Origin of the sequence: Kaistella jeonii (assembly GCF_000812865.1) — a bacterium.
GTDB classification, from domain to species: Bacteria; Bacteroidota; Bacteroidia; order Flavobacteriales; family Weeksellaceae; genus Kaistella; species Kaistella jeonii.
The window spans coordinates 1-57,671 of sequence record NZ_JSYL01000006.1 but is presented as its reverse complement, the minus strand read 5'-3'; the positions used below and the strand labels follow the sequence as shown (position 1 = coordinate 57,671).

At 34.9% G+C, this 57,671-nt stretch carries 52 protein-coding genes (1 of these 52 running past the window's edge); 21 read left to right on the top strand and 31 right to left on the bottom strand.

Annotated elements, in window-relative coordinates; all coding sequences use genetic code 11:
- Positions 1-63 carry the 5' end (the start) of a sensor histidine kinase gene (locus OA86_RS09890; RefSeq protein WP_375600437.1) on the bottom strand. The gene continues 1,248 nt to the left of window position 1, outside the view, so 63 of the gene's 1,311 nt are visible here — the first part of the coding sequence; its start codon is at positions 61-63; the stop codon falls past the left edge of the window.
- Positions 64-124: 61 nt separating this feature from the next.
- Positions 125-1,468, bottom strand: coding sequence for a sigma-54-dependent transcriptional regulator (locus OA86_RS09885; protein ID WP_039352405.1), 1,344 nt, complete (start codon positions 1,466-1,468; stop codon positions 125-127).
- A gap of 211 nt (positions 1,469-1,679) precedes the next feature.
- On the opposite strand from OA86_RS09885, the gene OA86_RS09880 reads away from it, so the two are divergent.
- The 5 genes from OA86_RS09880 (at position 1,680) to OA86_RS09860 (ending at position 7,959) form a co-directional block, all read left to right on the top strand.
- Entirely contained in the window at positions 1,680-2,921 is a 1,242-nt protein-coding gene (locus OA86_RS09880) for an efflux RND transporter periplasmic adaptor subunit (RefSeq protein ID WP_039352401.1), read from the top strand.
- Complete coding sequence (locus OA86_RS09875; protein ID WP_039352398.1) at positions 2,896-3,315, top strand: hypothetical protein; 420 nt, start codon at positions 2,896-2,898, stop codon at positions 3,313-3,315. The genes OA86_RS09880 and OA86_RS09875 overlap by 26 nt, the downstream gene beginning before the upstream one ends.
- 12 nt (positions 3,316-3,327) lie before the next feature.
- The gene (locus OA86_RS09870; protein WP_039352395.1) at positions 3,328-4,050 is read left to right on the top strand and encodes an ABC transporter ATP-binding protein; all 723 of its coding nucleotides are present in this window, start codon (positions 3,328-3,330) and stop codon (positions 4,048-4,050) included.
- A gap of 118 nt (positions 4,051-4,168) precedes the next feature.
- A complete protein-coding gene (locus OA86_RS09865; RefSeq protein WP_039352392.1) occupies positions 4,169-6,583 on the top strand; it encodes an ABC transporter permease in 2,415 nt (804 codons plus the stop codon).
- Positions 6,584-6,675: 92 nt separating this feature from the next.
- Positions 6,676-7,959, top strand: coding sequence for a TolC family protein (locus tag OA86_RS09860; protein WP_039352389.1), 1,284 nt, complete (start codon positions 6,676-6,678; stop codon positions 7,957-7,959).
- Between the two features lie 238 nt (positions 7,960-8,197).
- On the opposite strand, the gene aspA is transcribed toward OA86_RS09860, so the two are convergent.
- From aspA to OA86_RS09840, 4 genes are all read right to left on the bottom strand, one after another.
- Positions 8,198-9,595 (bottom strand): aspartate ammonia-lyase, encoded by a 1,398-nt coding sequence (aspA, locus tag OA86_RS09855; protein WP_039352553.1) that lies wholly within the window; start codon positions 9,593-9,595, stop codon positions 8,198-8,200.
- An 88-nt stretch (positions 9,596-9,683) separates the two neighbouring features.
- Positions 9,684-10,844, bottom strand: a complete 1,161-nt coding sequence (locus OA86_RS09850) for a porin (protein ID WP_039352386.1) — start codon at positions 10,842-10,844, stop codon at positions 9,684-9,686.
- 36 nt (positions 10,845-10,880) lie between these two features.
- Entirely contained in the window at positions 10,881-11,924 is a 1,044-nt protein-coding gene (gene ansB / locus OA86_RS09845) for an L-asparaginase 2 (RefSeq protein WP_375600438.1), read from the bottom strand.
- Positions 11,925-11,975: 51 nt separating this feature from the next.
- Positions 11,976-13,307: an anaerobic C4-dicarboxylate transporter family protein gene (locus OA86_RS09840; RefSeq protein ID WP_039352380.1), complete on the bottom strand. Its 1,332-nt coding sequence runs from the start codon at positions 13,305-13,307 to the stop codon at positions 11,976-11,978.
- Between the two features lie 280 nt (positions 13,308-13,587).
- Here OA86_RS09840 and OA86_RS09835 point away from each other — a divergent pair, with 280 nt between their 5' ends.
- Positions 13,588-14,145, top strand: a complete 558-nt coding sequence (locus OA86_RS09835) for a Crp/Fnr family transcriptional regulator (protein ID WP_169743953.1) — start codon at positions 13,588-13,590, stop codon at positions 14,143-14,145.
- 538 nt (positions 14,146-14,683) lie between these two features.
- On the opposite strand, the gene OA86_RS09830 is transcribed toward OA86_RS09835, so the two are convergent.
- The 3 genes from OA86_RS09830 to queG all read right to left on the bottom strand — a co-directional run bounded on the left by OA86_RS09830 (position 14,684) and on the right by queG (position 17,509).
- Positions 14,684-15,772: a transporter substrate-binding domain-containing protein gene (locus OA86_RS09830; protein ID WP_039352375.1), complete on the bottom strand. Its 1,089-nt coding sequence runs from the start codon at positions 15,770-15,772 to the stop codon at positions 14,684-14,686.
- Positions 15,773-15,879: 107 nt separating this feature from the next.
- Positions 15,880-16,560 carry a TIGR02117 family protein gene (locus OA86_RS09825; RefSeq protein ID WP_039352372.1) on the bottom strand — a complete coding sequence of 227 codons (681 nt, stop codon included), beginning with the start codon at positions 16,558-16,560 and terminating at the stop codon, positions 15,880-15,882.
- A 19-nt stretch (positions 16,561-16,579) separates the two neighbouring features.
- Positions 16,580-17,509: a tRNA epoxyqueuosine(34) reductase QueG gene (queG, locus tag OA86_RS09820; RefSeq protein ID WP_039352368.1), complete on the bottom strand. Its 930-nt coding sequence runs from the start codon at positions 17,507-17,509 to the stop codon at positions 16,580-16,582.
- Positions 17,510-17,623: 114 nt separating this feature from the next.
- Between queG and OA86_RS09815 the strand changes: the two genes are divergently transcribed.
- The 7 genes from OA86_RS09815 (at position 17,624) to OA86_RS09785 (ending at position 23,612) form a co-directional block, all read left to right on the top strand.
- Positions 17,624-17,911: a rhodanese-like domain-containing protein gene (locus OA86_RS09815; protein ID WP_039352365.1), complete on the top strand. Its 288-nt coding sequence runs from the start codon at positions 17,624-17,626 to the stop codon at positions 17,909-17,911.
- A 250-nt stretch (positions 17,912-18,161) separates the two neighbouring features.
- Positions 18,162-18,731, top strand: coding sequence for a hypothetical protein (locus tag OA86_RS09810; RefSeq protein ID WP_039352362.1), 570 nt, complete (start codon positions 18,162-18,164; stop codon positions 18,729-18,731).
- A 126-nt stretch (positions 18,732-18,857) separates the two neighbouring features.
- Positions 18,858-19,904 carry a glucokinase gene (locus OA86_RS09805; RefSeq protein WP_039352357.1) on the top strand — a complete coding sequence of 349 codons (1,047 nt, stop codon included), beginning with the start codon at positions 18,858-18,860 and terminating at the stop codon, positions 19,902-19,904.
- A gap of 83 nt (positions 19,905-19,987) precedes the next feature.
- A complete protein-coding gene (locus tag OA86_RS09800) occupies positions 19,988-20,560 on the top strand; it encodes a YceI family protein (RefSeq protein ID WP_039352550.1) in 573 nt (190 codons plus the stop codon).
- Between the two features lie 74 nt (positions 20,561-20,634).
- On the top strand, positions 20,635-21,201 hold the full coding sequence (locus OA86_RS09795; protein WP_039352356.1) for a YceI family protein: 567 nt from the start codon (positions 20,635-20,637) through the stop codon (positions 21,199-21,201).
- Between the two features lie 125 nt (positions 21,202-21,326).
- Positions 21,327-21,971 (top strand): hypothetical protein, encoded by a 645-nt coding sequence (locus OA86_RS09790; RefSeq protein WP_039352547.1) that lies wholly within the window; start codon positions 21,327-21,329, stop codon positions 21,969-21,971.
- A 222-nt stretch (positions 21,972-22,193) separates the two neighbouring features.
- Positions 22,194-23,612, top strand: coding sequence for an L-serine ammonia-lyase (locus OA86_RS09785; RefSeq protein WP_039352352.1), 1,419 nt, complete (start codon positions 22,194-22,196; stop codon positions 23,610-23,612).
- 171 nt (positions 23,613-23,783) lie between these two features.
- Here OA86_RS09785 and OA86_RS09780 read toward each other — a convergent pair whose 3' ends face one another.
- The 6 genes from OA86_RS09780 to OA86_RS09755 all read right to left on the bottom strand — a co-directional run bounded on the left by OA86_RS09780 (position 23,784) and on the right by OA86_RS09755 (position 29,209).
- A complete protein-coding gene (locus OA86_RS09780) occupies positions 23,784-25,148 on the bottom strand; it encodes a phage tail sheath family protein (RefSeq protein ID WP_039352349.1) in 1,365 nt (454 codons plus the stop codon).
- 88 nt (positions 25,149-25,236) lie between these two features.
- Positions 25,237-26,085, bottom strand: a complete 849-nt coding sequence (locus tag OA86_RS09775; protein WP_039352345.1) for a prephenate dehydrogenase — start codon at positions 26,083-26,085, stop codon at positions 25,237-25,239.
- 40 nt (positions 26,086-26,125) lie between these two features.
- Positions 26,126-26,497, bottom strand: coding sequence for a DUF4258 domain-containing protein (locus OA86_RS09770; protein WP_039352343.1), 372 nt, complete (start codon positions 26,495-26,497; stop codon positions 26,126-26,128).
- A complete protein-coding gene (locus OA86_RS09765) occupies positions 26,498-27,691 on the bottom strand; it encodes an alanine dehydrogenase (protein WP_039352340.1) in 1,194 nt (397 codons plus the stop codon). It lies immediately after the preceding gene.
- A gap of 102 nt (positions 27,692-27,793) precedes the next feature.
- Positions 27,794-28,201, bottom strand: coding sequence for a tRNA (adenosine(37)-N6)-threonylcarbamoyltransferase complex ATPase subunit type 1 TsaE (tsaE, locus tag OA86_RS09760; RefSeq protein ID WP_039352337.1), 408 nt, complete (start codon positions 28,199-28,201; stop codon positions 27,794-27,796).
- 3 nt (positions 28,202-28,204) lie between these two features.
- On the bottom strand, positions 28,205-29,209 hold the full coding sequence (locus OA86_RS09755; RefSeq protein ID WP_039352544.1) for an isoaspartyl peptidase/L-asparaginase family protein: 1,005 nt from the start codon (positions 29,207-29,209) through the stop codon (positions 28,205-28,207).
- A 385-nt stretch (positions 29,210-29,594) separates the two neighbouring features.
- Here OA86_RS09755 and dnaG point away from each other — a divergent pair, with 385 nt between their 5' ends.
- Together dnaG and clpP are read left to right on the top strand one after the other, a co-directional pair.
- Positions 29,595-31,520: a DNA primase gene (gene dnaG, locus OA86_RS09750; protein ID WP_039352334.1), complete on the top strand. Its 1,926-nt coding sequence runs from the start codon at positions 29,595-29,597 to the stop codon at positions 31,518-31,520.
- 92 nt (positions 31,521-31,612) lie between these two features.
- The gene (gene clpP / locus OA86_RS09745; RefSeq protein ID WP_039352333.1) at positions 31,613-32,314 is read left to right on the top strand and encodes an ATP-dependent Clp endopeptidase proteolytic subunit ClpP; all 702 of its coding nucleotides are present in this window, start codon (positions 31,613-31,615) and stop codon (positions 32,312-32,314) included.
- Positions 32,315-32,417: 103 nt separating this feature from the next.
- On the opposite strand, the gene tpiA is transcribed toward clpP, so the two are convergent.
- From tpiA to OA86_RS09725, 4 genes are read right to left on the bottom strand one after another with little or no spacing between them, the layout of a single operon-like run.
- Positions 32,418-33,173, bottom strand: a complete 756-nt coding sequence (gene tpiA, locus OA86_RS09740; protein ID WP_039352330.1) for a triose-phosphate isomerase — start codon at positions 33,171-33,173, stop codon at positions 32,418-32,420.
- Between the two features lie 41 nt (positions 33,174-33,214).
- Positions 33,215-33,565, bottom strand: a complete 351-nt coding sequence (locus OA86_RS09735; RefSeq protein WP_039352328.1) for a tellurite resistance TerB family protein — start codon at positions 33,563-33,565, stop codon at positions 33,215-33,217.
- Positions 33,566-33,607: 42 nt separating this feature from the next.
- On the bottom strand, positions 33,608-34,696 hold the full coding sequence (locus OA86_RS09730) for a BT_3928 family protein (RefSeq protein ID WP_039352325.1): 1,089 nt from the start codon (positions 34,694-34,696) through the stop codon (positions 33,608-33,610).
- Between the two features lie 28 nt (positions 34,697-34,724).
- Positions 34,725-35,267: a DUF1599 domain-containing protein gene (locus OA86_RS09725; RefSeq protein ID WP_039352322.1), complete on the bottom strand. Its 543-nt coding sequence runs from the start codon at positions 35,265-35,267 to the stop codon at positions 34,725-34,727.
- A gap of 95 nt (positions 35,268-35,362) precedes the next feature.
- On the opposite strand from OA86_RS09725, the gene folP reads away from it, so the two are divergent.
- Positions 35,363-36,217, top strand: a complete 855-nt coding sequence (gene folP, locus OA86_RS09720; RefSeq protein WP_052257473.1) for a dihydropteroate synthase — start codon at positions 35,363-35,365, stop codon at positions 36,215-36,217.
- Here folP and OA86_RS09715 read toward each other — a convergent pair.
- Together OA86_RS09715 and OA86_RS09710 are read right to left on the bottom strand one after the other, a co-directional pair.
- On the bottom strand, positions 36,214-36,450 hold the full coding sequence (locus OA86_RS09715) for a hypothetical protein (protein ID WP_039352320.1): 237 nt from the start codon (positions 36,448-36,450) through the stop codon (positions 36,214-36,216). The genes folP and OA86_RS09715 overlap by 4 nt on opposite strands.
- A 2-nt stretch (positions 36,451-36,452) precedes the next feature.
- On the bottom strand, positions 36,453-38,891 hold the full coding sequence (locus OA86_RS09710) for a DUF5686 family protein (RefSeq protein ID WP_039352317.1): 2,439 nt from the start codon (positions 38,889-38,891) through the stop codon (positions 36,453-36,455).
- A gap of 182 nt (positions 38,892-39,073) precedes the next feature.
- On the opposite strand from OA86_RS09710, the gene OA86_RS15545 reads away from it, so the two are divergent.
- A complete protein-coding gene (locus tag OA86_RS15545) occupies positions 39,074-39,433 on the top strand; it encodes a hypothetical protein (protein WP_156127377.1) in 360 nt (119 codons plus the stop codon).
- A 300-nt stretch (positions 39,434-39,733) separates the two neighbouring features.
- On the opposite strand, the gene recG is transcribed toward OA86_RS15545, so the two are convergent.
- The 6 genes from recG to OA86_RS09675 form a co-directional block, all read right to left on the bottom strand.
- Positions 39,734-41,824 carry an ATP-dependent DNA helicase RecG gene (gene recG, locus OA86_RS09700; protein WP_039352314.1) on the bottom strand — a complete coding sequence of 697 codons (2,091 nt, stop codon included), beginning with the start codon at positions 41,822-41,824 and terminating at the stop codon, positions 39,734-39,736.
- Between the two features lie 107 nt (positions 41,825-41,931).
- Positions 41,932-42,489 carry a thioredoxin family protein gene (locus OA86_RS09695; protein ID WP_375600436.1) on the bottom strand — a complete coding sequence of 186 codons (558 nt, stop codon included), beginning with the start codon at positions 42,487-42,489 and terminating at the stop codon, positions 41,932-41,934.
- A gap of 13 nt (positions 42,490-42,502) precedes the next feature.
- Positions 42,503-44,014: a peptide MFS transporter gene (locus OA86_RS09690; protein ID WP_039352311.1), complete on the bottom strand. Its 1,512-nt coding sequence runs from the start codon at positions 44,012-44,014 to the stop codon at positions 42,503-42,505.
- Between the two features lie 122 nt (positions 44,015-44,136).
- Positions 44,137-45,885, bottom strand: coding sequence for a peptide MFS transporter (locus OA86_RS09685; protein WP_039352307.1), 1,749 nt, complete (start codon positions 45,883-45,885; stop codon positions 44,137-44,139).
- A gap of 135 nt (positions 45,886-46,020) precedes the next feature.
- On the bottom strand, positions 46,021-47,682 hold the full coding sequence (locus tag OA86_RS09680) for a peptide MFS transporter (RefSeq protein WP_039352304.1): 1,662 nt from the start codon (positions 47,680-47,682) through the stop codon (positions 46,021-46,023).
- A gap of 93 nt (positions 47,683-47,775) precedes the next feature.
- Positions 47,776-49,902, bottom strand: coding sequence for a S9 family peptidase (locus tag OA86_RS09675; RefSeq protein ID WP_039352301.1), 2,127 nt, complete (start codon positions 49,900-49,902; stop codon positions 47,776-47,778).
- 150 nt (positions 49,903-50,052) lie between these two features.
- On the opposite strand from OA86_RS09675, the gene OA86_RS09670 reads away from it, so the two are divergent.
- Positions 50,053-50,238, top strand: a complete 186-nt coding sequence (locus tag OA86_RS09670; RefSeq protein WP_039352535.1) for a DUF6496 domain-containing protein — start codon at positions 50,053-50,055, stop codon at positions 50,236-50,238.
- Positions 50,239-50,287: 49 nt separating this feature from the next.
- Here the strand turns inward: OA86_RS09670 and OA86_RS09665 are convergent, their stop codons facing one another.
- The 3 genes from OA86_RS09665 to OA86_RS09655 form a co-directional block, all read right to left on the bottom strand.
- On the bottom strand, positions 50,288-51,625 hold the full coding sequence (locus OA86_RS09665; protein WP_039352298.1) for an AAA family ATPase: 1,338 nt from the start codon (positions 51,623-51,625) through the stop codon (positions 50,288-50,290).
- Positions 51,626-51,752: 127 nt separating this feature from the next.
- Entirely contained in the window at positions 51,753-52,265 is a 513-nt protein-coding gene (locus OA86_RS09660) for a helix-turn-helix domain-containing protein (protein WP_039352295.1), read from the bottom strand.
- Positions 52,266-52,399: 134 nt separating this feature from the next.
- The gene (locus OA86_RS09655; protein WP_039352292.1) at positions 52,400-53,491 is read right to left on the bottom strand and encodes a TerC/Alx family metal homeostasis membrane protein; all 1,092 of its coding nucleotides are present in this window, start codon (positions 53,489-53,491) and stop codon (positions 52,400-52,402) included.
- Between the two features lie 346 nt (positions 53,492-53,837).
- On the opposite strand from OA86_RS09655, the gene OA86_RS09650 reads away from it, so the two are divergent.
- A complete protein-coding gene (locus tag OA86_RS09650; RefSeq protein WP_039352289.1) occupies positions 53,838-54,944 on the top strand; it encodes a M14 family zinc carboxypeptidase in 1,107 nt (368 codons plus the stop codon).
- A 54-nt stretch (positions 54,945-54,998) separates the two neighbouring features.
- Here OA86_RS09650 and OA86_RS09645 read toward each other — a convergent pair whose 3' ends face one another.
- On the bottom strand, positions 54,999-55,502 hold the full coding sequence (locus tag OA86_RS09645) for a DUF4920 domain-containing protein (protein WP_039352286.1): 504 nt from the start codon (positions 55,500-55,502) through the stop codon (positions 54,999-55,001).
- Between the two features lie 208 nt (positions 55,503-55,710).
- Between OA86_RS09645 and OA86_RS09640 the strand changes: the two genes are divergently transcribed.
- Both OA86_RS09640 and OA86_RS09635 read left to right on the top strand, forming a co-directional pair.
- Positions 55,711-57,123 carry an APC family permease gene (locus OA86_RS09640; RefSeq protein WP_039352283.1) on the top strand — a complete coding sequence of 471 codons (1,413 nt, stop codon included), beginning with the start codon at positions 55,711-55,713 and terminating at the stop codon, positions 57,121-57,123.
- A 201-nt stretch (positions 57,124-57,324) separates the two neighbouring features.
- Positions 57,325-57,561, top strand: a complete 237-nt coding sequence (locus OA86_RS09635; protein WP_039352280.1) for a putative signal transducing protein — start codon at positions 57,325-57,327, stop codon at positions 57,559-57,561.
- The last annotated feature ends 110 nt before the right edge of the window (positions 57,562-57,671 follow it).

The window sequence follows — 57,671 nt, the reverse complement described above, 5'->3', positions numbered from 1 at the left end:
AAAAGCAAATATTCCACAGACAATTGCCAGTAGAATAAAAATGAGCCATGTGTAGCGATTCAAATTCATAAATTGATTCCAAATTCACAAACTATCAACCGACAACTTTCAAATAACAACCACTTCATAATTCAAATTTTTCCATTCTTCGGTACAATGCTGCTCTGGATAATCCCAAATCTTCGGCCGCGAGAGAAATATTTCCTCTGTGTTTTTTCAGAGCTTTTTTAATGAGAATTTCTTCCATTGCCTCGATGTTCAGATTCGTAATTGTTTTGTCCGAATCTTCATCTTGAGGCATCAGTAATTTAATTGTATTTTCACTGGAAAGGATCACGCTTCTTTCAATACAGTGATCCAGTTCCCGAATATTTCCGGGCCAGGAATAAGAAATCAATTCTTCAGTCAGATTTTCATTAAGGTTTAAAAGAGGTTTTTGGTATTTCTGTTTGTACTTTTCCAGAAAATAATTTGCCAATGTCGAAATATCCTCCAACCGGTTTCTCAAATTCGGAATTTGCATTTCTACCGTATTTATTCGATAATAAAGATCTTTCCGAAAACGGTTTTCGGTAACGGCCTTTTTAAGGTTTTCATTGGTTGCAAAAATAAAACGCACGTCCAATAATCGTTCTTTGCTTTCTCCAAGACGAGATAATTTTCGATTTTGAATTAAACTTAGTAATTTGGTTTGAAGATGAAGTGGAAGATTTCCAATTTCATCCAGAAAAACTGTTCCATTTTCGGCATTTTCTATTTTTCCGGCGTAATCGTGTTGTGCATCTGTAAAAGCTCCTTTTTTGTATCCGAACAGTTCTGCCTCAAATAAACTCTCAGATAGACTTCCTAAATCGATGTGAACAAATGGTTGATTTTTTCTCTCAGATAACTCATGAAGTCGCTCTGCCAAAACGTATTTTCCTGTTCCGTTTTCTCCTAATAATAGAACGTTTGCGTCAGTTGGTGCTACTTTCGTGATTTGATCCATCACCTCCTGCATTTCAGAAGATTGGGTTTTCAACTGATATTGATTGGTTTTGACACTGACATTTTCCCACTGATTTAATTTCTTATTCTTCCTGGAAATATCAACCGCAAGATTTACAGAAGCATATAATTTTTCGTTATTCCAGGGCTTTAAAATGAAATCTGATGCGCCATTTTTAAGGGCTTCAACTGCTAATTCCACTTCACCATAAGCGGTCATTAAAATAATCGGAAGTTGCGGTTCCAGCATTTTTATTTCCTGCATCCAATACAAACCATCTTGTCCGCTTTCAAAACCTTTCCGGAAATTCATATCCAGAAGCACGGCATCTACTTGATGTTCTGTCAAAAATTTGATAATGTTTTTTGGCTGACTCAGACAGCTCACTTCTGAGAAAAACTTCTTGAGCCAGACTCTTGCCGAGAACAAAATATCTTCGTCGTCATCGACAATTAAAATATGGGCTTCTTTTTTTCGCATTGTTTATGTTGAGTTTTTATAGGGTACAATTTACCGCTTACTTTGCACATTGTAATTCAAAATGTCCGTTTCCGCACAATAAGTGTCCGATAATGAACAGTTTTAAAATTAATAAAATGATTTTTAATCACATTTCCAAGCAGTTATAAGATTATAAATCTCTGGCACTTGCATTGTGTATTGTTCTGTAAATAAATTAGTTATCTAAAATATGGATACGAAAATAGTAAAAAATAAATCGAAACTGAAATTAGTATTAATTGTCTTTGCTTCTGCTTTAGCTGTTTCACTCTTTGGATGGTATTTTCTTAATCAGAAAAAAACTTATAATGTGAAGTTAGATGACCTTACGATTGATGGAGTAACCAAAGGAAAGTTTGAAGATATGCTTATGGTAACTGCGCAAACACAATCTCTAAATTCGTCGATGGTGAATGTGGTGGAAGGTGGCGCTGTAAAAGAAATTTTTGCAGAAGATGGACAAATGGTAACGAAAGGACAACCGATTGCCAGAGTTTACAATCCGAATACAGAATTTAATTATCTGAATCAGGAAACAGGAATTATGCAGCAGATCAGTCAAATGAGAAGCTCCCTTTTAGAATTGAAGAATCAGGAATTTACTCAGGATAAAGAATTATTACAAGCTCAAAACGATTATAATACGGCTTTGCAATCCTTCAACCTTCAGAAAAGATTATATGAAGCAGAAATTGGTAAGAAAACAGATTATGATGTCACTCTTCAAAATCTAACTTACCAGAAACAGAGAAAACAAATTGTTGAAAAAGGTGCAAGTAGTGAAAGAACATCCCGAAATTCCCAGTTTTCAGCCATTAATAATTCCATCAATCAAATGGAGAAAAGTTTAAATATTTTACGTTCTAACAAAAATAATTTCCTCATTATGGCGCCCGTTTCCGGAAGATTATCTTCGTTTACTATTTCTTTGGGACAAAATCTGACGAGTGGTGAAAGCATCGGAAAAGTAGATTTAATGGGTGGTTACAAACTTATTGCAAAAGTAGATGAATATTACATCAACAAACTGCAGAACGGTATTAAAGGTAGTCTGGAAAATAATGCCAAACAATTCGAAGTGATTATTACCAAAATTCTGCCCGAAGTGAAAGAAGGTCAGTTTTCTATAGAACTCAATTTCATTGAAGCAAAGCCTGAAAATCTTAAAATAGGGATGACTTTCGGTGTTAAATTAAAACTTTCTGCAGACACTCAAAGTATGATGATCCCGAAAGGTAACTTCTACAAAGATACCAACGGAAAATGGATATATGTAGTGAAAAACAATAAAGCCGAAAAAAGAGAAATCATTCTTGGACGAGAAAATCCGATGTATTATGAAGTCGTTTCCGGACTGAAACCAGGCGAAAAGATCATCACATCTGATTATTCAGAAATCAAAAAATATGAAATCATTAACATTAATAAGTAGAAATATGAAAAACTTGATTCTTTTGGTGATGTGCTTCTTTTCCAGTGTCATCAATTCGCAAAGTCAGGAAAAGAAATCACCTGAATTAGAATGGATTATTTCCTTTAAAAATAATCACGTCGTTTTTGAATGTGCTAAAGGTTGCAATTATTCGTATCTAAGTTTTAATGCTGACAGAAAAGTAATCCTTAATGAAAATACAACGGTAAATCTGGAAAAAAATCCGGAAGAAAGAAATGATTCTAATTTTTTGGTTCAATATTCCAAAAGCGGAAACGTAATTCATCTGGAGGGAATAAAAGGAGTAGCATGGGAAAATATTACTTTACTCAAAGATTTAAATTTAAAATACTGCATTGACCAAACTGGTCTAATTAAAAAAATAACCACTTAAAAAAGAAATACAATGATCACCATAGAAAACCTTTCCAAAGTTTATAAAACCGAAGATGTACAAACCAACGCGCTTAACAAAGTCAATTTAAGCATAAAAGAAGGCGAATTTGTTGCCATTATGGGACCGTCTGGGTGTGGAAAATCTACCTTTCTTAATATTTTAGGATTGTTGGATAGCGCTTCTTCCGGTTCTTACAAATTCGGAGAAACTGAAACGCTTGGTCTTAATGAGCGAAAAAAATCGGAACTCAGAAAACAGAACATTGGATTTATCTTCCAGAATTTCAATCTCATTGATGAACTCACGGTTTTTGAAAATATTGAACTGCCTTTAATTTACAACGGCGTTTCTTCCGCGGAACGAAGACAAAGAGTAGAGGAGATCATGGAAAAAATCAACATTGGGCACCGTGCAAGACATTATCCACAACAACTTTCCGGGGGTCAACAACAAAGAGCTGCGGTTGCAAGAGCTTTGGTAACGAAACCAAAACTGATTCTTGCCGATGAACCAACAGGAAATCTAGACAGTTCTAACGGAAATGAGGTGATGAATCTTTTGGCAGAACTTCATAGAGAAGGTTCTACGATTGCGATGGTAACGCATTCCTCTTATGACGCAGGTTACGCCTCTAAAATAGTGACCATGAAAGATGGAGAAATCTTTAGCGAAGAACATTCTTCGCAAAGAAAAGATGTATTCGAAAAAGCAGATTCTAAGAATTTTGAGTAGTCAAATTCCATAAAAAAGAACATTCATTCAACTATTTTTTAATTGTTCTCAGGGATTCGGAAAAGTTCTGTTTCTCTGAGGTTTTTTTCAATCGTTTATCCATTATAAACTACCAACTATGCTCAACAACTGGCTCAAAATCGCTTTTATTAATTATAAAAAAAACTGGCTTTCTACCCTTATTAATCTTTTTGGATTAACGATCGGATTAACCGGATTTATGCTCATCTTAATGCATTGGAATGATGAAGAATCCTACGAAAAATGGAATCCGAAGAAAGATCAGATCTATGCTTTTCAATCCTATTTTAAACCAGACAATACGTACGGAAATAATATTTCTATTCCTGTAGTAAGACGCGCAAAAGAAGTAGTGCCAGAAGTTGAAGATTATGTTTTGTTTAATGGTTCCGGAATCGGTTTAAAAATGACAACCAAAAATAAAACAGTTTATCAGAAAGAAGGAATGACGGCTACTGAAAGTTTCTTTAATTTTTTTCCCTTTAAACTGGTTGCCGGGAGTTACAAAAATGCGTTGAAGGGTGAAGGTGTAATTGTTTTATCTACCACTGCAGCCAAAAATTTATTCGGCAAAACCAATGTTGCCGGAGAAAGTGTGAAATTTAATAATAAAAATTACGTCGTAACTGCGGTTTATGAATTACCTAATGAAAACAGCCAGATAAAACCAGATTTCATCATCAATCCGGTTGAGCAAATTAAAAATGACGAAAAAAACTGGGGGAACTTTAACTATGGTTGTTTTTTTATGCTTAAAAAAGGAACAGATCCCATCGTGATACAACAAAAATTAATGAAGGATATTTTTGAATACAGAGCAAAAATAGATGGTAAAGAATCGGGATTGAATGTACAGCAATATTTAGATCTTTATGGTCCAACAGACAGTTTGCTAACTCCATTAGACAAAATAAAACTACATGCGAAAGCTTCTTGGTTCGGAAACGGAGATTTCCAAACCATGATGATTTTGTTTATCCTTTCGGTTTTAATTGTGGTTTTATCGGCCATTAATTTCATCAACCTGAAAACCGCTCAAGCTTCCCAACGTGCGAAAGAAATTGGAGTACGAAAAGCCATTGGAAGCACTAAATTCAGTTTGGTTCTTCAATTTTTACTGGAAACCTTTATGATCTGTATCGCTTCTTATTTGTTATCGCTGGCTTTGGCGGAATTGCTTTTACCCAGTTTCAATAAATTCTATGACAAAGAAATAAAGATGAATGATTGGCATATTTATTTTTATTCTTTTGCGATGGTCATTCTGGTCACCTTAATTTCTGGATTAATTCCCGCCCTGTATCTTTCTAATTTTAAAGCAATCGAAACTTTGAAAGGAAATTTTGCCCGAAGCAAACATGGAGTTTGGCTCAGAAACGGAATTCTTACGCTGCAATTAATTATTTCATCCTTCTTCATCATTGGTGGTTTAATCGTGAATAGCCAGGTGAAATATATGATGAACAAAGATTTAGGGTATAGCGGAAAACAGGTGATGATGATTCTTTTTAATGAAGAAACTCCAAAACCATGGTTAAAATATGAACGTTTAAAAACTGAAATGAAAAAGATTCAGGGTGTTGCTGATGTTTCATATGGTGAAGCAGTACCAGGAAGCGGCAGATACAGCAGTTCTAATATGGATTATAAGGATAAAAGTATTCAGGGTCAGCATGGATCGATGGATTATAATTATCTACAGTTTATGAATGTGAAACTGAAACAGGGTCGGTGGTTAAATCCTAATCTCGCTTCAGATACAATTAACAACGCTTTAGTCAATGAAGCTTTCGTAAGAAAATTTGGATGGAAGGATAATGATGCAGTGGGGAAAAAGATCCGTCCTGGATTCGACACCAAAGATTATAATATTGTGGGTGTTATAAAGGATTTCAATATCTGGAATCCGAAAAGCGCTGTAGATCCTATCATATTTTTTCATTACAAAGAAACAGAGTGGAAACGTTTCAATGTTTATAACATTCAGGTAAAAATAAAACCAGATGATATTGAGGGAACTGTAAAGAGGATCAAAAACTATTGGCAAACTAACGTGGAGTCAGGATATCCTTTTGATTACTATTTTATCGATCAGAAATTTGCAAAAACATTTGAAAAGTATCAGAAACAGCAAATTTTATTTACAATCCTGAATGCCATGGTTTTAATTGTTGCTTTGCTCGGACTTTTCGCTTTGTCCTCTTTAATGATCGAGCAGAAACTAAGAGATGTTGCGATTAGAAAAACATTAGGAGCCTCCGACAAAACCTTGATTTTTGGCTTAACTAAACAGTTTTTGTGGATCACTTTAATTGCCGTTCTCCTCAGTTTTCCTCTCAGTTATTATCTGATGAATGAATGGCTGAAAGATTTCGCTTACCGAATAGATATGCCGGTTTGGCCTTATATTTTGAGTCTTTTTAGTTTGCTTTTTTTAACATTCGCGGTTGTTAGTATTAAAGCATATCAAGCTACCAAAGTAAATCTCATTAAATACCTAAAATACGAGTAAATTATGTTGATGGTTGTCAGTTTTTAGTTGTTAGAAATATCAAAAGCCCTCAACCAAAAACCTCAACATACAACGATCAACCAATACCTATCATGAAGAATCTCTTTTTTATATTGTTAATCAATTTTTTATCGGCTCAGCAAAGTTGGACGCTTCAAAAAAGTCTTGATTATGCGGCGACTCATCATCCGCTAGTCAAACAGGCGACGGTAAATATTCAGAAAAATGACCGGCAGATCTCTGCGGCAAAAGGAATGTTACTTCCCTCTGCAGAAGCGGGAGTCAATCATAATTACAATTTCGGATTAGGCATTAATCAAAGCAATAATCAGCGGGAAGCAGTTAATACACAGTACGATCAGGTTTTTGCACAAGCCAATTTGGAACTTCTGAACTGGCGCAATTACCTCAATATTTCTTTATCAAAAATTAATAGAGAAAGTTCAACTTTCAAATTGAAACAAGTCCAGAATGAAGTCAAACTAAACGTAATTAATCTTTTTTTCAACTACCAGAATAGTAAAAGCTGGCTGGACGTTCTGGAAACTCAGATCTCCGGAATCGAAGGTCAGATTAAACGTACCGAGAAAGAAGTGGAAATAGGGAACAGACCCAAAAGTGATGTTTATGACATCAAAGCAAATCTTGGGACTTTACAGGAGCAATGGGTTAGTGCAAAGAATACGCGTGATCTTTCTAAGATAAATTTGTTAAATGCACTTGCCATTACCAAAGACTCTTTAGAATTTCAGAAGAGTGAAGAAAACCTTACAGATGCCAATTTTAATGATCCCGATTTGGTAAAAAGTCTTTTAGAAAAAAATCCTGCTTACAAAACAGTGGATTCCGAAATAAATGCTGCAGAAAAGAACATCAGTCTCGCAAAATCGGCGTATCTACCCGTCATTGTCGGTTCTTATACATGGTCCAGTTTTTACAGCAAAACCTTAGGGGAAACTGCAGATCAATTATCGGATCAGTTTCAAAGAAATAAAAGTCAACAGGTTGGTTTTGGACTTTCTGTTCCGATTTTCAATAAACTGCAGGTTAAAAATACCGTAGAAATTGCAAAACTTAATGTAATTAATTACAATTATGAGAAATTACTCATCATTAATAATTTGACACAAAGCCTGAATTCCATCAAAGTACAGTTCCAAAATGCGGAAGAAAAATATACGTTACTCCAAGCCAATTTTGAAAACCAAAAATTATCTTTCCAAAAATCTGAAGAAAAATACAAGGAAGGATTAATGGATGCCTATACTTTTTTTATCGTTAGAAACAACTGGCTACAGGCGAATTACAATATCATCAACAGTAAAAATGAAGTTATGCAACAGACGGAATTATTAAAAGTTCTGAAGGCGGATTGATGATAAGCGAATTACGAAGAAGCGCGAGGTTAAGATTGTAATTTGTAAAATAAGTTTAAATGTAAAAACTTACCCATTATTATAGGAAGTTTAATTGATTTACTTATGTGCTACATGACTGCTAAGCATATATATGAAAAAGAATAATGTATTTAAAGAACAATTTTTACTATTTAATAATGAAAATAGTAAAAATTGACCTCTAAACTCTATTATTTATTATAGCTGTTTATAGAAATTAAGCATGTGAACTCAACATATTCTTAGGATCTAAGATCTCATCTAACTTTTCTTTGGTTAGAATATTTTGCTCCAAGACTAAATCATAGACGGTTTTTCCTGTTTCCATCGCTTCCTGAGCAATTTTTGTACTTGCTTTATACCCGATGTACGGATTAAGTGCAGTTACAATACCAATACTATTCATCACTAAATTTTTGCAAACTTCTCGATTTGCGGTGATTCCTTCAACACATTTACTTCGCAAAGTATCCATTGCTCTTTGTAAGTAAATCATTGATTCAACGATAGACGCACAAAGTACCGGTTCCATTACGTTTAATTGCAATTGACCTGCTTCTGCTGCGAAAGTTACGGTTAAATCATTGCCGATTACTTTATAACAAACCTGGTTAACTACTTCAGGAATAACAGGATTTACTTTACCCGGCATGATTGAAGATCCTGGTTGCATTTTCGGTAGATTGATCTCATTAAGACCCGCTCTTGGTCCGGAAGATAACAATCTTAAATCGTTACAGATTTTGGAAAGTTTAACTGCCAAACGTTTAAGTGCCGAAGAATAAATAACGTAAGAACCTGTATCTGGTGTAGCTTCTACAAGATTCGGAGCAGAGATGAATGCCTCGCCAGTAAGATTCGCCAGTGTTTCTGCGCAAAGTTTAGGATAACCTTTAGGTGCATTGATGCCAGTTCCAATTGCAGTACCGCCCATATTTATTTCTAAAAATAAATTAGAAATATTATTCAACAAGGTAATTTCTTCATCTAAAGTAGCAGCAAAAGCTTCAAATTCTTGACCTAAAGTCATTGGTACTGCATCTTGCAACTGAGTTCGACCCATTTTGATAACGTCACTGAACTCTTTTCCTTTTTTTCGAAAAGCATTATTTAGATCTGCTAAATGATCCACCAAAATATGATTCATCATGATAATGGTGAGTCTTACAGTGGTCGGATAAACATCGTTGGTTGACTGCGATAGATTCAAATGATCATTGGGATAACAATGTTGGTAATCGCCTTTTTCGAAGCCCATTATTTCTAAAGCTCGGTTTGCTAATACCTCATTCGCATTCATATTAACCGAAGTTCCTGCGCCACCCTGAATCATATCAACAGGGAACTGATCGTGGAACTTACCGTCAATAATTTCTTGACACGCCTGATAAATTGCTTCTGCCATTTTATCATCTAAAAGACCCATTTCATGATTGGTTTTTGCTGCTGCAAGTTTTACATAAGCAATCGCTTTAACAAACTCTGGGTATTCACCCATTTTATTTCCTGTGATGTAGAAATTATCTACAGCACGTTGTGTTTGTACTCCATAATAAGCATCGATAGGGACTTTCAATTCTCCGAGTAAATCGGATTCTATTCTATAATTTTTCATTGTAATATATTTTAAAGAAATCATTAATTTTAAAGAAGCGGAAAGAATTTAAGGTCATTCTTTCCTGCTTCTTAAAGGGTGTTTTAGCTTAATAAGCTTTTATTCTGTACATTAATCCAAGACTAACCCGGTTGGTATTATAATCCTTTAGAGAAGGAAGGGAATTTGAAAACTCATACTTTCTTCCGATATAGGCTAAGAAGACTTTTAGATCCTGATCTTTGAACGGCATATATTCTACACCGCCAAAATAACCGTAGGCTTTTCTAAAATTGTCATTATAATTCGGTACATTTTTCACAGAGGTAGTTTCGTACAAACCTTTGGCAAAAATATTCCACTTTGGTACTGGTTGATAATCCGCTTTTAAAATGAAAGTATTAGAAGTCACATTTTCAAAAATTTTCTGATCATGCAAAGCCAAGTAATCAGCGCCGTCTGTCGTGGCGTAACCCAATCGGTCAATATCTTCATCTGCTCTCATATAATCGAAAGCCAGTTGAAACTGATTGAGGTTGACTTTATTTCCCAACGTGATCATTTTAGAATATTTATTTTTTGCTTGAGTCTGTACTCCGTAAGCCCATCTTGTCTGGAACCGGTTGTTCAAGAAACTACCATTCCAGTTGAGGATATACGTTAACGGACTGGTGGAAGCCTCGATTCCCTGTGAAGATAAATCACCATATATATCTTCTAATTTTGAATTCCGGCTATCGGTAATCTGTAATTGTAGTTCCTGATCTTTGGTAGCTTGATAAATAAAGTTGGCTCCTAACATGAAGTTATCCATATTTTCTATAAAATCTGAATATTCATAGATGTTCATTGGATTGGTATCAAATTCAAAACCACCCCAAGCTTGACATTGTTTACCGGCTACGATGGTAAATTTATCTGTGGCTTTGTATCCTACATACATAATGTCTGTAGCTTTTGCAAGATTATCTAAAGTTTGTGCATTCGTTGCTTTGTTCAAACGGTGACGGAATCGGTAGAATATTTTGTCGCTAAGATTACCCTTAATTTCAAGACGCAACTGTCTTGCTTTAAAACCCAATTCGGTATCCTGACCTGTTGTCGCAACTGCATCAAAACTTGATTGAAAATTAAAGAATATATTAAGTTGTTCATTATGTTTCTCCAAGTACGAAATCTTAGCTTCAGCAGGAGTGGTGGTCGGATTTTGTTGCGCATAAATACCTAAAGAGAAAACGCAGGCAGCTAAGGTTGTGATATATTTTTTCATTACTAATAGATTTTGTTTAACTACGAATCTTTATCATTAATACTCATTGAAATACTGCTGAATTTGTTTCCAATCTTTAGTTTTTGTTAAAGAAAGCATCAATAGAATTCGAGCTTTTTGTGGATTAAGAGTTTGTGAGGCAACGAAATTATATTTTGCATCATCAATCTCAGCATCAAGAGTGGTGGCACCAGTAGGAACTCTGGAAGAACGAACGATCTGAATTCCGTTTTTCTGAGCTTCAATAGCTAAATCCAAAATAGTGTGATAGAAATTTCCATTACCAACTCCCGCATGTACGATCCCATCAAACTTTGCGTTCATGAAAGCTTTCATTGGTAAGTCAGAAACATTTGAGTAGCTGTATATGATACCAACTTTTGGTAATTCGTTCAATTTATCTACATTAAATACAGATTGGTAAGTATGTTTATTTCCTGGCGTTCTGTTGAAGAAGACTTTACCATTATGAATATATGCAAGCGAGCCAAAATTCCCTCCTTTAAAAGTTCCTACTTCCAAGGTATTTGTTTTTACTACATCTTTAGCATCTAGTACGATTTCATTCATGGCAACCATTACTCCTCTGCCTTTAGCTTCAGGACTTGCGGCAACTACTACGGCATTATACAAATTCAAAGGTCCATCTGCGCTCATTGCAGTTGCAGGACGCATTGAACCAACTAATACAACCGGTTTTTGGCTATGAACAGTTAAGTTTAGAAAGTAAGCAGTTTCTTCCATGGTGTCTGTACCATGAGTAATCACGACACCGTCGTAACCTTCTTCATTCAATAATACATTGATTCGTTTTGCGAGTTTCAACCAAACGTCGTCATTCATGTCCTGTGAACCAATTTTCACGAGTTGTTCTCCACTTACATTAGCTACCGTTTTTACTTCCGGAACCGCTTGTAAGAGTTGATAGATTCCTAATTCACCGGCTTTGTAATTAGATTCGGTTGCAGATTTGCTAACTCCAGCGATTGTACCGCCTGTAGCAATAATTCTGATCTTCGCATTTTGAGCGGAAATAGTCGCAGAAATAGTCATTAAGACTGCGAAAATTAAGTTTGTCATTGTTTTCATAATAATGAATTTTTAAAATTTATAAATTGTTTTTATTTTTAATTACATAAAACTGATAATGAGATAACCTACTCCAATCGCCACGATGGTTGAGACAAAACCGGGTATTTGAAAGGAGTGATTGATGACGTATTTTCCAATTCTAGTCGTTCCTGTTCTATCGAAGTTAATTGCCGCCACCACTGTTGGATAATTTGGGAGAAAGAAATAACCATTAACCGCTGGGAACATTGCTACTAAAGCCATCGGAGAAATTCCCAATGCTAAACCTAGAGGATAAAGCGTTCGCACTGTAGCAGCTTGACTAAACAGTAAGATGGACATTACAAATAAAGCAAGTGCAAATAGGAAAGGATAAGCAGTTACTAAAGTTTGAATATTGTCTTTGAAAAAAGCAAGATTTCCGTTGAAGAAAGTATCGCCCATCCAGGCAATTCCAAATATTGCAATTACTGCTTGCATGCCCGCAATAAAAATACTTCCGTTTACCGCTTTTGTGACGTCTGCTTTAGCAAAAATGAGAATTAATCCAGCGGTTGACATCATAATAATTTGTATGATTTGTGCCATCGTAACATTTACTATTGCGCCATCAACTAGGAATGAAGGTCGCAAAGAAGGTATAGAACCAAAAAGGACTACAGAAAAAACACCCATTAAAAAAAGAACAACAGCGATTAGCGGTCCGTGATTTCCTTTTTTAGCGGTGGTAACCGTCATCTCATCGTGGGTTATTAAACCTTCTTGTAGTCTTTTTAAATAAATAGGATCTTTTTCTAAATCGACTCCTATAAAATTAACAACGAATGCTGCACAGAGAACACCAATGATCGTGGCTGGAACGCAGACCATTAAAATATCAATCATTTCTACTCCTTGACCTCCTAAGAGACTTGTACTCAATAAAGCAGCAGTTGCAGCAGAAATCGGACTTGCCGTGATTGCTTGCTGAGAAGCAATAACTGAAACACTTAGTGGGCGTTCTGGACGAACTTTACTCTCTGTTGCGATCTCTGCAATGATTGGTAATAAAGAATAAGCAATATGTCCGGTTCCTGCCAGGAAGGTAAAAACATAACATACTATTGGAGCAAGAAAAGTAATTGATCCTGGGTTTTTTCTGAGGATTTTTTCAGCCACTTTTACCAGATATTCCAATCCACCGGCTGCTTGTAAGGAAGAAGCTGCAGTAATTACCGCAACAATCATTAACATCACTTCTATTGGTGCATTTCCGGGAGGCAACTTAAATATAAATACCAAAATAGACATTCCCAACATCCCAAATATTCCCAATCCGATACCTCCTACTTTCGCACCAACAAAGATTGCGGCCAAAACAACTAAGAGTTCTAAATATACTGCGTATTCCATGAGTCGAATTTTATGATGTAAAGGTCGACAGGAATCAAATTATTTTCTAATTTTTTGGTATGACGTATTTTGCAGTTGGTCGTTAATTTTATCACGATGAAATGTGAACAATTACTTAAATGATTTAATTCACCCTATTATTTTAAGAATAACTACCATATAATAAGTACATTGCTAAAAAGTAAATTCTATGACCATACCCGAAGATTATGTATACAATTCTTTTTTTACCAACTTAAGCGATCATGAAAGGGGCGTCCTTAATTCCAACGCTTCGCTGATGAAATTTGACCAGGAAGAGATGTTTATTAAAAACGAAAGCTTTTTGTTTTCTGTTTTTTACATTTATAAAGGACAGGTAAAAATAAAAGATCAGAAGAATCGGTTGTGTGACTTATATGGTGAAGGTGATTTTATTGGATTACGATTATTGTTCAAAGAAGAACCTATTTTTTTCTCTGCCTATGGGGTAAAAGGAACAGAGGTGATACAGTTTGAAAAAAATGTTTTTAAAAAGTTTGTATCCACAAATTCAACATTTCTTGTAGATGTTTATAATAAGTCAAGCGAAAATATAACTACCCTTGCAAGAAATCTCCTAAGTTATAAAATGCATAAAATAAATGGCGCACTCGCTGATTTTTTGTTGCATTATAACGAAAAAGACTGCTTAAATTTTTTGAAGCAAAAAGAAATTAGTGAAGTTTTAGGATATTCACGAGAGAATGTGTGTAAGTGCCTCAATGATTTTACACTTGCGGGATATATCGAATATAATGATGGTTGCATAAAATTGATCAATATTTCCGCATTACATAATTTAAAGCAGTTTGGATAAAATTTTGACGATCTTTATCGAAACGCGATGAATTATATTGCTACTTAAGTTACTTATACGAAGTAAGTAACGTAATTAGAGAGGTTCGAAAAAAAGCAATTAATATTTCTGTTAAAGCAAATATTTCTCCACCTATTTAAAATCATTTAAATTTAATAATTAAAAAGCTGTCAACTAATACAGCATAAAATATAAAATACCGGAAATTAATTTCCGGTATTTGTTCTTAAATAGTAGTAATTTTCTTTCTATTTTTTAATAAGTTTCGTACTCATTAATTTTTCATCGTTAACAACTGAATTCAAAATATATATTCCTTAACTCCAGTTTTTGTTTGGATTTTCAAATTTCCATTGCTGTTTTTTTGAAGAAGATTGGTCGTAAGAATAAACTTTTTTACTTTCCATAGAATACATCTCAAATTTAAATCTTTTGGCGCAGTGTTTATCTTTAGGTTTTTAGTTTTCTTAAAAGAATTTCCTAAAACCGTAGCTTACAACGCTGTTATTAGAAGTTATAATTCGAAGAATATAATTAACTAGTTTTCTTTTCCAAGATATTTTTCTATAATTTTTGAGGTGTCTCCTTTTTCTGCCAGTTCCAGTAAAGTACGGTTAATGTCGTATGTTAAAGGGCTTTCTTTTGGGAAAACAAATCCATAGCCTTGCTTATAATATTCAGCTTTGGCGATCTGCAGATCATCATCTTCATGATTCTGACTATAAAATAATAATTGCGGACGGTCATAAACAATTGCATCGACTTGTTTTTCATTGAGCATTTTGACCGCTTTATCTAAATTTTGTACTGGTTTTATGTTCACGTTATATTCCTTTAAAAAATCTACAGATGGCGAACCTGAAATCGTTGCTACTTTTTTTCCGTTCAACTGTTCAATATTTTTAATATCAATGGACTGAAAATTTGAAAAAGTTAAAACGCTCGCAATTCCTGCGACCATTGAAGTAGCAGAAATAATAGAAACGATCATCCACGTTCCGGCGATAATACGACCCGCTAAAGTTATCGGTGCTTTATCTCCATAACCCGTCGTACTCATCGTTACAATAGCTAACCACATTCCGGTTCCGATTCCTTTTACAGGTTGATCAGGGAATTGATCGGGCGACTCTTTGCGTTCTGCAAGCCAAAGCAATGTTCCTACAATAGTGAGAATAATGATAAAGATTCCGATCGCAATCAATAATTTAAAACTGAATAAAAGTTTGATCACATTCCAGAAGCTGAATTCTCCCTTTTTGTAAGCAATCGCTAAACTTGATTGGTAAAAAGGCTGTGAAAATTTAAAATTCTCTAATCTCTGAGAATTGATGGTTACCGGACCTACAACTATATCTACTTCGCCTTTTTTTAAAGCTTCTAATGCAAGATTAACTGTATTGTAATGTTGATAGGTGAATTTCCATTTCAAGTCACTTGCGATTTCTTTCCATAATGTGGCGGAAATACCTTGAGGTGTAGGATTTCCGGCTTCCATTATAACGAAAGGTGCGGTGCCAGAAATTCCAACTTTTAAATCGTCGGTTTTAAGCTGAACGGATTGTCCGTTTGCAAAAGAAGGAAACAGAATAGTGAAGTTGAAAAGTAAGAGTACAATAAATCTCATTATTATTTTTTGGTATTTACTAAAGAAATAATTAGATTTTAATAAATTTTCTTTTAAATGAAGAGATAAGCAATTTATCAATTTAAGGAAAATCTCTTTTGAAAAAATTAATTTTTGTAATGCTGGAAAATTCCAAAATCACTTGGGGTCCAGAACGCCGCTTTTTGTCCCGCCACAATTAAACCGTTATTTGTCCAGGTATTACAGGTATTCAGGAAACTGTAACTTCCTTTTGCATCATAAAAGGCATCGTTTTTTCCGTAAACAGCATCGGTTTTTATAAGAATTGGGTTTCCGTTTTTGTCGTGGTCAAATTTATTTTGAATAAAATCAATCAATGCCAAATATTGATCATGCGTCAACATGATTTTTTTACAGTCTTTTCCTTCTGTCATTTTATCGTAAAAAGTACAGTGCATCGCAGATTCATTCAGCCAAAAAGCTGCTTTAAATGCCGTAGAAACTTTCAAATCAGCCCAAGTTGGTGTATCAAGATAAAATCCTTTGTCGCCCCAACCGATAGATAAATAATTGAAATCTGTTCTTTTCGAAAGCGTGTTTTCAAAAGAAATTTCTTTGCTCCAGTCAATTTCTGCAGATTTAATAGGAACTACTAAATCGGTATGAACACCATTCGTCAAAATATAAGCGGTGATATTTTTGGGTTGTTGAACTTCTTTTGCAGGCACTTCAATATAAGGGATTAAAAAACCTAACAATACGTAAATTGCGATTAATCCGATGATGGCCCAAATTGTTTTAAGAATAACAAGGATAAATTTCTTCATTTTTCAAAAGTAATAAAATTTATTTACTCAAAAACTCAATATTTCTTTCTAATCCTGCAAACTTCGTTCTTTTTAAAGGGGATATTCGAAAGATTTCTGAGAATAATTCCTGTGTAAGTTCTTTCCAATCTTCTTTTTTGTAATTTTTTAGTATAGAATTGGGCTTAAATTTTTCCTGCTGATGAGGTGATGAAAACCGATTCCAGGGACAAACGTCCTGACAAATATCGCAACCAAACATCCAGTCTTCCATTTTGTCTGTAAAACCTGCGGGAATTTCATCTTTAAGTTCAATCGTTGCGTAGGAGATACATTTACTGCCATCAATAATTTTGTCAGACACAATGGCATCGGTCGGGCAAGCTTCAATACATTTTGTACAAGTTCCGCAATGATCAGTTGTTGCATGATCCTCCTGGAGATCGAGATCGCAAATGATTTCTGCCAAAAAATAAAAAGAGCCACTCTGTTTAGTGATGAGGTTTGCATTTTTTCCGACCCAGCCAATTCCAGATTTCCTGGCCCAGCTTCTTTCTAAAATCGGAGCTGAATCTGTAAAAACCCGACATTGAAAATCACCAATTTCATCCTTTAGTTCGGCAACCATTTCCTGCATGATCTCTTTAATGATTTCATGATAATCTTCCCCATAAGCATATTTAGAGATCTTAAAGGTATTGATAGTGGGCAGCTTTTCTTCCGGGAAATAATTATAAGAAAGTGAAATAACATATTTTGAACCTTCAACCAGAAGAGTAGGATCAAGTCTTTTATCAAAATGATTTTCCATGTAAGACATTTTTCCGTGGTAATCATTCTTCAGCCAATTTTCCAAAGCGACGGCGTCATTTTCTAAAAAACCTGCTTTAGAAATTCCACAATCTTGAAAACCAAACTTTTTTGCTTTGGCTTTAATAATTATTGAATATTTTTCTGCGTTTGAATTCATTTTTGATATTGCAAAACTAACATTATTTCATAAATTTGCTTCTAAGGATTTAGAATCTTAAAGTTTTACTTTCTAGAAATTTCCGGAATAAATAAATCTTAAAATAAAATAATTATGTCAATAGAAGAAGTACTAAAAGCAGGAAACTACCATTTGATAGATGTTCGCGAACCAATGGAACTTGAAATGGATGGCAGTATTGAGGAAGCACAAAATATTCCTTTAGGCGAAATTGAAGACAGAAAGCAGGAAGTGACCAATTTAGCAGGAAATAAAATTTTCTTTTGCAGAAGCGGAAACAGAAGCGGAAAAGCAGTTGAATATTTCAAATCGGAAGGAATGACCGATGTTTACAATGGAGGCGGTTATAATGACATGATGCAGCAGTTAGAAAATCTGTAATATCATTTCAACAATATTGAAGAGTCAAATTTTATAATTTGACTCTTTTTTTATGTTTTACTTAAAAAATAGAATACAAATTCGGTTAAACATTACATAAATATTTAAATGCTTGTTTAATTAATTGTGAAATTTATTTCGTTGATAACCAGATTGTTAACCGGTAAAAAGCTTTTTAAACGAAGCCTATTTTCGATTTTGGCACGATTTTGACAAGTAACCCTTCTGTAAAATTAAAAATTTAGATATTATGAAATCAATGAAGAAAACAATCCTTGCTTTAGGATTAATGACAGTAGGATTAGTAAGTGCTCAGAACTCTGACATGAGAAACATGCTAAAAGTTGGTATTAACGGAGGTTTAGCAGTTCCTGCAGAAAATGCTTCTGCAACTTTAGGTTTAGACCTTGCTTACCAGAACTTGGTAACTCCAGGTTTCGGTTTAGGGATTGCAACTGGTTATACTCATTTTTTTGGGAAAGATAACAATGGAATCAAAAATAATGATTTCGGTGTAGTTCCTGTAGCAGCCTTGATCAGAATTTATCCAAAACAAATGGGATTCTATTTAGGAACTGATATTGGTTACGGTTTTATCGTAGGTGATAAAAATGTTGCTTCTAACGATCTTGCAAATACACAAAGACCTGATGGTGGTTTTTATATCAAACCAGAAATAGGATACCACAACAAGGACTGGAATTTTGCAGTACAGTATCAAAAAACCTTCACAGGTGACAAAGGAGAGATTGGAAACCAAAAATACAGCGCAGGTTCTGTTGGTGTAGGTGTTGGTTACAATATTCCACTAGGAAAATAATTTCGTCAACAGCAATGTTTCGACGTCAATAACATAAAAACCTTCTTAAATATTTTAAGAAGGTTTTTTATTTTTTCCTATATTTTTTAAAAACAATTATTATCTTTGGTTATTAACATAAAAGAAATGGAGAACAGAAATAAATTCAAACTTTTTTTACCTGCGCTTTCGGCTGCCTGCAACGATAATATTTCGTTGATTTCGGCTGACATTCGCCGTGACCAGACTTTTGTGGCACTTTTTGTTACCCAAAATGGAAAAGTAGTTTCAAAAAGAGAGGATATTTACAAAACCCAAGAATTTAGCTCAATTTCAGAAATAATTAAACAGTTTGTCTCAGATAATTCACTTGCCAATATCAGCAAAATTGCAATAGCTGTTCCAGGTCCTGTTATTGGTGGTAGAAGTGAACCACCCCGTTTACCTTGGAAAGTTGATGCTGAAGAAATTAAAAGAAATACGCAAATTGAAAAGGTATATCTCATCAATGATTTGGAAGCTTCAGCGTATGGTTTAGGAAATGATGACGACAGTTATCTGACCCTTCATAATTCAGATGATTTTGCTGCGGGAAACGTAGCGCTTTTATCGCCAGGAGATGGTTTAGGTGAAGCCGGATTATTTTATGATGGCAATTCTCTACGCCCTTTCGCAACAGAAGGTGGTCACTGTGAATTTTCTCCCAGAACTACAGATGAGGTTGAGTTTTACCAGTTTCTTCAGAAAATTTATGGTATTGTAAGTTGGGAATCTGTTCTTTCAACTTCCGGATTATTCAATATTTACCGTTTTTTAAGAGACGTAAAGCAACAGAAACAACCCGATTGGCTAACTCAGGAAATTGAAGCAGGTAATTTTACGCAAGCTATTATTAATGGAGCTTTAGAACAAAGAGATCGTATCTGTAACATGACGATCGATACTTTCATTATCTTCCTCGCCAGAGAGGCAAACAGTTTGGTTTTGAAATTAAAAGCAACTGGTGGTTTGTTTTTAACGGGGGAAATACCAATTATGGTGGAGAAATTTTTGAATAATGACAAGTTCTATAAAAACTTTATCATCAGCGATAAAATGGATTCTTTATTAAAAGATATTCCCATTTATTTGGTTAAAGATAAGAATACGATCATCAATGGAGCGGCTGTTTACGCGGCTTTTTCAGAAGAGTAAAATCCTCAAATATAAATTTTAAACTTCAGCAATTGCTGGAGTTTTTTGGTTTAAATTTGCATGTTTTTAAAACGATTTTCAAAATGAAAAAATTACTTCCTTTTATTTTCCTCTTTTTTACTATCATACTTTTTGCACAGACTAAAAATGTGACTTCCTCAGAAATCCGCTGGAAAGGTTATAAAACGTTGAAAGCAGAAGCTCTGTCCCACAATGGCACCCTAAAACTGAAGTCGGGAAATCTCCTCGTGAAAGGCAGTGAAATCGCAGGCGGAAATTTTGTTATGGATATGACGTCTATGGATTCTGAAGATTTAAACGGTAATCCAAAACTGAAAAAGATGTTCGAGAATCATTTGAAAAGCGATGATTTTTTCGACGCTGCTAAATATCCGGTTTCCACCTATCAAATTAAATCGGTCAGAAAATTAAATGGAGGAGTTTTTAATTATCAAATTAATGGCGTTTTAACAATCAAAGGAATTTCTAAAAATGTGAATTTTCCCGCGAAAGTTTCTCAAATTAATGACGAAATAAAATTGACTTCTGCAAGATTTACATTTAACCGTAAAAGTTTTGGTTTAAATTATAATATTTTCGAAGATATGCTCATCAGTAATGATGTTGAAATGAATATTTCTATCGTCGCAAAGTAACTTCTTAACATACATCAATAGGTTCTTACTTTTATAAGTCTACTTTTGCTGCTAATTATTAAATGAAATTTAGCATGAAAAAATTAGTATTATTCGCTTTAGTAGCTGGAAATTTCGCATTCGGTCAAACCAAAAAAGTCGTAGGATCTCAAGTAAATTGGTGGGGTTATAAAATTGCAAAAACTGAAGCTTCTTCACATAATGGAACTGTAAATTTAAAATCTGGAAACATCGTGATGAAAGGAAATCAGGTTATTGGTGGAACATTCGTTTTAGATATGACTTCGCTTACTTCGACAGATTTGACGGGAGAATATCAAACAAAACTGAATAACCATTTGAAAACTGGTGATTTCTTCGAAGTTGAAAAACATCCAACCGCAAGTTATACGATCACTTCTTTGAAAAAAAATAACGACAAAGTATACAATTACATCGTTAACGGAAATCTTACGGTGAAAGGAAAAACAAATCCAGTTTCTTTCCCTGCAAAAATCGCGTACAGTAAAGGTGTCGTGAGTTTGGTTTCTAACAAATTTACTTTTGACAGACAAAAATTCGACATTGCTTATCGCTCACCGATGCAGGATGTTTTGGTAAAAGATGATATTGACATGTTGGTGAAAGTGACCGCAAAATAATTTTGAAATAGATGATCAAAAAGAGCAGTTTGTAATGCTCTTTTTTTATTTTTACAAAGTGAAATACTAGTAATTATTTAGTTTAGAAAAATTAAATTTTCACCGCTCTTGTTATGAATAACAAAATGAAATTATACGTCATAAGCGGACTTGGCGCCGACTTTACTGTTTTAGAAAGAATAAAGTTTCCCGAAAATTTAGAGGTTGTTTTTATTGACTGGCTGATTCCCACAAAAAAGGAAGATTTTTTTCATTATGTCGAAAGAATGGCTGAAAAGATCGATGTTTCTGAACCCTTTTCTTTACTTGGATATTCTTTTGGCGGAATTATTGTTCAGGAAATCGATAAGATAAAGCCAGCGGAAAAGATTGTTATTTTAGGAAGTATAAAATCTGACAAAGAGAAGTCTAGATTCATTAAATTAGGAGAGGTCACTAAAATTCCTAAATTTTTACCGGAAAGATTATTTAATTTGAATTCTTTAATGATGTATTCTGTTGCTCGAAAATTGGTTGATCCCAAAAATCCAAAATTGATGCAATATGTGAAAGTGACCGATCAATATTATTTAAAATGGTGTATCGATAAAGTATCTTCCTGGAAATTTGAAGAAAATCCGAAAGTCATTCAGATCTTGGGAAGTAAAGACATTGTTTTTCCGCCTAAATATTCGAAACCTGATTATATCGTGGAAGGTGGAACACATCTTTTTCCAGCGACAAAAGCTAAAGAAGTTTCCCGCATCTTAAAGGAGATTTTTGAGAAATAAATTTGCCTTTAGATCAGAATAATTTGAACTATTTTCCTTCTGAATGAAAAGTAATTGCGCTACTTTTACAATAATCGTAGTTTGATAGCATTCTTTTATTTATTTTAAAATTGATCATTAAAGCGATTTTTTTGGAACACTTAAAATTAAAGCCTAATTAAAATAGAATTATCTTTGCTTTTAATTATTTTAGGGATTAAACCCTATTTCTCATCAATTATCATGGAATCAATCAGTGTTTTTGAAATTATAAAAGTGGGAATCGGACCTTCAAGTTCTCATACAATGGGACCGTGGAATGCGGCAGAAAGTTTTATAAGGAAAATAAAAATAAATCATCAACTTCAAGATGTTAAAGAAGTTTTTGTGGAGTTTTTCGGCTCTCTCGCTAAAACAGGAATTGGTCACGGAACCGATATAGCCGGAATGCTCGGACTTTCGGGAGAAAATTTTAAATTAATAGATACCACAAAAATTGATGATAAAGTTGAAGCTATCAAATCTTCAAACCTTCTTAATCTGGGAGGTGAAAAAATAATTCCTTTCGTTTACGGCGAACATTTAATTTTAAATAAAAAGAAATCCTTAGACTTTCATCCAAATGGAATGATTTTCCGCGCTGTTTTCGAAAATGGTGAGGAACTTACACAGGATTATTACTCTTTAGGTGGCGGTTTTATTGCGACTCAAGAAGAAAATTCCTACGAAAACAACTGTATTCGAACACTTTACCCTTGTCACAGCGGCGCAGATGTCCGACGAAATATTGAAAGATTAGGTCTTGAAAAATTTTCAGATTTAATTTTCCTTAATGAAGAATCTTGGCGAACCAAAGAAGAGACTGAAAAAGAAGCACTTTACATTTGGACCCAAATAAAGGAGTGTATTTACAAAGGCGTTAATAAAGAAGGAATTCTTCCAGGAGGCTTAAACGTGACACGACGTGCTGCAGCTTGGAATACGAAACTTTTGGGAGACAAAATATATAAAAATATAGACGAGTGGTTTAAGCTTGTGGTAGATGCTGAAGAAAGTTTTACAACGATCAACAAATGGGTTTCCTGTTTCGCTCTTGCCGTGAATGAAGAAAACGCGAGTTTCGGTAGAATTATTACGGCACCGACAAATGGTGCAAGTGGCGTGATTCCGGCAGTTTTAATGTATGCGCAAGCTTTTACTGAGCATCAAAAGGATGAAGATATTATAAGATTCCTTTTGGTTGCAGGCGAAATTGGGACATTATTCAAAAAAAATGCAACCATTTCTGCTGCAATGGGTGGTTGTCAGGCAGAAATCGGCGTTTCCTCCGCAATGGCTGCAGCTGGCTTAACAGAAATTATGGGTGGAACTCCGGGACAGGTTCTCATGGCCGCAGAGATTGCAATGGAACATCATCTCGGAATGACTTGCGATCCAATCGGCGGTTTGGTTCAAATTCCGTGTATCGAAAGAAATTCTATGGGCGCCATCAAAGCCATTACTGCCGCAAATATTGCGATAGAATCTGATCCTAAAAAAGCAAAAGTATCGCTGGATCAAGTCATTCAAACCATGTGGGAAACTGCACAAGGCATGAGCGACCGTTTCAAAGAAACTTCAGAAGGTGGTTTAGCGATTGCCGTGAATGTTGCAGAATGTTAAATTAAATGCTCTAATAATGAGGAGCGAGAAGATTTTTGCGATTCCGAAAATGAGATCCGGCTCTCCACTATATCTTTTCATTTTTTTCGGAAAAAATAAAAAGGATGCCGTTTTGATCCGGGCTAAAATAAAGATTTTATAGAGATCGCTCTAAATTATATATATTTTCAATTAAGGAGTGCTTTTCTGCAAGAACATCATTATAATAAATTCCTGCGAACGTACCGGAGCTAACAACACACTTAAAATTACATTTCCCTCTTCAACATCTTTTAGTGTCATTGTTTTACCTAATCCACAATTTACAATATAGGAATCTGTTGGCGTCGCCCCAGGAAAAGCACCTTGATTAAAATAATTATGCAAATATATTTCTACCATATTGCTAATGTTTGCACAAACAGTTGCAGAGTCTCCATTCACAGCATATTCATTCAAATAAGCCTGAATATCGATCTGCACCGCACTAAAGAATCTTCTTGTAGGTATGTAACGCCACTCAGTATCGTTTCCATTTAAAGTTCTGCTTCCCCAAATTAAAATTCCCTGTTCCGAAAAATTTCGAACAGCGTTGATTGATTTTCCCGAAAGTGGATCAACATTTAAAAGTTCCTGATCTGCGGATGTTAAAGAGATCTCGGGTTTTATGATTTTATGCAGGGCAATATTTGCCGGAGCGTGCCAGATTCCTCTTAATTTATCACTTTGTAAAAAAGCACCAACTATCGCAGCACTTGGCGGTAAAGAGACATAAAATTGCCTCAAATAATCCTTATATTTTTTACAAAGTTCTGGATCACTATCTTTTAATGATGCTAAGAAATATTCTTGATTGTTTTTTTTAATTTTCAAAGCTTCGTCCTCGTAAGAATAAGCATTCGCCGTAACCAGATTTGGGAAAAATGCCGCACCGAACGAAAGCGAAGATGATTGCAGATTAACTCTGTAGCTTTCTATTGTTTTTATAAATTTTTTTGCAGAAGTTTTCGGAAGATCCAGAACGGTAAATGCTAAATTTTGTCTGCAGAAATCGAGGAGATTTTGTTGCAATAAATAAAAATGATCGTCCGCCAGATTTTGGTTTTCCGGAACAGCGATTAAAATGTTTCCCGAGTTGCTATTTAAAATTTCTAAACCAAGCAGAAAATCCTCCAAAACCAGAGATTCACCAAGATTTTTATAATTTCCTATTGAAATAATTTCACAACTTGATTTACCTTGGTCAAAAAATGATTGAATGGAGTAGTAGAGATTGTGCAGCGATTGTGAACCGTTAAAACGTACTGAAATTTTTTCTGAAACAGGTGTTGATTCATCGGTAATTTCAAGGTTGTTTTCTTTCTGTGGAAATCCAAAATAACTTTCGAATTCCTGAATTGAACTAACTTTTGTAGGAATATGAAAAAGATTTTCGTCTTTAAGATTTTGGTGTTTTTCAGTGTAACCAATAAAAACAGCAGTTATAGGAATGCTATTGATCGAATCGAGAAAAGGGCTCTCTTCCACGTAAATTCCCGGAGTTTTGTATTTAGCCATGCTTACTAATTTTAAGTAAAACTACTTATTTAAATTAAAGCGACCATCAAATAAAATTAATAGAATTTAAATTACATAAGAGAAATACTTACTTCTCTCCCAAAATTCCTCTAATTTTGTTTGCATTTCTGATGAGTTCTTCCAGCAATTCATCATTATCTTTTTCAAGGGCAGATTTGAATTTGCGGAGTTGCGAAATATGTTCATTCAAAACATCCAAAACGTTTTCTTTATTTTGTTTAAAGATAGGAACCCACATTTCGGGATGAGATTTCGCCAAACGAACCGTACTCGAAAAACCCGAACTTGCCAGTTGAAAAATAGTATCTTCTTCTCTTTCTTTTTCCAAAACTGTGTTTGCAAGCGCGTAAGAAGTGATATGCGAAATATGTGAAATGTAAGCAGTATGAACATCGTGATCAGCTGCTTTCATATAAATTAAATGCATGTCGAGAGCATCAGCAACTTTTTGTACGGTTTCTAAAGCATCATCTGCAGAGTTTTCACGATCGCAAATTACGCCAGCTCGTCCAGAAAAACTGTCAGAAATCGCAGATTTCGGTCCGGAATTTTCCGTTCCCCACATTGGGTGAAAAGCCACAAAACGGTTTCTGTGTGGATGATCTTCTATTGAATTTACAATTCCCTCTTTGGTAGAACCTGCATCCATAACGGTTTTCCTATCGTCAACCAAATCTAAGACGTTAGATAAAATTTTGCGGGTTGCATCTACAGGAATTGCAATGATGATAAGATCTGAATTTAAAACAGCATTTTCTAAAGTAGAAATTTCATCGATGATACCAAGACTTTTTGCCTCCTCTAAATGATTTTGGTTTTGATCTACACCATAAACATAGGAAGCAAGACCTTTAGCTTTCAGTTTTAAAGCCATTGAACCACCAATTAATCCGACACCAATTAGAGTAATTTTCATTTAAAGTAGAATATGAATTAGGAGTTGTGAAAAAGCGGAATTATCTCAATTTCTTTAAAGAACTGAAATTAACTTCTTCTTTGCATTTATCGAAGCGAATTTCATATCTCGGATTCTTTTTCGGATAGACCAAAACATATTCCGGACAAGGTTTCTGCTGAGCCTGACTGTGGTCAAAATCAATTTCGCCTTTCGTGATAATGCTGTCTTTTAAGAATTTTTCGTCGATTTTATTTTCTGCCATTTCTTGAGAAAAAGCAGGCGAATAAAGCATTTTTTTTGAAAGTGTTTCTGCAATTACCCGTGAATTCGGAAGGTAACCGCTGCAACTTACACCTTTTTTATTGAGAATGAAAAATACGAGAACTAATCCTGGAACAAGTCCAATCAAGAAAAATTTTATCTTCCTCATCTAAAAAATTAAAAGATTGATATCGTGGTAAGTAAGGTCAAAACGGTCGCAGATCACTTTTTTCGTGTGGCGACCTTTGTACATATAAAGCGTATGTTTCATTTCGTTTTTGCGAACCAACATATTGTCGAAACCACCTTCTTCATCGTAGTTTAAAAGATAGCTTAGGAAGAAATTAGAAATAGCTTTCGTAGTTGTTCTTGGCATTTTTGAAGTAAGGTTTGGTAAACCGCAATGAATTACGCCATGTTTAATGATATACGGATTATCCATACAGGTCAGTTCTGAAGTTTCGATGACTTTTCCGTTATCGATCGTCACATCAATGATGACGCTTCCTTTCTTCATTTTCGACACCATTTCTTCCGTCACAATTGGGGCCAAACTTATTTTTGAAAGCGCGCCGATCACGACATCTGCTCTTTTTAAACATTTTCCTAATTCTTTCGGATCGATGATTGAAGTTGGTACGCGTCCATCGACCATCATGTGAAGTCGGCGAAGTTTAGAAAGAGAATTGTCAAAAACTTTTACGCTTGCACCTAATCCGATAGCGGCCTTTGTAGCAAATTCCCCAACAATTCCGGCTCCTAAAACTACAACTTCGGTTGGACGAACTCCTGTGATTCCACCCAACATTAACCCGTTGGAAAGGGCTAAAAGTTCGGCTGCGTAAAGAACAGATATGTTACCAGCAATTTCGCCGATCAGTCTTACCAAAGAAAGCTGTTTGTATTCATCAACGATAAATTCAAAAGCGATAGCATTGACTTTTCTCTCCGATAATTTTTTGAAATATTCCTTGTCGCGTAAATTAATTTGAAGTGCAGAAACCAAATAAGTACAAGGTTTCAAGAATTCGATTTCATCAGTAGTTGGCGGGTTTATCTTGAGAACTAAATCCTGTGCAAATGCTTCTCTTGGATCGTAAGTTATTTTAGCACCCGATTCTGAATATTGCAGATCGGTATAAAAAGAACCTTCACCGGCGCCGGTTTCTACAATAACCTGGTGGCCATGAGAAACTAAAACCTGTACCGCATCTGGTGTTACGCACGTTCTCCGCTCGTTAAGACAAGTTTCTTTTGGAATTCCGATACTGAATTGCTTTCCTTTTTTAATGATTTCCAGCTTTTCTTCCTGCGGCATTAATTCCTGTTCAGAAAAAGGAGTAAATATATTGGTACTGCTCATTATTTAAAAATTATTTCCTGACATTTCAGGGATATCAATTGATTAAATTCGAATAAAATAAAGGTACAAAGATACAATCATTTCATTACTTAATAGTTTAAATTACCTGAAATTGATCACGCGCTCCTCTCCAACAGTTTCGATTTTCAATTCATGATGCGGAAAATCTACAAGTTCCTCTTCGTAAATTTCTGGCCACTCAATAATGCACAGGAAGCTGTTGTCGAGATATTCTTCAATACCGATGTCATAAACTTCATTGATGTTTTTCATGCGGTACAGATCGAAGTGAAAAACATTTCCTTTCGGGGTATCATATTCATTGACGATGGCATAAGTAGGCGAGGAAACTTCATCACTGCTGCCTAAATTTTTCAAAAGAAACTGCGTGAAAGTTGTTTTTCCGGCGCCCAGATTTCCTTTTAATAATAATATATTGTGTTGAAGCTCTGGTAAAATTGCATCGATGACGGTTTGCCATTCTTCGAGTTTACTGATCTTAAATTCCATGTTTTACTTATAAATTTCGATAAAAATTTCTCCGTTTTCGGTAATTGCGCCACGATACATTCCGGCGGTATTGAAAGGCATTGCAATATTTCCGTTTTGATCTAAAGCGATCAGACCGCCGTTTCCACCCATTTTTTCAATCTCGTCGATGGTTTCCTGAGCTGCAGTTTTAACGTCTTTATTTTGGTATTCCATTTTTGCGGCAAGCGTTCTGGCAGCAGTTGCGCGGATAAAATATTCGCCCCAACCTGTACCTGAAATTCCAACCTGGGAATTGGCATAAGTTCCGGCGCCGATAATCGGTGCATCGCCAATTCTGTTCCATTTTTTATTGGTCATTCCGCCTGTAGAAGTTCCTGCGGTGATGTTTCCGCTTTTATCTAGAGCTACTGCTCCAACTGTTCCGAATTTTTTATCGACCTCGTAAGAATCGGGCAATGTATTTTGAGATATTTTTTTTGTTGTTTTTAAATTTTCTTTCTGTTTCATTTTTTGAAGACTTTCCCAACGGTCTTTGGTCCAGAAATAAGAAGGATCTACGATTTCTAAACCCTGTTCTTTTGCAAACTGTTCTGCACCTTCTCCGCTTAACATGACATGTTCAGATTTTTGCATGACTGCAATGGCAGCTTTTATAGGATTTTTGATGGTGTGAACTCCGGCAATCGCTCCGGCTGATTTATCTTTTCCAACCATGATCGAAGCGTCCATTTCATTTTTTCCTTCGTTGGTGAAAACGGCGCCTTTTCCAGCATTGAAAAGTGGAGAGTTTTCCATCACAATAATGGAAGCGGCAACTGCATCGAGCGAAGAATTTCCTTTTTGAATTTCAGCGTAACCTGCTTTTAAAGCTTCGGTGAGTTTTTCTTTGTAGGCATTTTCTTTTTCATTGGTCATGCTCGATTTCAAAATCGTTCCGGCACCGCCGTGAATGACTAAAACGTATTTTTTCTGGGCAGAAAGCAGCACTGAAAAAGTTAGAATGGAAGTTAAGAGTAATTTTTTCATAGTCAAAAGGAAAAGTTTGTCAAATTTATTGAATTTTTTTGGAGGCGCGAGCGAAGCGAGCGCCGAAAGTCTTTTTTTAATTTTCTTTAAAATAAAAATTTTTGAAAGGCAGAGGTTATTTTCGAAATTCCAAAATCTAAAATTGATTTTCTTGCCTCTTTCCACTTTTTCCTTGGCTCTTCCTTTTTGGCTTCTCCCTCGCGTAAGGGATCGCAATGAAAAGCCCGGAATAGAATCTCGTCTTAAAAGACGAGATGGAATGAGGACTTGTAATGGAGAGCCCGACCCGAGCTGCGGGAAAATGGTACGAATGATTATAAGCTTTGGCGAGGGATACGCCCAAATAATTTAATGAAAAGAAAAACTTATTCCCTATTTTTACCAAATGATTTCGAAGCAAACCATTGACAAAATATTTTCCACAATTCGGGTGGAAGAAATCATCGGCGAGTATGTACAACTGAAAAGAGCGGGTTCTAATTTTAAAGGTTTGAGTCCTTTTCATGATGAAAAATCTCCGAGCTTTGTCGTATCGCCAAGCAAGCAGATCTGGAAAGATTTCTCCAGTGGAAAAGGCGGAACTGCGATTTCTTTTTTAATGGAAATAGAAAGTTTTACGTACCCGGAAGCGCTTCGACATGCCGCGAAAAAGTATGGAATTGAGATCGAAGAAGATCTTCGCGAGCAAACCGAAGAGCAGAAACAGTCGCAAACCGAAAAAGAATTGCTTTATAAAATTCATGAAATCGCGAATGATTTTTTCCAGGACCAAATGTTCGAAACGGAAGAAGGGAAAACGATTGCGTATTCTTATTTTAAAGAAAGAGAATTGCGCGACGAGATCATTCGCAAATTTCAGTTGGGTTACGCGCCGGAACAGAAAGACGCATTTACGGAATTTGCTTTAGAGAAAGGGTATTCGAAAGATATTTTGGAGAAATCGGGACTTTCTATTTTCCCCGAAAATGCGCCGAGAGGAATCGACCGCTTTCGGGAAAGAGTGATTTTTCCGATTCACAGTTTTTCGGGAAGGGTTTTAGGTTTTGGTGCCAGAATTCTGAGAAATAATGTAAAAACAGCGAAATATCTGAATTCTCCAGAAACGGAAATTTATCATAAATCACAAGTTCTTTATGGTTTAAATCAAGGAAAACAGGCGATTTCTAAAAATAATCTTTGTCTTTTGGTTGAAGGTTATATGGATGTGATCGCGCTTCACCAAAGTGGAATTGAAAATGTGGTTTCGAGTTCAGGGACGGCTTTGACAGTAGAGCAGATCAAACTCATCAAAAGGCTTACAGAAAATGTAACCATTCTTTTTGATGGAGATGCGCCGGGAATTAAAGCGAGTTTCCGAAGTATTGATATGCTGCTTTCGGAGTCCATGAACATTCGGATTTTGCTTTTTCCGGATGGCGATGATCCGGATTCTTTCTCCCGAAAACATCCACAGGAATATGTCGAGAATTTTATAAAAAATGAAGCCAAAGATTTCATAGATTTTAAAGCTGAAATCTTACTGAAAGACGCAGGAAGTGATCCGATCAGAAAAGCCGAAGCGATCCGCGATATTGTGAAATCGGTAGCTTTTGTTCAAAATGCGCTGAAACAGGAAGTTTATTTAAAAGAGGTTTCTAATAAATTCGGACTTTCAGAACAGTCGCTTTTTAATGAATTGAATGTTCAGAAACAACTGCAAAAACAGCATGTTTCTCCGCAACAAAGACAAGAAATACAGATTCAACCGAAACTTGAAAAAGTTACTGAATTTTCGCCAACGATTGATCCACTTTTAATTTTAGAGGAAAAACTGGTCGAATTGATGCTTAAATATGGCGATCTGATTCTGGAGAGGGAAGACGAAGAAAACAAAGAGTATAAAATTACAGTTATCGAGGAAATAATCGGTCATCTGCAGGAAGATGATTATGAAATTCAGTCCGAAATCAATAAAAAGATTATTGAAGAGATAAAGCAGGGCATCACGGAAAATGAACTTCGGTCGGGAAATTTTTTCATGACTTTGATGGATGAAAACATTTCGGGGAAAATTGCAGATGCATTACTTGATCCCTATGAAAACAGCGATTGGGGAAAACATCAAATATTTTTCAGTACGGAAGAAGAGGTGGTTCCGAAAATTGTGCAGGATGTTATCTTTCGGCACAAAAGAGAATATGTGATGAAGATCATCAACACCATGAAAAATAAACTCTCTGAAACTGAAAATAATGATGAAACATATAAAATGATCATCAATCTAAACCAGCTAAGAAAGGATCTGGACGAAAAACTGTTCCGGGTTTTGTGACAGATTGTCTAATTTTTGGTTGTGGAATATTGTTTGTGTAAATTTGAGTCAGGCAAGTAAAAAAGCAGATTATTATCTTTAAAAAAAATAGAATGGATATAAAAAAAGATTTCAGAGATTTCTCTGTAAAGCACTTAGGAAATAGCGGTTTGGTAACAGATCAATATATGGGAATGTACGGACCAACTAATCTTACACCCTATATTATGGAGGAAAGACGTTTGAATGTAACTCAAATGGATGTTTTTTCCCGATTAATGATGGATCGAATTATTTTCTTGGGAACAGGAATTGATGATCAAGTTGCAAATATTGTAACAGCACAATTGCTTTTCCTGGAAAGTTCTGATGCTTCGAAAGACATTCAAATCTACATTAATTCTCCAGGAGGAAGTGTTTATGCAGGTTTGGGAATCTACGACACGATGCAGATAATTAAACCAGATGTTGCTACCATCTGTACCGGAATTGCCGCTTCAATGGGCGCTGTTCTTTTGGTTGCAGGTGAAAAAGGAAAACGTTCGGCTTTAAAACATTCACGGGTAATGATCCATCAACCTTCCGGTGGCGCACAAGGTGTTGCTTCCGACATGGAGATCAACTTACGAGAAATGTTGAAACTGAAAAAAGAATTGTACGATATCATTTCAGAACATTCCGGACAAACTTACGAGTGGGTGGAGAAAGCGTCTGACAGAGATTACTGGATGACTTCTTCTGAAGCCAAAGATTTTGGAATGGTAGATGAAGTTTTGCAAAGAAAAAAAGAGGAGAAAAAAGGAGCGGAGAAATAATTTTTCGAAATAGTAGATAAAATGCGCCTTAGAAATAAGGCGCATTTTTTTGTTAAATCATTTTAAAAGTTCCTTTCCTATGGATAGGGATTTGGGGATAAGATTAAAAGCCCTCAATTATCTGGACGAAATCCGCCATTTTCAAAGCAGCACCTCCGATTAAACCACCGTCGATATCAGGTTGAGAGAAGATTTCTTTTGCATTGTCAGGTTTTACAGAACCACCGTATAAAATCGAAATTTCGTCAGCGACTTCTTTTCCGTATTTGTTTCCTATTAAATTTCTGATGTGTGCATGAATTTCCTGCGCCTGTTCTGGAGAAGCTGTTTCACCAGTACCTATCGCCCAAACTGGTTCGTAGGCGATGACCACTTTTTTAATTTCGTCTGCAGAAAGGGTAAATAAAGCTACTTCAGTTTGGTTTTTTACGACTTCCAAATGTTGTCCGGATTTTCTTTGCTCCAAAGTTTCACCATTACAGTAAATTGGAGTCAAACCTTTATCTAAAGCCAATTTTATTTTTCTGTTGCAGTGAGAATCGGTTTCACCATGATAAAGTCTTCTTTCGGAATGTCCGATCAATGAACCATTCACACCAATAGATTCCAGCATATCGGCCGAAGTTTCGCCCGTGTAAGCGCCACTTCCATGTTCGCTCATATCTTGGGAGAAAACACCGATTTCATTTTGCTCGTACAGATCTTTCGCCATCATCAAATATAAAGATGGCGGTGCGATCCACACTTCACAGTTTGGCGTGTGATTTCGTTTGTATTCTAATAACTGAAACATTAAGTCTTGAGCTTCAGTGACATTTTTGTTCATTTTCCAGTTTCCGGCTACGATATTTTTTCTCATAATTTCAGGTAAATATTAAAATTAATTCGTTTGAATTTTAATTAATTCAGATTCCATATTTTTTTTAAGATCATGTAATAATCGTGCTCCTGATCGCTTACTTTATCATCAGCTTTGATGAGTGATTTGGCGAATTTTATAAAATCTTTTCTTTCCTCTTCGGTAGAATCATCAAAGAAACATTTCGCGTGAAATTCAAAATGATCTTTCCATTGATCTGCATGCAATGTTGCGATCACATCTAATTCATCATCTAAATTGATTTTGAACGGAAATTCTTCTGCTAAATATTCCTGTAATTTTAATCCTTCTTCCGGCGCAAATTCTCCATCTACAGAAGAAAGTATCATTAAAAGGTGGTAACCTGCGATTGATTTATTTGATTTTTGCATTTCTATTTTATTTTATCTTTTTTAAATTGAATTAGGTCTTTTTTAATATTTTAAATAATCTTTAGCAGACCTTTTATCGATGATTTTTCCGTTCTGCAAAGTTAAGACAAACGGATTGCTTCTTGCAATAGTTTTAATGGCCGTTCCGTCCATCATTGCATTATTTATTGCTTTAAAAGTGTTTGCATTGGTGGAAATACCCAAAATAAGTGCACCTTTTATTGCTTTTACTTTCGCTTCTGTTCTAGCTAATAAAACAGGATCTATATTTTCCGGATGATAAGAAAAGATAAGAACTGCTTTTGGTGCTTTCAATATTTCCGCTGTTAGATCCATTCCTTCCGGACTTTCAGGTTTGAATTTCGAGATCTCTGATTCGTAACCTTGTTTTACGATTTTCGAACTTGTTTTTCCTTCCTCGATTTTCCAGGGCGATCCTTCTTCCCAATATTTTTTATCATTCACGTAATCGTCCTGATTCACTGCTAACACTTCATTAGTCTTCGCGTTTTTCAAAGAATAGAAGGTTTTATATTCAGACGGATCTTTTTCAATTTTAGCTTTCTCCGCATTCAAATCCGTCCCGATCTTATAGTCTCTGAAATCAATCACAGGTTCGTGCGTAATTCCCCAGTTAATAACAAAAACCATGGTCATAAAAGCAAATGCAGAAAAATATTTTTTGAATGCTGTTCTTTCATCGATGTCATTAAAATGATTTCGGTAAAGAATCCAGAGAATAATCAAGCCTATTAGTAAAATAATATCCTTCCAGAAACTTTGCCAAGGTGTAAATTTCAATGCATCACCAAAGCAACCACAATCGGTTACAACATTAAAATAAGCTGAGTAAAATGTGAGGAAAGCGAAGAAAACGCATAAAGCGATCAGAAGTGAAAGAGTCATTTTAAGACGGCTTTTTATCAATAATAAAAATCCTAAAACGAGCTCTAAAACAACCATGATAATTGCTAGAAATAGAGCTTGTTTTTCCATAAACGGAATATTAAAAACGGAAGGTGAAAAATATTCTTCCATTTTAAAGGAAAAGCCCACTACATCAACTGCTTTCACAAATCCGGAAGCGATGAAAATCAGGGCAATTACGATTCGGAGTACATGTTTAAACATAGTTTTTATTTTATATCAGTTTGAAATTTTATTTTTCTTCTGAAAATTTAATGAGACAAAAAACGGCGTAATTCAGCATATCAAAATAATTGGCATCAACTCCTTCGGAAACGAGTGTTGCACCAGAGTTATCTTCGATTTGTTTCGTCCGCAAAACTTTTTGGTAGATCAAATCAGTAATCGAAGAAATTCGCATATCGCGCCAAGCTTCGCCGTAATCGTGATTTTTTTTCATCATCAATTCTTTACCTTCATTTGCGAATTTATCGTAAAGTTCGAGCATTTCATTTTGATCCTGTTTGAAATCATCTGCAAAACCTTTCTCTAACTGAATTAATCCGATAATAGAGTAGTTTACAATTGCGATAAAATTTTCTTCTGCAGATTCGCCAACTTTAGAAGTATTAGTGATTTGAAAAGTTCTCAAACTCTTCACTTTAATTAGAATTTGATCGGTCAAAGAAGGCGTTCTCAAGACCCGAAAAGAGGCACCATAATCCTGGAGCTTTTTACTGAATAAATCCCGACAGACTTTGATAACTTCGTCGAATTGTTTCGCTGTTTTCTGCATATAATTTCTAAACTTTTCAAAGATAGGAATTTTGGAGGTAAGATGGAAGCAGGAAGTTTGAAGTTATCACCATACTATTCATTAAATTTGCGGTTATGAATGTTTCAACTTCTGATATTAAAGATCCTGGTTTTTCTCTGAACTGTCGAGGTAAATTGCTTGATTTATCGACTCCAATAATTATGGGAATCCTCAATTTGACGCCTGATTCTTTTTCTGATGGTGGAAAACATTTTGAGGAAAAATCTGCGCTCGATCAAGTGGCGAAAATGTTAAAAGAAGGTGCAACGATTATCGATATCGGAGCACAATCAACACGACCAAAAGCTGAATTTTTACAGCCGGAAACAGAAATTTCCAGATTAGGAAAATTAATTCCGATGATCAAGAAGGAATTTCCTGAAGTAACGCTTTCTCTTGATACTTTTTATTCGGAAGTCGTACAGTTTGGTTTTGATGAGGGAATTGATATTATCAACGATATTTCCGGTGGGAATTTTGATCCTAAAATGTTTGAAACTGTTGCGAAAACTGGACTTCCGTACATTTTGATGCATGTTAATGAGACCTACGATCTGATGCACAAAAAATTAATTGAAGAGGATCTGCTTTTAAAAATGAATCGATATTTCTCCGAAAAAATTAATGAGTTACAAAGTTTAGGCGTTAAAGACATCATTCTTGATCCAGGTTTTGGATTTGGAAAAACAGTGGAGCAGCAACATCAACTTCTGAATGAAACAGAATTCATTGACTTTGGAAAACATCCATTGTTAATAGGGATCTCCAGGAAATCTTTTATTTATAAACCTTTAGGGAAAAAACATTCTGAAATAGTAGAAGAAACTCAGAAATTTCATCAACAGGTTTTAGAAAAAGGAGCAAAAATTTTGCGTGTTCACGATGTTGCAGAAGCCAGCAAAACGGTTGATATATTTCTGAACCGTTAATTCAAGCCAGATAATTTATCAGAATACTCTTTTGAAAATTTTTCCCGGTCTCCATTCAATTGAGCTAAATTATTGGGCAAAATATAATTAAATAAGATCTTTTCCTCATCGTCTAGGAAAACAATCTCTTTTTCTTTTTCACCGAGCATTTGTGCGAAAATTTCCCACATCGACGTGTCTTTCATCTTTAATAATTCAAAGAATGAGGAGGCTTTAATCTGTATGATCTCCATTTTTAAAATCCTAAAAAGTTCAGTTTAAGTTGAATTGCAAAATTTTCTTTGAAAATAGGTGTTGCGTAATATCCAACTCTGTAGAAAAATCCGAGGTTGAAAGGGGAACCTAAAAAATTATTGCTTTCAAAACCAATTTCCTGATATAAGTGATCGAGTTTCTTATAATCAAACTGATGATATTGTGGGTTTTTTAAATCTCCTGTTACGCCGCGTAGCACCACATCGAAGCTGGAAACATTTTTGCCAAAAGTTTTAAAATACCAAGGAATTCGGTGCGTGAAATAAAATCCGACGAATTTGTCGTTATAATATTTCCCAGCTTCCATGGTCGCAAAACCGAGGTAAGAAGTTAAGTTGAAATTTAAATCACCTTTGTTACTTCCCAAACCGTTCATCCCGAAATTATGCCAGATCGGCGCATTCCCCGTTAGTAAACCTCCGTAAACGCGAACTCCTGTAACACCAATTTTTGTTTTGAAACTGTGTTGTCCCATCACATCGAATCGGCTGTAAGCTAAATCTCCGCCAAATGTCTTCAAACCCTGTTCATAATTTGCAAAAAATTCGGGATAATTTTCTTCATACGTGAATTTTCCTGAAGGCGTCATGATATTCTTCGAATTTGGCGCATATTTCAAGGTAATTTGGGTGGCAAAATTTTGAAATTTATTACCCAGATTCATAAAATTATAATCAAATTTAGATTCTTCGTTATCTTTTTTTGCAGATATATTGATAGTGAGAGCGTTTGTTATATCGTTTTGATATGATAATTTAAAACCTTCATTTTTGTAAAAACGGTTGTTGTACATATCGATGCCCGAATTCATGATCCTCTTTTTGAAATTCCAGAGAATCTCGTTGAACCGTCCGGCTGCAGCAACATCGTTGTAATATTCTGCCCGGAAAAATGATACTTTTTCTAAGGTCGTTTTTATACTAACTCCGGCGCCGTATTTCCAGGCTTTATCTTTAATTCCGTATGCAAAGTAAGCATCGGGAGAAATGTATTTATTAAATTTTTCATTAAGTTTTGCCGCAGCTCCCAGTCTTATCCCTTCATAGTCATTGTACTGAATAAATCTGATGCCATCGAAATCGACCATTCCTACACGCAGATCACCTTTTATAAGTCCTGTAAAAACGCTTAATTTTTGATCTAATTTGTACTTTTTCCCAACGCTGTCAATTTTTTCGTACGTCATTTTTTCCCGTGTTGTTAAAGAATCGGTGCGGAACTGATCAAGCGTGCTGCCATCAGAGTTTTTCACATCGATGGTGTAGCCGGAGAAGTCTTTTTTATTAACTTCAATAGGTGTTTTAAAATCAAAATAATCTGCAGTTATAAAAACGTAGTTTCCATATTTCTGTTTCTTTTGTTCGTCTTTATCTTTTGATTTTTTATCTGCTTTTTCGGTGTTAAAAGCATTGGCACCCATCTTGAATTTCAGATTTTCTTTACTCAGGAACCATTTGTTATCGATCGGTTTCCAGATGCTTGTAATGGAGCCTTCACTTTTTTTCTTGCTGTTGCTTTCGATCTTTTTCAGACCGTAAGTTTCGCTGTCTACATAGATGTATCCATTGAATCTTCTCTTTTTAACAGCCTGTTTATAATCAACCTGTCGAAAACGGATGACATAATTTTTTCGCCCTTCAATATCAATTGAATCGGTTAAAAAGTAGCGGTAGAGCGTTCGGTTTTCCTCCCGAATTTCTCTTGGAATTTGATTTCTGTTGGAGCGCAACGACATCATTTCATAAATCGGTTGCTTCAGTCCTGAAACACGGTTGTCAAGAATGTTTATTTTTTCGCCATATTTTTGAGAGAACAAATACTGCGAAGCTCTTTCCCAAAGAAAAAGCTTGCTCGAAGCCATTAATTTCTGAACATTCACACTTTCGATGGAATCTTTCTTTTTCTCCTTCGACTGTACTTTTTGCGGAAGTGTTTTCAGTGAATCGATTCTGTGATTGATGAACTGATCGTAATGCTTAATGCTGTCTTCATCAATGTCTAACGAGATTTTCTCGTAAGATTTGAAGGAATATGAATCTAAACTCTGCGGAGAATTATTTTTATAATTATTGTTTACTTTTCGCAAAATTGCTAGAGCCAATGGATCACTTTTATCGTCGATTATCACGCCTTGAATTGATTGTGTCTTTGGGTCTAATTTAGATAAAACTGTTTCCATCACTTTATCTACAACGGCTTCATCCGCAAAAAATCCGTTTGCTTTCACATCAACCTTTTCGCAGTTCGTACGAAACTGAAGGATCCCTTGAGAATTGGTTTTTCCTAAGAGTTTATTATTACAGGATATCGCTGCACCTTCAATTGGCAGGTGATTTCCAGCGCTAAAAACAGTTATTTTTGACTGGGCACAAATATTTAAAAATATAAAAGAAAAGACAATAAAAAGGAGTTTTTTCATACAAACAAATATATTCAAAATAATTAAAAATGTGCGCTATGAATCTAAGTTATTTGCTCTTTAATTTAAAAAATAAATTTGAATTTATTTTCATACAAATCTCCTATCCATTCATAAAAATTTGTATTTTTAGACTTATGAAAAAATTTTATACTCTTTCGTTTTTATTAATAAATATCCTTTTGTTCTGCCAAACAAAAGCTTTGACAGAGGATGGAAAAGACGTATTGTTGTTAGACAACGGTACATGGAGATACGTCAATTTGACAGATTCTTTGGCATTGCAAATGATCAAAACAAACCCCACGTTATTCGCGAAGAGTAAAGCATCAACTTTCCAGATTAAAAGTAAAAAATTAGATATCGGTCTTTATTTGAATACAAAAATATGGCGGATATCTACACAAACGAAAAGTCCTTTCACTGAATATGTTTTTAATGATGTTCATGATGAAAATGCTTTAGGGGCATTTATGATGACAGAAAAAGTGCAAATTCCTACCCTGAAAAATTTGAAAGACATTATTCTTACAGGAGTATAAAACAAAGTTGATTATTTTCGGTTAAAAGAATCTGAGTACCGCACCGTAAATGGTTTAAACGTAATTTACATCAGGTATATCGCCAATATTAAAGGTCTCGATTTTGAGTACGCCGGTTACTATTATATCGATAATTCTGGCTACTGCGGAGTCGTTGGTTTTTCTACACAACAAAATTTTGAATTAAATTTCCCCGTAATTTTAGATCTTCTCAACGGATTATCCCTGGCAATAAGACAGGTTGTAACTGAAGTCATCGAGTATTCGTCGCCACCACCGCCAATGAAATAGAAATGCTTTTTAGGAAATTCTTCCCCATTTATTTTTGCTTTTATATTGCTTGGTGTAATAATTTCTTAAATCTAAGTTTTCCGGATTTTGGAGATTTGGATCATTTTTAAGTAAAATTTCTACGGCTGTTTTTGCAGCTTTAATTATTTTACCGTCCGAAAGTAAATCGAGTTTTTTAAAATCGACAACGCCACTTTGCTGAGTTCCCAAAATATCTCCAGGACCGCGAAGTTGCATATCAACTTCTGATATTTTGAAACCGTCATTGGTTTCAGTCATGGTTTTTATTCGGGTACGGCTTTCTTTTGACAATTTATCCGAAGTCATCAAAATACAGTAACTCTGTTCACCGCCGCGACCAACTCTGCCCCGAAGTTGATGCAGCTGTGATAAACCAAACCGTTCTGCGCTCTCAATGATCATTACGGAAGCATTTGGAACATTTACACCAACTTCTATCACGGTTGTTGCGACCATAATTTCACATTTTCCGGAAGCAAAATAATTCATGGCAGCTTCTTTTTCTGCCGGTTTCATTCTCCCATGAAGCATGGTGACATTTTTACCTTCAAAAAAATCTAGAATATGATCGTAATTTTCGAGTAAATTTTTATAATCTAAAGTTTCAGATTCTTCAATTAATGGATAAACGAAGTAAACCTGTCTACCTTTTTCGATCTCATCTTTTGCAAAGCGAAAAACAGTCAATCGGTCTTTTTCGCGACGATGTGCTGTAATAATTGGTTTTCTTCCAACCGGCATTTCGTCAATCACAGAAACGTCTAAATCGCTGTAAAAACTCATCGCTAAAGTCCTGGGAATCGGTGTCGCCGTCATTACCAGAATATGAGGCGGAATTTTATTTTTTGCCCACAACCTCGCTCTTTGCGCCACACCAAATCGATGCTGTTCGTCGATAATTGCCAAACCGAGCTGTTTAAACTGTACAATATCTTCTAAAACAGCGTGTGTTCCGACCAAGATAGAAAGTTCACCATTGAGTAAAGCTTCGTGAATAATTTTTCTTTCTGAAGTTTTTGTAGAACCTGTGAGTAATTTAACTTTTACATCTGTTTCAGCTAGTAATTCTGAAATTCCGGCAAAATGCTGTTGCGCCAAAATTTCTGTCGGTGCCATAATGCAGCTTTGGAAACCATTGTCAAGTGCGATCAACATGGAAAGTAAGGCAACCATTGTTTTTCCCGAACCAACGTCACCTTGCAAAAGTCGATTCATTTGAACCGGTTTTTTCATGTCGGTACGAATTTCCTTTAATACTTTTTTCTGAGCGTTTGTCAGTTCAAAAGGTAGAACATGGTCGTAAAAATTTTTAAATTGACTGCCAATTTTTGGAAAAGGATTTCCAACAGCAGAAGCTTTATGATGCTGTTTTTTTAAACCATAACCTAATTGAAAAAAGTATGCTTCTTCAAATTTGAGTCTTCGGTTCGCATGTTCGAAATGATTAAGATCTTTGGGAAAATGAATGTGATAAAAAGCGTGCATTCTTCCAATTAAATTCAACTGAGTTCTTAAATTCTCTGGGAGATTTTCTTGAATTAGGGAATGCAAATTTTTCGTGATTTCTGTGAGAACGGTTTGGAAGAATTTATTATTGAGCCCTCTTTTCGCGAGTTTTTCACTTCCGGGATAGATCGGTAAAAGTGTTCCGGACAGGGCTTTTTTTTCATCGATCTCAATTTCAGGATGTGGCATTGAAAAATTCCCGTTGAAATGATTAATTTTCCCAAAAATAAAGATTTCCTGATTGAGCGGAAGTTGATCTTTCATCCATTTTGAATACCGAAACCAAACCAACTCCAAAGTTCCGGTTTCATCACGGAATTTGGCGGTCATTCTTTTCTGACTTTTCCCATAACCGACTTCCTGAATATCGGTGATTTTTCCTTTAAATTGAATTTCAACTTCAGGTTCTTCACTTAAATCACCAATTTTGTGAATCTTACTTTTGTCAATATAACGCAAAGGGTAGAAGGTGAGAAAATCTTCCACCGTCGTAAATCCCAAAACATTTTTAATGAATTTTGCTCGTTCAGGACCGATTCCTTTTAAGAATTCTATGGAAGTTTCTAAAGTCAATTTTTAATTTAAAACTAATTTTTTGTTAGAGGCGAATTTCGTTAAAATAAAAAAGACTTCCAAAATTTATTTGAAAGTCTTATGTTATATTATCTAGGTTTTAGCGATCAGTCTTTGATACTGGATTTAAATTTTTTCTGATAATTCTCCCACTTTTCCCGCGTATCAATTTTTTTATACGCATCGTTTGCAATAAACGGAATATAGGGTTCAAGTTCTTTTGCAGTCAGTGCACCCTGTAAAATGGTGATCGGATTGCTTTTTTCATCCAGGAAAACAATACTCGGAATGGCATTCACATTCATGTATTTGGTTAGATCGTGGAGCGAATTTTTATGTTTTCCCTCTTTGTATCCAGGGTTGCCAAACGTTCGACCAAATAAATTGATGTTTTCTTTTCCTTCTGCATTAAATTTTACAGGATAATAATCCTCATTCAGATATTTTGCGATCACCGGATTATTAAAGGTGTTTTTATCCATGATTTTACATGGTGCACACCAATCAGCATAAAAATCAATAATGATCTTTTTTGGAGTGATCTTTTGCGCTGCAACTGCCTGTTCCATAGTCATCCAGTTAACTTGTGCAAAAGCCAGAACTGTAATAAAAAGCGAAAATAAGAGGGTAATTTTTTTCATCTCGTGTTTGATGGCTAAATTCATACCAAATTATATATTATCTAACTTCGTGCATCAGTTTTTTAACTAATGGGGAAATTATAATTAAAAGGATCCCGGCAATCACCGCATATAAACCCAGATCTTTGTAACCTGAAGTATAAGCTGTTAATTTTTCAATGTTTGAAGCATCTGCTCGTGCTGTAGCCATGTTTGCGCCAATTAATCCTGCAACATACTGTCCGTAAGCTGAGGCTAAAAACCACATTCCCATCATCATTCCCTGTAATTTTTGGGTAGAAAGCTTCGTCATAATCGATAAACCAATAGGAGAGAGACACATTTCACCCAAAGTGATTATGAATAAGGCAACTGTAAATAAACTTAAAGAAGTTACCCCGGCAGCATTTGCGAAAAATTTAGTAGCGAAAATGGCATAAAATCCTAAACCTAAAAAGATAAATCCTAAACCAAATTTAATGATGGTATTGGGTTCTAATTTCTTTTTACTTAACCAGATCCATAGCAAACCTATTGGTATTGCAACTAATAGAATAAAAAATGCACCACCAGAATTATTAACGCCGTTTGGATCTAAACCAAGTAAATCATTATTCAGATTATGAGCCGCGAAAATACTAAGAGAACCGCCACTTTGTTCATAAATTCCCCAGAATACAATGGAAAACAGAATGAAAACAAGGGCTGCAGTCAATTTGTTTCTTTCAATTTTGCTCACTTTCGACATTTCATAAAATAAATAAATCAAAGTTAACGGACCTACAACGTACATAAAATAATCGGTGTATTCGGTTTTTGCAACCATGACCATGATCATCGGAATGAAAACTAAAGACAATACGTAAACACCGTATTCTTTCCATTTTTCCATGGAAACGAGTTCGCCGTTCGCTAATATTGTTTGAGGTTGTAGCCCGATGGGACCTAAACTTCTTTGCGTAAAAACAAAATTAATTAAGCTGATCACCATTACCACTGCAGCTAAACCAAAAGCAACATTCCAGTGCAATCCTTCGGGAATCAAATGTGGGAGTAATTCGCCTTTTCCAATGGCAATACACAGATAACCTCCAAGCAAAGCGCCTAAATTGATTCCTGCATAAAAGAGAGAAAAACCTGCATCTGTACGATTATCACCGGCTTTGTAAAGTTTTCCAACCATGGTTGAAATATTCGGTTTGAAAAATCCTGTACCAACGACCGTAAATGCAATTCCTAAAAAGAAAAACCGGTGTGGATCTGCAGCTAAAATTAAACTTCCGATGATCATCAAAGTTCCTCCCCAAAAAAGAGATTTCCGAAAACCTAAAATTTTATCTGCGAACAAACCTCCGACGAAAGTGAAGGCGTAAACAAAAGCTTGAGTAGCACCATATTGCAGGTTCGCTTCTTTCTCACCCAAATTCAGCTGAGAAATCATGAAGAAAACGAGCATTCCACGCATTCCGTAGAAACAGAAACGTTCCCACATTTCGGAGAAAAATAAAGACCAAATTTGTTTTGGGTATTTTCCTTTGAAATCTTGAATTTGATCGAGAGTTAGGTTCATAAGTATTGAGTAATTAGAAATTAATTTTTGATGATGAATATATTTTTGATATTTCCATCCCACGAATTTATAAAAAAACCTCTGATAAATCAGAGGTTTACATATTATTTTGAATAATGTTTTTAGTTTACACCGTGCATCATTTTTTTCAAAATTGGAGAGATCATTGCTAAAATTGCTCCTGCGATTCCACAAAGTATAACGAATACCATGAAGAACTCAAATAAATTGTGAATTTCAAATCCAACAAAACTATTATAAACTGTTGAGATCTGCTCTTTATTCATCAGTGATATTTGCTCAGCATTTAAGGTCACTTTTTTATCTAAAACATCTTGAAGATTAATTCCTATCTCCTTAGCTTTTAGGAATTTGTCTCCCGTTGCCGGCAAGATTGATCCTAAAATTCCGGATAAAGCGTATCCCGCAGCATTAGCAATAAAGAATACACCGAATAAAAGGGAAGCAAATCTTTTCGGAGCTAATTTTCCAACCAAAGATAAACCGATCGGTGATAAGCAAAGTTCTCCCATTGTCTGGATTAAATAAAGTAAGATCAACCATTTTACAGCAAGCAATCCTGTATTCCCTAAATCTTTTACGTTGTAAGCAATAATTAGATAACTTAAAGCGATTAGACCAAGTCCAATTGCTTGTTTTAAAGGCGAAACAGGCTCTTTCTTATTTGCTCTTAATTTGTCCCAAAGCATACTGAAAGGAACTGCTAAAACCACAATAAATAAACCATTAAAGATCTGCACCATTGATGGCGGCATATTCCAACCAAAAATATTTCTATCTGTTTGGTTATCAGCAATGAATGTTAACGATGAACCTGCCTGTTCGAATGCAGCCCAAAAGAAAATGATGAAAAAGGATACGATATAAATTACCCAGATTCGATCTCTTTCTACTTTATTTTCTGTAGCCGACATAATTAAATAAGCCAACGCAAGTCCCATCGAATAGATGAATGGGTAAATAACTGCTTTCACAAATTCGCCCATTCCAACAGAGCCAAATCCGATCTTATCAACGAATAAATATTGAAATCCGAAGAATGTTAATACAAAAATCGCTACTGCAATACCGATTGATTTTCCAGAGAAATTAGCGGTTTGAGTTTCACCTTCTTCAAAATCTTCTGCCGTGTTTTGACTTGGTAATCCACCAATTGGTCTTCCTTCTGGTGTTACAACATATTTATTTTTAAGTAAAATGAAAGTAAGTGTTCCGATCACCATTGCGATAGAAGCAGCTAAAAAGCCCCATTTGAAAGCGTGAATATCTCTGATTCCACCTGCATCTTTTACATCTCCTAAGAAAGGACAAATAAACTGACCTAAAAACGCTCCTAAGTTAATTCCCATGTAGAAAATGGTAAAAGCTGAATCTAATTTCGATTTTTCCTGTTTTGGATAGAGACTTCCTACCATCGAAGAAATATTTGGTTTAAAGAAACCATTCCCGAAAATAATCACTCCTAAAGCGATCCACATCAGCATTTGCGCTGAACTCAAATTGGAGTCGAATGTAGAAGCACTCATAAACATCAAAAATTGTCCAACTGCCATCAAAGCTCCGCCGACAATAATACAATATCTATTTCCTAAAAATCGGTCAGCGATAAAACCACCGAGCATTGGGGTAAGATAACAAAGCGCCAAAAAACCACCATAGATTATGGTTACATCGCCTTCTTTCATTAACAAAGCGTTTACCATAAAGAGCGTCAACAAAGCGCGCATACCGTAAAAGTTGAAACGCTCCCACATTTCTGTGCCAAAAAGCACCCACAAACCTTTCGGGTGTTTCGTTTTTGGTTCGTTTAAAAGTTCGTTACTTGAGTTCACTGCTTCTAGCTCGTCCATATTTGTAGCGTTAATTATTTGTTAAGATTAGCAAATATAGTTTTTTTTGTGTTTTTACAAAGACATTTAGCAACATTATACCAAAAAACCACAGAATTGAACTGTGGTTTAATTATTTAGATCAAAATATAAAATTTAGTGTCCTTTCTCCTTCATAATTCTGTTTAATCTTTTCAACATGGACAGTCCAAGTAAAGTTGCGAAGATCAATAGTGCGAAATTCACCAAAAAATAGTTGGTTTTATTTTCATAATCGTACCAGGTACTTGCCAAAATTCCCGATAATTTATTTCCTACAGAATTGGCTAAGAAGAATCCGCCCATCATTAAAGCAGTAATTCGTGCTGGTGAAAGTTTAGAAACGAAGGAAAGTCCCATCGGAGAAAGACAAAGTTCTCCTATTGTGATGACGCCATAACTCGCAAAAAGCCACCATGGTGAAACTTTTATGGCTCCATTTTGTCCGGCTTGAACTGCTAAAATCATGACCAAACAGGAAAGTGCGGAAATAAAAAGTCCTAAAACTATTTTTGAAGGAGTCGATGGTTCTTTTCCTTTACGCCTTAAAAACATCCAAACTCCCACAATTATAGGTGTTAAAGCAATTACCCAAAATGGATTGATGGATTGAAACAGTTCAGTATTGTAAAGAAAGGTCGTGTTTTCTTTCCCAGATTCTAAACGTTTTCGCTCTTCAGGACTGATATTTTTGAAATAAACATCTTTACCTTGAACTTTAATTGTTTTTTTATCGGCATCTTTTTGTGCCCGAAATTGTTCATCGTAAATAGGAACTTCTTTGTCTGCGTATTTCAAACCTTCTACCATATAAATAGATTCCAAAGGTTTTTCCAGCGTTGCAGGAACACTTCTGTCGGTGTAATAATTGGCCCATCTCGTCAAAGCGGTTCCATTTTGTTTAAAAACGGCCCAGAAAAACATCGATATTAGAAAGATAGAAAGTAGTGCTCCAATAGACGGTTTTTCTTCTGGTTTTGCCTTAAAATAAAGAGAAACATAGAAATAAATCACCGGAATTGTGGCAAAAATAAAGGCATCTGTAGAATCACTTCCAATTAGATTGCCTGGAATAAACCAACCGACCGCGCCTGCAATTAAAGCCGGAACAAATACCTTCAATAAAATTTCTGAAAGTTTCGTGTCGCCTTCTTCACTTGGTTTCATGACCGCGGCGTGTTTATAATGTTTCATACCGATGGTGAAAATGACTAAGCCAACTAACATTCCAACTCCTGCGGTGATGAATGCTTCACCCCAACCGAATTTATTCCGCATAAACGCCGCGATGATATTGCAAATGAAGGCACCAATATTAATTCCCATGTAGAAAATATTGTATCCCGAGTCTTTGTTCGCTTTGTAAGGTTCTTCTGAATAAAGGTTTCCCAAAAGCGTTGAAATCGTTGGTTTGAAAAATCCGTTTCCTATGATAATTAAAGCTAATGAACTGTAAAACCACGTCATATCTTTGAAAATTCCCATCCCAATATATCCTGCAGCCATTAAAATTCCGCCCAAATAAATAGATTTTATGTAGCCCAAAACGCGGTCAGCTAAAAATCCACCGATAAAAGGAGTTAGGTAAGTTAATGCGATATAAGTTCCGAAAATATCATCAGCATTTTTATCCGTAATTCCCAGACCACCACCAATTCCTTGAGGTTCAATCAAATAAAGTACAAAAATCCCAAGGATTAAATAATATCCAAATCTTTCCCACATTTCCGTGAAAAAGAGGTAGGGTAAACCTTTCGGGTGTTTGCTTTGCTGCTCCATATTTTTTATCAATTTTCTCAAAAATAGGATTTTTTATTTAAATGAAAATCCACTCAATTTTGAGTGGATTTAAAAAGATATTTTAAGAAATTACTATAAATTCTTTAAGATAAAATCAGTCATTTTCTGATATAGTTGTGGTCTTGTATTTCCACCAAAAATTCCGTGGTTTTTATCTGGATATGCCATGAATTCAAATTGCTTTTTGTTTTGAATCAAAGCTTCAGAAAACTCCATTGAGTTTTGGAAATGTACGTTATCATCGGCTGTACCGTGAATTAAAAGGAGTTTTCCTTTCAATAATTGCGCATAACTTGTTGGTGAATTATCGTCATAACCTTTCGGGTTTTCCTGCGGCGTTCTCATGAATCTTTCGGTATAAACTGAATCGTAATATCTCCAGTTCGTAACCGGTGCAACAGCGATTCCGGTTTTGAAAACTTCTGCTCCTTTTGTTAAAGCCAAACTTGTCATATAACCACCAAAACTCCAACCGAAAATACCTATTCTGTCTTTATTAATATAAGATTGTTTTCCGAACCATTTTGCTGCAGCAATTTGATCTTCGATTTCGTATTTTCCTAAGTTTAAATAGGTTACTTTTTTAAATTTGGTTCCTTTGAAACCTGTTCCGCGTCCGTCAACACAAGCAACGATATATCCTTTTTGAACTAAACTTTCAAACCAAATCGCATTTCCGCCATCCCAGGAATTTGAAACCTGCTGCGATCCCGGACCAGAATATTGAAACATAAACAATGGATATTTTTTATTTTTATCAAAGTTTTTTGGCTTCATGATCCAGGCGTTCATTTGATCACCTGCTTCATTTGGAACCGTGAAAAATTCCTTATCAACAAAATTATCAGCTTTCAATTTTGCCAATAGCTCGTTGTTATTTTGAAGTTCTTTCAAGGTTTTCCCGCTGTTATCTTTTAAAGTATACGTGTAAGGTTTTGCAGCAGAAGAAGAAGTTTCAATAAAATAATTGTAATTTCCACTGAAATTAGCGCTATTATTCCCTGAGTCATTAGAAAGTAATATCGATTTTCCAGAGTCGATATTTATTTTTGAAACGACTTTGTTAATGCTTCCTTTTTCGGTTGTCTGAATGTAAACTTCTTTAGTTTTAGGATTAAATCCGTAATAGTCAGTTACTTCCCAATCTCCTTTCGTGATTTGTTTTTTTAGTTTTCCATTTTGATCATACCAGTAAAGATGACGGTTTCCATCTCTTTCTGCACCCCAAATAAAAGAATTATCATCTAAAAACTCCAGAGTAACATTATCAGTATCGATCCATTTAGGATCACTTTCTGTGAATAATTTATTGATCGTTCCTGTTTTTGTATTCACTTTTAAAACGTCAGAAGCATTTTGCAATCTTTCGGAAGTGATCAAAATAATTTCGTCCCCTTTCGCAGTTTTATAAATATTTGGAATATAATAATTTTTAAAGTTTGCTAAATTTAAAGCCATCGTTTTGTTAGAATCCAAACGATATAAATGTGCTGAAACAACCGAGTTATTGGCACCTGCTTTTGGATATTTATACCGCATTTCAGAAGGGTAGAGCTGCTTCCCATAAATAGGAATAAACATTTCAGGAACTGCGGACTCATCGGATTTTACAAAGACAATCGCATCGGAATTTTTCGTCCATTCGTATTGTTTTGCATGTCCAAATTCTTCTTCGTAAACCCAGTCAGCAAGACCGTTTAAGATAGCATTTTTCTTTCCATCAGTAGTGATTTGCGTAATTTTCCCGGAAGATAATTCCTGGTAGAATAAATTATTATCAGCGATGAAAGCGACTTTGGAACCATCGGGTGAGAATGTTGGTTCCTGAACAAAATTTCCATTATTTAAATTGAGAACTTTTCCAGATTTCAAATCTTTCACATCGAATTTTCCTAAGAAAGAATGTCTGTAAATTGGTTCGCTATCCTTTAATAATAGTATTTTCGACTCATCATCATTAAATATATAGGACTGGAAATTTCCGTCCACAATATTTCCATCTTTTTTAGAGGTTTTATAGGAATATTTTGCAATTCCGTCTTTCTCGATGACTGCATAATTTTCGCCATTTTTGAGGGAGGCAATTCCTGAAATTCCTTTGCCACGATAGTAGCCGGAATAAATTTTATCTAAAGTAATTTCTTGTGCGAAATAAGACACAGAAACGAGGATTGAAACTGATAAAAAAAGCTTTTTCATTGTATGATTTTGATAAGAATTCAAAGATAGCAATTTTATTAAACCTGTAAACTTGTAAATTTTTAATTGTGATGGCAAAATAATTGATGAGTTTGCAACAGTAACTTTATGATACGAAAAAAGTTAAAATTTAATTTTAAATTCACAATCATGACAGAAAAAAAATATTCGAAAAAAGCAGAAGAAAAAATAGGTGAGGTGATGCAGGAATTTAAAGAAGGAAAATTGAAATCTTCTTCGGGAACTAACGTCACCGACAGAAAACAAGCGATCGCAATTGGAATTTCTGAAGCCAAAGAATCTCATATGAAAGTACCGAAAAAATCCAAGGAATAATCGCTGCTATAAAAGTTATTGATCGCGGCGACCTTCTGTCGGAAATTGTTTATTTCTTTTTCTCTTCATTATGAGCAAAACCGATAGTTTGTCGCGGAGCTTCAACTACCTTGTAATGTTCTAATTCTTTTTTCAGCTCTTCAATTCGAAGGGGAAAATCATCATCATTATTTTTTGAGACATCGGTAATAAACTGACTGACTTGATCCAGATATTCTTCGGTCAATTTTGCAGAAGCATCCCGCAGTGCAGAATTTAAGAGATTACTGTCAATTTTAATTTGATCAGAACTGTCTTTCAAATAAAGATTTCGAATCCGTTTTTTTAAACTTTGCGTAAAATCAATGATCATTGTATTCGAAAAAATATTCATTTTAGAGGAAATGTCTTTCCAAAAAGGAAGATGATTTGCATTATTTTTAAATAAAATTTTAATTAATAAGGAATCTTCAGATAAATTATCTGTGATATGATGAAGGATCATTTTTAACCTTTCTTCTGAATTTGGCGGAAATACGGGAATCATAACATCAAATCTTCCTGGCGCCAGAATCTCTTTATCGATATCCATAACTGAATTGGCAGAACCTACCATCAATAAATTTTCATTTTCGAAATGTCCAATATAGTGCAGAATAATTTCTTTGGTTTCCTCATTGCTGGAGGATACGGAGTTTTGCTCATTTCGTTGCGTCATGATCTTGTCAAAATCTTCCATAAAAAGAAGCACTTTGTCTTCCTTCATCCTTTCTAACAAAAAATCGTTGAAACTAGTTTTATTTCCATCTACGAAAGACGTCCCGTAATAATATCTTTTAACCTGCTCGAATCGGTAACCTGTTATTTCTGCAATTTTATTGGCCCAAAATATCTTTCCACTTCCGGGAGGACCGTAAAGAATAATGCCCGCAGTTTTATGAATTCCCCAATCGGTGAGGGGTGACTGATTCATAAAAGGCTCTAAAGTTCTTGAGATATAAAAGAACAGATCACGATAACCAATAAAATCACGTTGAATTAAACTCGATTTTTTCCCAAAATAATCATAGACAAACTGGTAGTTTCCCCCCATTTTATTACCGATGCCGAAACTGGAGATTGAAGATTTGTAAGTTCCATTATCAAAAAGATTACGTTTTTCTTTATTGATAACTTCTGAAACTTTAGTAGTCGGTTGATTGATATTTTCTGTAGATTTTTTATGCCCTAAATCTTCATCATATCTTTTTAGAAAAATAATATTTTCTCGCGCAAACTTTTCAAAATCTTTTTTAACCTCTAAGTTGGTGCTTAAACATTCAGATAATTCCAGATCGAAATCCTGAATAAATTTAATGAAGATCTTGGTGGAGATTTTTAGTTCTTTTGCTAGTTCTTCCAATTTCATAAAATAAAATTTTGGGTGCAATCAAAGCTACAAAATTTTAGGAAAAAGTGTAAGCGCTAAAAATTACAATTCATCATATTTTATAGAAATAAAAATTAATATGGATGAAATGAAATTTTCACCAAAATTAAGGTTCAAAACTTTCAAATTTTCCATTTTCGTAGAACCAAACAATTCTTTTTATTTTACCTTCTTGATTTTCAATTACTTGAGCTTCTAATTTTGGTTGTGGAATATCTAATCGTTGAGAATCTGATATTTCTTCCTTCTTTGGACTTTGTTCACGAATTTTAGATTCTCGCGGAATATCATTTGAAATTTTATCTTCAGATTCTGTGACTCCGAAATTTTCATCGTTAATTAAGGAGAATAAATCTGGTAGAGAAGAAGGTTTAGGTTTCTCCACAATTAATTCTTCTTCATTCTTTTTAACCATTTTACCAGATCCACTAATAAGCCAATCCCATTGTAATTCGGGAAAACGAGTTTTTATCTTAATAATAAAATCGAGGGATGGTTTATTCCTCCCAGAAGTGATGTGTGAAATATTTGATCGCTGCACATCGATTTCATCTGCAAACTCAGAAGCAGATAATTCTGAATATTCGATGATTTTTTTAATTCGCTCGTTTAAATTCATAATTACAAATGTAAATAAATATTTTACAAATATAAAATACAAAAGTAAACAATCAACAATAATACTTCTTTACAAAAGTAAAACCAACACTTAATGTATTGGTTTTTAATAGCTTATATAGTTTACAAATTTAATTAATACCGTAAGTGATCATCATTTTCAGGATTAAATTTTAATGCTCGTTCTTTTTTACGTTCTGGGAAAATTAAAGAAAAGAAGATACTTAAACCTAAAATTCCAACGATCACGAATAAAGAATGCGTTGTTGAAAATCCCCAGTCTTCCAGATAATGATGGAATAACATCTTCAAACCAATGAATATTAAAAGAATTGCTAAACCAATTTTAAGGAAGCGGAACTTATCGATAATTCCCGCTAGGATAAAGAACATGGAACGCAAACCGATGATGGCAAATATATTTGAAAAGAAGACGATATAAGGATCTTTAGTCACTGAAAAAATTGCGGGAATACTATCAACGGCGAAGATTAAATCCGTCGCTTCGATGATCAGTAAAACTAAAAATAGTGGCGTAATTTTCTTGACTCCTTCTATGGTTACAAAAAATTTATTTCCTACGAAATGATTGTGAACCTTAAAGAATCGATTGGCAAACTTTACGATGGGATGATTTTGGGTATCAATTTTCTCATCGCTGTCTTTATCAAGGAACATTTTAATCCCTGTAAACACTAGGAAAGCTCCAAATACATACATGATCCAAGCGAATTTGGCAATAAGTGCTGCACCTACAAATATGAAGCAGAACCTCATTACTATTGCGCCCAAAATTCCCCAGAACAAAACACGGTGATAATTTTTTTGCGCCACTCCAAATGCGGTGAAGATAAGCACCATCACAAAGATATTATCCACAGAAAGTGCATACTCTACAACATAACCAGTCAGATATTCTAATCCTAAATTCTGATTGTATAACTGAATGCTATGTTCGAGATCTCCTGGAATTATTTTTACGGGATGATGATGCGAAGAAATAACCTGTTGCAGTTTTTCCATACTGTCGATCCCGTGGAGTAGGTGACCGTACGTAATCAAAACCACATAAAAGCACATGGACAAAACAATGACGAAAAAGCTCATTAATCCTGCCTGTTTCATCGATACTGTCGAAGACTTCTTATTCAAAAGTCCTAAATCCAAAGCGAGGATGAAGAAGATAAAAACTAAGAATCCAAGTAAAAATAGCGTCTCGTTCGTCATAATAATAATATGTACAAATATACTGAAATATCACTTTTAAACGAATTTACATTTGTAATTAAAATAAATCTTCATAAGATGCTAACATTCATTTTGTTTATCTTTTTTACCTACAAATGGTGTTTCAACACTGTTTTTCTACTTAAAGCATAGTTATATTATTGCTTGATTTGAATATTTTAAATTATTGTTTTACAGTTGTTTATAATTTTTTAATGTTTATAATGCAATCCACAATTTAATCAACAGACAAACTGACATTTCGACGCGTTTAACTTATTTACAAAAGTTAATTTTATAATTCGGTTAAAAAAAATTAAATTTGAGAATTGTAAAATTTCAAAATATGTCTGAAAGATTGGAGTATCGAAAAAACCCTGATTTCCCAAAACGTTATATATCCCCGGAAAAATTATTTTTTTACCTACAGACGAATTACAGCGAGCATATTTTGAAAGTTGGAGAATCGTTTTTGGATAAACCTATTTTCAGAATGGCATTGGGAGATGGTAAAATCGAAGTTTTGGCGTGGTCTCAAATGCATGGAAATGAATCCAATGCGACGCATGCGATGCTTGATCTACTGGAAATCTTTAAACATCAACCAGATTTAAAAGAAGAACTTTTTTCCAAAATAAGTTTAGATTTCATCTTTATGCTTAATCCAGATGGTTCGGAGAAATGGTCGCGACGAAATGCTTTGGATATTGATATGAACAGAGATTTTCTGAAACTTTCGAGTAAAGAATTTCGTGTTTTAAAGAAGATGGCAGAAACAGGGAATTACGATTACGCTTTAAATCTTCATGAACAGCGCACTATTTTTACAACAGATGGCGAACATCCTGCGACGCTTTCATTTTTAGCTCCGGCTGAAGATTATGAAAGAACAATCACAGAAACCCGTAAAAAAGCAATGGCTATAATTTCCAGCATTTATGATAAGTTAAAACCAGAAATTCCTAATCAGATTGCGAGATATTCTGATGAATTTTATCCGACTTCTACCGGTGATAATCTTACGAAAATGGGTATTCCGACCATTCTATATGAAGGAGGTCATTTTCCAAATGATTATAAAAGAGAAGGAACAAGAAAATATTATACGATTGCTTTATATGAAGGTTTAAAAGCCATTTCAGAATTAAATGGATCGACAGAAAACTGGGAAACTTATAAACAGATTCCTGAAAATAAAGAAACCCATTTTGATGTTATTTATAGAAATGTAAAACTAAATACTGATTTTGAATGTATTTTGGATATTGCTGTGCAGTTTAAAGAAGAAATTTTAGACGGTGAAGAAGAGATTTCATTTCTCCCAATCGTCGTAGAAGTTGGCGATATAGGAAAAAAGAAAGGCTGGGAAGAAATTGATTGTACAGGAAAGACTTTTGTTTGCGACAAAAAATTCCCGAAGCTTGATGAAGAAATGAATTTTAAAATTATATAAAAAAAAGCGAAGTCCAAAAAACTTCGCTTATATTTTAATTGAAAAAGTAAGAAACTAATTCACTACTTTAATTCCGTTTGCTACAAATCTAATTTCCTCTTGCGGTTTTGTAATCGCATCAATTTCTGACTGTGGTTTTTTTGCGTCTTCTGCATAATGTTTTTGTTCATTAACAGAAATTACTTTCTTTTCAGCGGTTCCTTCTAAAACTACATTTTTACCTTTCAAAGCTGTTGGAACGAAGAAGGCGTAATCTTTCATTTTCACAAAAAATTTGTCGTTATTTTCGGTTTCTACTGTTAACCAACATCCTTTTTTATCGCAAACGTCTATCACTTTTCCTTTGATCGCAACGTTCTCAACTTTTTTAGATTTTTTTAATTTCTTCTGTAATTGAGCTGGAGAAACTGCCGATTTTTCTGCAACTGCAGACACTTTTCCACCGTAAACTTCACCTACTGTAGCGTTTTCTTCAGGTGGTCCCATTTTCTTTTCTGCTTCCTGCGAGAAAACTAGTGTGGAAAATGCTATCGTTAATAAAAGAACTAATTTTTTCATTTTTATAATTTTTACAAAAATAACAAATTTTATTGAGACTGAATTTCTGATAAATCAAATTTTACCTAATAATGATAGATATGTTTTACTTTAATATTAAAATCATTAGCGAAAATTTATATATTTACGTCTTTCAAAATTTAAAAGAAGAAAAAGTAATAATTAAATCTAAATTCTTCGAGATTAGATCTGAAACGAAATAAATTTTATGGACAAAAAACTCAAACTTTGGGATGCAACGATGCTCGTAATGGGCTCTATGATTGGTAGCGGAATATTTATCGTAAGTTCCGATATGATGCGGAATTTAGGCTCCGGTTATTGGCTGATCACAGTTTGGGTGATTACAGGAATCATGACGGTTGCCGCCGCGATTTCTTACGGCGAACTTTCCTCCATGTTTCCAAAAGCAGGTGGACAATACACTTATATCACCGAAATTTTTGGGAAAATGACGGGCTTTCTTTACGGATGGGGTTTATTTACGGTAATTCAAACAGGAACAATTGCTGCTGTAGCAATGGCTTTCGGGAAATTTACGGCTTATCTCGTTCCGGCGCTCAATGATTCTGCACCTCTGTTTCAAAGTGGTGGTTTCAAAATAACCTGGATTCAGATCTTAGCTATTTGTGTCATCATGTTGCTGACTTACATTAATACGAAAGGTTTGAAAAACGGAAAAATTCTTCAGGATCTTTTCACAACATCTAAAATTTTAGCATTAGTAGGAATTATCATTTTTGGATTTATCCTGGTGAAAAATTCAATGTGGAGTGAAAATATGAATTTCGGCTGGAACGCTTTTCAGGATTTCGGCAAAGAAGTAGGAAATGATTTAGTTCCAACCGGTTGGAAATCCATTGGAGGAATTACCCTTTTAGGCGGAATTGCCGCTGCAATGGTTGGTTCAGTTTTCAGTTCTGTGGCTTGGGAAAACGTAACTTTTGTTTCCGGCGAAATCGAAAATCCAAAGAAGAATGTTGTGAAATCGATGGTTTTAGGAACCATCGTCGTGATGGTTTTATACATGCTCGTCAATTTCGTTTATCTCCACGCTTTAGATCGAGACGGAATTGCATTTGCAGATAAGAATCGTCCTGCTGTTGCCGCTTCAGAAGTGATTTTCGGAAATATTGGAACCGTGATTATGGCAGTTTTAGTTATGATTTCAACTTTTGGTTGTATAAATGGATTGGTTCTCGCAGGTTCCCGCGTTTTTCAAACCATGGCAAAAGACGGTTTGTTTTTCAAATCAGCCATCGAAAATAATAAAAACAATGTCCCCGGAAAATCCTTATGGATGCAGGGAACTTGGGCATGTGTTCTCGCGCTCAGCGGACAATATGGCGATTTGCTCGACATGATCTCCTTCGTCATCGTCCTCTTTTACATGATCACCGTTTTCGGCGTTATTTATTTAAGAATCAAAAAACCAGACCTCGAAAGACCTTATAAAACATGGCTTTATCCAATCACTCCAATTTTATATTTGTTCATTGGGACCGCTTTCTGTGTATTACTGGTATTTTTCAAACCACAATATACTTGGCCCGGATTTATCCTGATTTTACTCGGTGTACCCGTCTATTTATTCATTAATAGAAACAAAAAAACAGATTAATTCCTCTCATTTTTTGAGAAGCAACAAGATTTGATTTTGTTCAAAGATTATACCCGTTTTCACTACTCGCTTCCCGATCAAATGCATCGGGAGAGCTCAAACAGGCCGTTCAACCGGGGCTAAAACTTCAGGTATTTCTTCGCCCCAAGTTGTTTGTGGCGTTCTATTTGATGCACCTGAAATAACTTTAAAAAAGAAAAAATGTCAGAATTAGTCGCCATTTTCCAGTCTTCTTATTTATACGAGATCGAAGTGGCCAAAACAAAACTCGCTTCCCGCGAAATTCCAAGTTACATCAAAAATGAATACGTAAATAATATCGCCGTTTTTCCGATGTCCCAAAACTATTATTTAATGGTCAGCGAAAGGGATTTCGAAAACGCCGATAAAGTTTTACAGGAAAACGACGAAGTTTCAGAAGACGGAACTATGATTTAGACAGAATTGGTAACTCAATAACTCAATCCCTCAACTACCTTTTTTTGAAAAAAAAATAAATCTACATTCTAGCCCCGATTGTAGAGTAAATCTTTTTCTTTAGGAGCGGC

Bases quoted from the DNA above. Each gene is read 5' to 3' on its own strand.
- OA86_RS09725 (WP_039352322.1), bottom strand. From the start codon at position 35,267: ATGCAGAAAACAGCGAAACAATTCGACGAAGTTATCAAAGTCTGTCGG.
- OA86_RS09765 (WP_039352340.1), bottom strand. From the start codon at position 27,691: ATGAGCAGTACCAATATATTTACTCCTTTTTCTGAACAGGAATTAATG.
- OA86_RS09735 (WP_039352328.1), bottom strand. From the start codon at position 33,565: ATGCAAAAATCAAATAAATCAATCGCAGGTTACCACCTTTTAATGATA.
- OA86_RS09775 (WP_039352345.1), bottom strand. From the start codon at position 26,085: ATGAAAATTACTCTAATTGGTGTCGGATTAATTGGTGGTTCAATGGCT.
- OA86_RS09645 (WP_039352286.1), bottom strand. From the start codon at position 55,502: ATGAAAAAATTAGTTCTTTTATTAACGATAGCATTTTCCACACTAGTT.
- OA86_RS09650 (WP_039352289.1), top strand. From the start codon at position 53,838: ATGTCTGAAAGATTGGAGTATCGAAAAAACCCTGATTTCCCAAAACGT.
- OA86_RS09695 (WP_375600436.1), bottom strand. From the start codon at position 42,489: ATGAATTTAGCCATCAAACACGAGATGAAAAAAATTACCCTCTTATTT.
- OA86_RS09670 (WP_039352535.1), top strand. From the start codon at position 50,053: ATGACAGAAAAAAAATATTCGAAAAAAGCAGAAGAAAAAATAGGTGAG.
- OA86_RS09850 (WP_039352386.1), bottom strand. From the start codon at position 10,844: ATGAAAAAATATATCACAACCTTAGCTGCCTGCGTTTTCTCTTTAGGT.
- OA86_RS09755 (WP_039352544.1), bottom strand. From the start codon at position 29,209: ATGAAAAAATTACTCTTAACTTCCATTCTAACTTTTTCAGTGCTGCTT.
- OA86_RS09710 (WP_039352317.1), bottom strand. From the start codon at position 38,891: ATGAAAAAACTCCTTTTTATTGTCTTTTCTTTTATATTTTTAAATATT.
- OA86_RS09635 (WP_039352280.1), top strand. From the start codon at position 57,325: ATGTCAGAATTAGTCGCCATTTTCCAGTCTTCTTATTTATACGAGATC.
- aspA (WP_039352553.1), bottom strand. From the start codon at position 9,595: ATGAAAAATTATAGAATAGAATCCGATTTACTCGGAGAATTGAAAGTC.
- OA86_RS09680 (WP_039352304.1), bottom strand. From the start codon at position 47,682: ATGGAGCAGCAAAGCAAACACCCGAAAGGTTTACCCTACCTCTTTTTC.
- OA86_RS09785 (WP_039352352.1), top strand. From the start codon at position 22,194: ATGGAATCAATCAGTGTTTTTGAAATTATAAAAGTGGGAATCGGACCT.
- OA86_RS09880 (WP_039352401.1), top strand. From the start codon at position 1,680: ATGGATACGAAAATAGTAAAAAATAAATCGAAACTGAAATTAGTATTA.
- OA86_RS09790 (WP_039352547.1), top strand. From the start codon at position 21,327: ATGAAATTATACGTCATAAGCGGACTTGGCGCCGACTTTACTGTTTTA.
- clpP (WP_039352333.1), top strand. From the start codon at position 31,613: ATGGATATAAAAAAAGATTTCAGAGATTTCTCTGTAAAGCACTTAGGA.
- OA86_RS09870 (WP_039352395.1), top strand. From the start codon at position 3,328: ATGATCACCATAGAAAACCTTTCCAAAGTTTATAAAACCGAAGATGTA.
- OA86_RS09885 (WP_039352405.1), bottom strand. From the start codon at position 1,468: ATGCGAAAAAAAGAAGCCCATATTTTAATTGTCGATGACGACGAAGAT.
- tsaE (WP_039352337.1), bottom strand. From the start codon at position 28,201: ATGGAATTTAAGATCAGTAAACTCGAAGAATGGCAAACCGTCATCGAT.
- dnaG (WP_039352334.1), top strand. From the start codon at position 29,595: ATGATTTCGAAGCAAACCATTGACAAAATATTTTCCACAATTCGGGTG.
- OA86_RS09675 (WP_039352301.1), bottom strand. From the start codon at position 49,902: ATGAAAAAGCTTTTTTTATCAGTTTCAATCCTCGTTTCTGTGTCTTAT.
- tpiA (WP_039352330.1), bottom strand. From the start codon at position 33,173: ATGAGAAAAAATATCGTAGCCGGAAACTGGAAAATGAACAAAAATGTC.
- OA86_RS09715 (WP_039352320.1), bottom strand. From the start codon at position 36,450: ATGGAGATCATACAGATTAAAGCCTCCTCATTCTTTGAATTATTAAAG.
- OA86_RS09810 (WP_039352362.1), top strand. From the start codon at position 18,162: ATGAAATCAATGAAGAAAACAATCCTTGCTTTAGGATTAATGACAGTA.
- OA86_RS09795 (WP_039352356.1), top strand. From the start codon at position 20,635: ATGAAAAAATTAGTATTATTCGCTTTAGTAGCTGGAAATTTCGCATTC.
- queG (WP_039352368.1), bottom strand. From the start codon at position 17,509: ATGAATTCAAACGCAGAAAAATATTCAATAATTATTAAAGCCAAAGCA.
- OA86_RS09660 (WP_039352295.1), bottom strand. From the start codon at position 52,265: ATGAATTTAAACGAGCGAATTAAAAAAATCATCGAATATTCAGAATTA.
- OA86_RS09640 (WP_039352283.1), top strand. From the start codon at position 55,711: ATGGACAAAAAACTCAAACTTTGGGATGCAACGATGCTCGTAATGGGC.
- OA86_RS09825 (WP_039352372.1), bottom strand. From the start codon at position 16,560: ATGAAGAAATTTATCCTTGTTATTCTTAAAACAATTTGGGCCATCATC.
- OA86_RS09730 (WP_039352325.1), bottom strand. From the start codon at position 34,696: ATGTTTAAACATGTACTCCGAATCGTAATTGCCCTGATTTTCATCGCT.
- OA86_RS09865 (WP_039352392.1), top strand. From the start codon at position 4,169: ATGCTCAACAACTGGCTCAAAATCGCTTTTATTAATTATAAAAAAAAC.
- OA86_RS09770 (WP_039352343.1), bottom strand. From the start codon at position 26,497: ATGAGGAAGATAAAATTTTTCTTGATTGGACTTGTTCCAGGATTAGTT.
- OA86_RS09830 (WP_039352375.1), bottom strand. From the start codon at position 15,772: ATGAGATTTATTGTACTCTTACTTTTCAACTTCACTATTCTGTTTCCT.
- OA86_RS09805 (WP_039352357.1), top strand. From the start codon at position 18,858: ATGGAGAACAGAAATAAATTCAAACTTTTTTTACCTGCGCTTTCGGCT.
- folP (WP_052257473.1), top strand. From the start codon at position 35,363: ATGAATGTTTCAACTTCTGATATTAAAGATCCTGGTTTTTCTCTGAAC.
- OA86_RS09780 (WP_039352349.1), bottom strand. From the start codon at position 25,148: ATGGCTAAATACAAAACTCCGGGAATTTACGTGGAAGAGAGCCCTTTT.
- OA86_RS09815 (WP_039352365.1), top strand. From the start codon at position 17,624: ATGTCAATAGAAGAAGTACTAAAAGCAGGAAACTACCATTTGATAGAT.
- OA86_RS09665 (WP_039352298.1), bottom strand. From the start codon at position 51,625: ATGAAATTGGAAGAACTAGCAAAAGAACTAAAAATCTCCACCAAGATC.
- OA86_RS09875 (WP_039352398.1), top strand. From the start codon at position 2,896: ATGAAATCATTAACATTAATAAGTAGAAATATGAAAAACTTGATTCTT.
- OA86_RS09835 (WP_169743953.1), top strand. From the start codon at position 13,588: ATGAAATTTGACCAGGAAGAGATGTTTATTAAAAACGAAAGCTTTTTG.
- OA86_RS09655 (WP_039352292.1), bottom strand. From the start codon at position 53,491: ATGACGAACGAGACGCTATTTTTACTTGGATTCTTAGTTTTTATCTTC.
- OA86_RS09690 (WP_039352311.1), bottom strand. From the start codon at position 44,014: ATGAACCTAACTCTCGATCAAATTCAAGATTTCAAAGGAAAATACCCA.
- OA86_RS09860 (WP_039352389.1), top strand. From the start codon at position 6,676: ATGAAGAATCTCTTTTTTATATTGTTAATCAATTTTTTATCGGCTCAG.
- OA86_RS09685 (WP_039352307.1), bottom strand. From the start codon at position 45,885: ATGGACGAGCTAGAAGCAGTGAACTCAAGTAACGAACTTTTAAACGAA.
- OA86_RS09800 (WP_039352550.1), top strand. From the start codon at position 19,988: ATGAAAAAATTACTTCCTTTTATTTTCCTCTTTTTTACTATCATACTT.
- OA86_RS09840 (WP_039352380.1), bottom strand. From the start codon at position 13,307: ATGGAATACGCAGTATATTTAGAACTCTTAGTTGTTTTGGCCGCAATC.
- ansB (WP_375600438.1), bottom strand. From the start codon at position 11,924: ATGACAAACTTAATTTTCGCAGTCTTAATGACTATTTCTGCGACTATT.